Source organism: Anoxybacillus mongoliensis, from assembly GCF_014201515.1.
Classification (GTDB): Bacteria; Bacillota; Bacilli; order Bacillales; family Anoxybacillaceae; genus Anoxybacillus; species Anoxybacillus mongoliensis.
Genome location: NZ_JACHEQ010000001.1, coordinates 114,607 through 172,277 on the forward strand (window position 1 = coordinate 114,607; position 57,671 = coordinate 172,277).

At 42.7% G+C, this 57,671-nt stretch carries 58 protein-coding genes, 1 tRNA gene, 2 pseudogenes, 1 CRISPR repeat array and 1 riboswitch (1 of these 63 running past the window's edge); of the genes and pseudogenes, 20 read left to right on the plus strand and 41 right to left on the minus strand.

Annotation, left to right across the window (positions count from 1 at the left end):
* The 3 genes from pgmB to HNR43_RS00600 form a co-directional block, all read right to left on the minus strand.
* A protein-coding gene (gene pgmB / locus HNR43_RS00590) for a beta-phosphoglucomutase (protein ID WP_183240212.1) crosses the window boundary here: on the minus strand, nt 1-274 show its 5' end (the start). Its footprint begins 416 nt before the window's first position; only the first 274 of its 690 coding nucleotides appear in the window; the start codon lies at nt 272-274; its stop codon lies off the left edge, out of view.
* A complete protein-coding gene (locus HNR43_RS00595) occupies nt 271-2,613 on the minus strand; it encodes a glycoside hydrolase family 65 protein (protein WP_183240214.1) in 2,343 nt (780 codons plus the stop codon). The genes pgmB and HNR43_RS00595 overlap by 4 nt, the downstream gene beginning before the upstream one ends.
* Nucleotides 2,614-2,683: 70 nt before the next feature.
* Entirely contained in the window at nt 2,684-3,700 is a 1,017-nt protein-coding gene (locus HNR43_RS00600; protein WP_183240216.1) for a substrate-binding domain-containing protein, read from the minus strand.
* A gap of 173 nt (nt 3,701-3,873) precedes the next feature.
* On the opposite strand from HNR43_RS00600, the gene HNR43_RS00605 reads away from it, so the two are divergent.
* The 4 genes from HNR43_RS00605 (at nt 3,874) to HNR43_RS00620 (ending at nt 9,670) form a co-directional block, all read left to right on the plus strand.
* Nucleotides 3,874-5,640, plus strand: a complete 1,767-nt coding sequence (locus HNR43_RS00605; RefSeq protein ID WP_246346201.1) for a methyl-accepting chemotaxis protein — start codon at nt 3,874-3,876, stop codon at nt 5,638-5,640.
* Nucleotides 5,641-5,715: 75 nt separating this feature from the next.
* On the plus strand, nt 5,716-6,819 hold the full coding sequence (locus tag HNR43_RS00610) for a CdaR family transcriptional regulator (RefSeq protein ID WP_183240221.1): 1,104 nt from the start codon (nt 5,716-5,718) through the stop codon (nt 6,817-6,819).
* 95 nt (nt 6,820-6,914) lie between these two features.
* Complete coding sequence (gene glcD, locus HNR43_RS00615; RefSeq protein WP_183240770.1) at nt 6,915-8,327, plus strand: glycolate oxidase subunit GlcD; 1,413 nt, start codon at nt 6,915-6,917, stop codon at nt 8,325-8,327.
* Nucleotides 8,324-9,670, plus strand: a complete 1,347-nt coding sequence (locus HNR43_RS00620) for a (Fe-S)-binding protein (protein ID WP_183240224.1) — start codon at nt 8,324-8,326, stop codon at nt 9,668-9,670. The genes glcD and HNR43_RS00620 overlap by 4 nt, the downstream gene beginning before the upstream one ends.
* Nucleotides 9,671-9,681: 11 nt before the next feature.
* Here HNR43_RS00620 and HNR43_RS00625 read toward each other — a convergent pair whose 3' ends face one another.
* The 5 genes from HNR43_RS00625 to HNR43_RS00645 form a co-directional block, all read right to left on the minus strand.
* Entirely contained in the window at nt 9,682-10,542 is an 861-nt protein-coding gene (locus tag HNR43_RS00625) for a DnaD domain-containing protein (protein WP_246346202.1), read from the minus strand.
* A gap of 87 nt (nt 10,543-10,629) precedes the next feature.
* A complete protein-coding gene (locus HNR43_RS00630; protein ID WP_183240230.1) occupies nt 10,630-11,133 on the minus strand; it encodes a ferritin in 504 nt (167 codons plus the stop codon).
* A 57-nt stretch (nt 11,134-11,190) separates the two neighbouring features.
* Complete coding sequence (locus HNR43_RS00635) at nt 11,191-11,976, minus strand: TerC family protein (protein WP_183240233.1); 786 nt, start codon at nt 11,974-11,976, stop codon at nt 11,191-11,193.
* A 249-nt stretch (nt 11,977-12,225) separates the two neighbouring features.
* The gene (gene bcaP / locus HNR43_RS00640; protein ID WP_183240235.1) at nt 12,226-13,638 is read right to left on the minus strand and encodes a branched-chain amino acid transporter BcaP; all 1,413 of its coding nucleotides are present in this window, start codon (nt 13,636-13,638) and stop codon (nt 12,226-12,228) included.
* 92 nt (nt 13,639-13,730) lie between these two features.
* Nucleotides 13,731-14,987, minus strand: coding sequence for a sensor histidine kinase (locus tag HNR43_RS00645; RefSeq protein WP_183240237.1), 1,257 nt, complete (start codon nt 14,985-14,987; stop codon nt 13,731-13,733).
* Nucleotides 14,988-15,124: 137 nt separating this feature from the next.
* Here HNR43_RS00645 and HNR43_RS00650 point away from each other — a divergent pair, with 137 nt between their 5' ends.
* Nucleotides 15,125-16,291: an MFS transporter gene (locus tag HNR43_RS00650; RefSeq protein ID WP_183240240.1), complete on the plus strand. Its 1,167-nt coding sequence runs from the start codon at nt 15,125-15,127 to the stop codon at nt 16,289-16,291.
* An 8-nt stretch (nt 16,292-16,299) separates the two neighbouring features.
* On the opposite strand, the gene HNR43_RS00655 is transcribed toward HNR43_RS00650, so the two are convergent.
* From HNR43_RS00655 to HNR43_RS00675, 5 genes are all read right to left on the minus strand, one after another.
* The gene (locus HNR43_RS00655; protein WP_183240242.1) at nt 16,300-17,298 is read right to left on the minus strand and encodes a glycosyltransferase family 2 protein; all 999 of its coding nucleotides are present in this window, start codon (nt 17,296-17,298) and stop codon (nt 16,300-16,302) included.
* Nucleotides 17,295-18,950 (minus strand): DUF6044 family protein, encoded by a 1,656-nt coding sequence (locus HNR43_RS00660; RefSeq protein WP_246346203.1) that lies wholly within the window; start codon nt 18,948-18,950, stop codon nt 17,295-17,297. Before HNR43_RS00660 ends, HNR43_RS00655 begins: the two co-directional genes overlap by 4 nt.
* Before the next feature lie 64 nt (nt 18,951-19,014).
* On the minus strand, nt 19,015-19,755 hold the full coding sequence (locus HNR43_RS00665) for a HipA family kinase (RefSeq protein WP_183240246.1): 741 nt from the start codon (nt 19,753-19,755) through the stop codon (nt 19,015-19,017).
* Nucleotides 19,752-20,813 (minus strand): glycosyltransferase, encoded by a 1,062-nt coding sequence (locus HNR43_RS00670; RefSeq protein WP_183240248.1) that lies wholly within the window; start codon nt 20,811-20,813, stop codon nt 19,752-19,754. Before HNR43_RS00670 ends, HNR43_RS00665 begins: the two co-directional genes overlap by 4 nt.
* A gap of 344 nt (nt 20,814-21,157) precedes the next feature.
* Nucleotides 21,158-21,727, minus strand: coding sequence for a class I SAM-dependent methyltransferase (locus HNR43_RS00675; RefSeq protein ID WP_183240250.1), 570 nt, complete (start codon nt 21,725-21,727; stop codon nt 21,158-21,160).
* Between the two features lie 171 nt (nt 21,728-21,898).
* On the opposite strand from HNR43_RS00675, the gene HNR43_RS00680 reads away from it, so the two are divergent.
* Nucleotides 21,899-22,534, plus strand: coding sequence for an FMN-dependent NADH-azoreductase (locus HNR43_RS00680; RefSeq protein ID WP_183240252.1), 636 nt, complete (start codon nt 21,899-21,901; stop codon nt 22,532-22,534).
* Between the two features lie 308 nt (nt 22,535-22,842).
* On the opposite strand, the gene HNR43_RS00685 is transcribed toward HNR43_RS00680, so the two are convergent.
* The 7 genes from HNR43_RS00685 to HNR43_RS00715 form a co-directional block, all read right to left on the minus strand.
* The gene (locus HNR43_RS00685; protein WP_183240255.1) at nt 22,843-23,943 is read right to left on the minus strand and encodes an alanine/ornithine racemase family PLP-dependent enzyme; all 1,101 of its coding nucleotides are present in this window, start codon (nt 23,941-23,943) and stop codon (nt 22,843-22,845) included.
* Entirely contained in the window at nt 23,940-25,022 is a 1,083-nt protein-coding gene (locus HNR43_RS00690) for an N-acetyltransferase DgcN family protein (protein WP_183240257.1), read from the minus strand. The genes HNR43_RS00685 and HNR43_RS00690 overlap by 4 nt, the downstream gene beginning before the upstream one ends.
* 171 nt (nt 25,023-25,193) lie before the next feature.
* A CRISPR array of direct repeats spans nt 25,194-25,769; the repeat unit is 30 nt; unit sequence GTTTCAATTCCTCATAGGTACGATACAAAT.
* Nucleotides 25,770-25,961: 192 nt separating this feature from the next.
* Nucleotides 25,962-26,834, minus strand: a complete 873-nt coding sequence (locus HNR43_RS00695; protein WP_183240259.1) for an Rpn family recombination-promoting nuclease/putative transposase — start codon at nt 26,832-26,834, stop codon at nt 25,962-25,964.
* Between the two features lie 101 nt (nt 26,835-26,935).
* On the minus strand, nt 26,936-28,642 hold the full coding sequence (locus HNR43_RS00700) for a sensor histidine kinase (protein WP_183240262.1): 1,707 nt from the start codon (nt 28,640-28,642) through the stop codon (nt 26,936-26,938).
* Nucleotides 28,643-28,768: 126 nt separating this feature from the next.
* Nucleotides 28,769-30,184, minus strand: a complete 1,416-nt coding sequence (locus tag HNR43_RS00705; RefSeq protein WP_183240264.1) for an NAD-dependent malic enzyme — start codon at nt 30,182-30,184, stop codon at nt 28,769-28,771.
* Nucleotides 30,185-30,203: 19 nt separating this feature from the next.
* Nucleotides 30,204-31,616 carry an aspartate ammonia-lyase gene (gene aspA / locus HNR43_RS00710; protein WP_183240267.1) on the minus strand — a complete coding sequence of 471 codons (1,413 nt, stop codon included), beginning with the start codon at nt 31,614-31,616 and terminating at the stop codon, nt 30,204-30,206.
* The gene (locus HNR43_RS00715) at nt 31,617-32,627 is read right to left on the minus strand and encodes an asparaginase (RefSeq protein ID WP_183240772.1); all 1,011 of its coding nucleotides are present in this window, start codon (nt 32,625-32,627) and stop codon (nt 31,617-31,619) included.
* A gap of 191 nt (nt 32,628-32,818) precedes the next feature.
* Between HNR43_RS00715 and HNR43_RS00720 the strand changes: the two genes are divergently transcribed.
* A complete protein-coding gene (locus HNR43_RS00720) occupies nt 32,819-33,151 on the plus strand; it encodes a helix-turn-helix domain-containing protein (protein WP_183240269.1) in 333 nt (110 codons plus the stop codon).
* 14 nt (nt 33,152-33,165) lie between these two features.
* On the opposite strand, the gene HNR43_RS00725 is transcribed toward HNR43_RS00720, so the two are convergent.
* Both HNR43_RS00725 and HNR43_RS00730 read right to left on the minus strand, forming a co-directional pair.
* A complete protein-coding gene (locus HNR43_RS00725; protein ID WP_183240272.1) occupies nt 33,166-33,924 on the minus strand; it encodes a serine/threonine protein kinase in 759 nt (252 codons plus the stop codon).
* Nucleotides 33,924-34,097, minus strand: coding sequence for a hypothetical protein (locus tag HNR43_RS00730; RefSeq protein ID WP_183240274.1), 174 nt, complete (start codon nt 34,095-34,097; stop codon nt 33,924-33,926). Before HNR43_RS00730 ends, HNR43_RS00725 begins: the two co-directional genes overlap by 1 nt.
* A 119-nt stretch (nt 34,098-34,216) precedes the next feature.
* Between HNR43_RS00730 and HNR43_RS00735 the strand changes: the two genes are divergently transcribed.
* A complete protein-coding gene (locus HNR43_RS00735; protein ID WP_183240276.1) occupies nt 34,217-34,906 on the plus strand; it encodes an AzlC family ABC transporter permease in 690 nt (229 codons plus the stop codon).
* Nucleotides 34,896-35,198 (plus strand): AzlD domain-containing protein, encoded by a 303-nt coding sequence (locus tag HNR43_RS00740; protein WP_183240278.1) that lies wholly within the window; start codon nt 34,896-34,898, stop codon nt 35,196-35,198. The genes HNR43_RS00735 and HNR43_RS00740 overlap by 11 nt, the downstream gene beginning before the upstream one ends.
* A gap of 30 nt (nt 35,199-35,228) precedes the next feature.
* On the opposite strand, the gene HNR43_RS00745 is transcribed toward HNR43_RS00740, so the two are convergent.
* The 6 genes from HNR43_RS00745 to HNR43_RS00770 form a co-directional block, all read right to left on the minus strand.
* Nucleotides 35,229-36,113, minus strand: coding sequence for a DMT family transporter (locus tag HNR43_RS00745; protein WP_183240280.1), 885 nt, complete (start codon nt 36,111-36,113; stop codon nt 35,229-35,231).
* A 484-nt stretch (nt 36,114-36,597) separates the two neighbouring features.
* Nucleotides 36,598-36,984, minus strand: coding sequence for a type II toxin-antitoxin system PemK/MazF family toxin (locus tag HNR43_RS00750; protein WP_183240283.1), 387 nt, complete (start codon nt 36,982-36,984; stop codon nt 36,598-36,600).
* The gene (locus tag HNR43_RS00755; RefSeq protein WP_183240285.1) at nt 36,984-37,292 is read right to left on the minus strand and encodes an AbrB/MazE/SpoVT family DNA-binding domain-containing protein; all 309 of its coding nucleotides are present in this window, start codon (nt 37,290-37,292) and stop codon (nt 36,984-36,986) included. Before HNR43_RS00755 ends, HNR43_RS00750 begins: the two co-directional genes overlap by 1 nt.
* A 254-nt stretch (nt 37,293-37,546) precedes the next feature.
* Entirely contained in the window at nt 37,547-38,392 is an 846-nt protein-coding gene (locus HNR43_RS00760; RefSeq protein WP_183240288.1) for an Rpn family recombination-promoting nuclease/putative transposase, read from the minus strand.
* A gap of 147 nt (nt 38,393-38,539) precedes the next feature.
* A tRNA-Val gene (locus HNR43_RS00765) sits at nt 38,540-38,612 on the minus strand.
* 102 nt (nt 38,613-38,714) lie between these two features.
* A complete protein-coding gene (locus HNR43_RS00770; protein ID WP_183240290.1) occupies nt 38,715-39,347 on the minus strand; it encodes a hypothetical protein in 633 nt (210 codons plus the stop codon).
* 115 nt (nt 39,348-39,462) lie between these two features.
* On the opposite strand from HNR43_RS00770, the gene HNR43_RS00775 reads away from it, so the two are divergent.
* Nucleotides 39,463-39,999: an HD domain-containing protein gene (locus tag HNR43_RS00775; RefSeq protein WP_183240292.1), complete on the plus strand. Its 537-nt coding sequence runs from the start codon at nt 39,463-39,465 to the stop codon at nt 39,997-39,999.
* A gap of 20 nt (nt 40,000-40,019) precedes the next feature.
* Here the strand turns inward: HNR43_RS00775 and metC are convergent, their stop codons facing one another.
* Both metC and HNR43_RS00785 read right to left on the minus strand, forming a co-directional pair.
* Nucleotides 40,020-41,159 (minus strand): cystathionine beta-lyase, encoded by a 1,140-nt coding sequence (gene metC / locus HNR43_RS00780; protein WP_183240295.1) that lies wholly within the window; start codon nt 41,157-41,159, stop codon nt 40,020-40,022.
* 3 nt (nt 41,160-41,162) lie between these two features.
* Complete coding sequence (locus HNR43_RS00785; protein ID WP_183240297.1) at nt 41,163-42,266, minus strand: methionine biosynthesis PLP-dependent protein; 1,104 nt, start codon at nt 42,264-42,266, stop codon at nt 41,163-41,165.
* A gap of 72 nt (nt 42,267-42,338) precedes the next feature.
* Nucleotides 42,339-42,446, minus strand: a riboswitch (SAM riboswitch).
* Between the two features lie 384 nt (nt 42,447-42,830).
* Between HNR43_RS00785 and HNR43_RS00790 the strand changes: the two genes are divergently transcribed.
* Nucleotides 42,831-43,397, plus strand: coding sequence for a DUF5626 family protein (locus HNR43_RS00790; protein ID WP_183240300.1), 567 nt, complete (start codon nt 42,831-42,833; stop codon nt 43,395-43,397).
* A gap of 422 nt (nt 43,398-43,819) precedes the next feature.
* On the opposite strand, the gene HNR43_RS00795 is transcribed toward HNR43_RS00790, so the two are convergent.
* Nucleotides 43,820-44,275, minus strand: coding sequence for a cupin domain-containing protein (locus HNR43_RS00795; RefSeq protein WP_246346209.1), 456 nt, complete (start codon nt 44,273-44,275; stop codon nt 43,820-43,822).
* 151 nt (nt 44,276-44,426) lie between these two features.
* Here HNR43_RS00795 and mscL point away from each other — a divergent pair, with 151 nt between their 5' ends.
* From mscL to HNR43_RS14100, 3 genes are all read left to right on the plus strand, one after another.
* On the plus strand, nt 44,427-44,822 hold the full coding sequence (gene mscL / locus HNR43_RS00800) for a large conductance mechanosensitive channel protein MscL (RefSeq protein ID WP_183240304.1): 396 nt from the start codon (nt 44,427-44,429) through the stop codon (nt 44,820-44,822).
* A gap of 158 nt (nt 44,823-44,980) precedes the next feature.
* The gene (locus HNR43_RS00805) at nt 44,981-45,625 is read left to right on the plus strand and encodes a helix-turn-helix domain-containing protein (RefSeq protein ID WP_183240307.1); all 645 of its coding nucleotides are present in this window, start codon (nt 44,981-44,983) and stop codon (nt 45,623-45,625) included.
* Between the two features lie 136 nt (nt 45,626-45,761).
* Nucleotides 45,762-46,139 (plus strand): toxin-antitoxin system TumE family protein, encoded by a 378-nt coding sequence (locus HNR43_RS14100; RefSeq protein ID WP_484477013.1) that lies wholly within the window; start codon nt 45,762-45,764, stop codon nt 46,137-46,139.
* 25 nt (nt 46,140-46,164) lie between these two features.
* On the opposite strand, the gene HNR43_RS00815 is transcribed toward HNR43_RS14100, so the two are convergent.
* Nucleotides 46,165-46,680, minus strand: coding sequence for a phosphatidylglycerophosphatase A family protein (locus HNR43_RS00815; RefSeq protein WP_183240309.1), 516 nt, complete (start codon nt 46,678-46,680; stop codon nt 46,165-46,167).
* Nucleotides 46,681-46,830: 150 nt separating this feature from the next.
* Between HNR43_RS00815 and HNR43_RS00820 the strand changes: the two genes are divergently transcribed.
* The 4 genes from HNR43_RS00820 to HNR43_RS00835 all read left to right on the plus strand — a co-directional run bounded on the left by HNR43_RS00820 (nt 46,831) and on the right by HNR43_RS00835 (nt 49,276).
* On the plus strand, nt 46,831-47,523 hold the full coding sequence (locus HNR43_RS00820) for an alpha/beta hydrolase-fold protein (RefSeq protein ID WP_183240312.1): 693 nt from the start codon (nt 46,831-46,833) through the stop codon (nt 47,521-47,523).
* 61 nt (nt 47,524-47,584) lie between these two features.
* Nucleotides 47,585-48,097, plus strand: a complete 513-nt coding sequence (locus HNR43_RS00825) for a YjcG family protein (protein WP_183240314.1) — start codon at nt 47,585-47,587, stop codon at nt 48,095-48,097.
* A gap of 4 nt (nt 48,098-48,101) precedes the next feature.
* Complete coding sequence (locus HNR43_RS00830) at nt 48,102-48,533, plus strand: GNAT family N-acetyltransferase (protein WP_183240317.1); 432 nt, start codon at nt 48,102-48,104, stop codon at nt 48,531-48,533.
* Nucleotides 48,534-48,598: 65 nt separating this feature from the next.
* Entirely contained in the window at nt 48,599-49,276 is a 678-nt protein-coding gene (locus tag HNR43_RS00835) for a DUF421 domain-containing protein (RefSeq protein WP_183240319.1), read from the plus strand.
* On the opposite strand, the gene HNR43_RS14235 is transcribed toward HNR43_RS00835, so the two are convergent.
* Complete coding sequence (locus HNR43_RS14235; RefSeq protein WP_281380305.1) at nt 49,273-49,398, minus strand: hypothetical protein; 126 nt, start codon at nt 49,396-49,398, stop codon at nt 49,273-49,275. The genes HNR43_RS00835 and HNR43_RS14235 overlap by 4 nt on opposite strands.
* A 108-nt stretch (nt 49,399-49,506) precedes the next feature.
* Here HNR43_RS14235 and HNR43_RS00840 point away from each other — a divergent pair, with 108 nt between their 5' ends.
* Entirely contained in the window at nt 49,507-51,630 is a 2,124-nt protein-coding gene (locus HNR43_RS00840; protein WP_183240321.1) for an ATP-dependent helicase, read from the plus strand.
* A 17-nt stretch (nt 51,631-51,647) separates the two neighbouring features.
* Here HNR43_RS00840 and spoVIF read toward each other — a convergent pair whose 3' ends face one another.
* From spoVIF to HNR43_RS00855, 3 genes are all read right to left on the minus strand, one after another.
* The gene (gene spoVIF, locus HNR43_RS00845; RefSeq protein ID WP_003395322.1) at nt 51,648-51,902 is read right to left on the minus strand and encodes a sporulation-specific transcription regulator SpoVIF; all 255 of its coding nucleotides are present in this window, start codon (nt 51,900-51,902) and stop codon (nt 51,648-51,650) included.
* Nucleotides 51,903-51,989: 87 nt separating this feature from the next.
* On the minus strand, nt 51,990-52,118 hold the full coding sequence (locus HNR43_RS00850) for a YjcZ family sporulation protein (protein WP_009362140.1): 129 nt from the start codon (nt 52,116-52,118) through the stop codon (nt 51,990-51,992).
* Between the two features lie 68 nt (nt 52,119-52,186).
* Nucleotides 52,187-52,429, minus strand: a complete 243-nt coding sequence (locus HNR43_RS00855) for a hypothetical protein (RefSeq protein ID WP_003395323.1) — start codon at nt 52,427-52,429, stop codon at nt 52,187-52,189.
* Nucleotides 52,430-52,515: 86 nt separating this feature from the next.
* On the opposite strand from HNR43_RS00855, the gene HNR43_RS00860 reads away from it, so the two are divergent.
* Nucleotides 52,516-52,836, plus strand: coding sequence for a thioredoxin family protein (locus HNR43_RS00860; protein WP_183240323.1), 321 nt, complete (start codon nt 52,516-52,518; stop codon nt 52,834-52,836).
* A 20-nt stretch (nt 52,837-52,856) separates the two neighbouring features.
* Here HNR43_RS00860 and HNR43_RS00865 read toward each other — a convergent pair whose 3' ends face one another.
* The 5 genes and pseudogenes from HNR43_RS00865 to HNR43_RS00885 form a co-directional block, all read right to left on the minus strand.
* Nucleotides 52,857-53,375, minus strand: a complete 519-nt coding sequence (locus HNR43_RS00865) for a hypothetical protein (RefSeq protein ID WP_183240325.1) — start codon at nt 53,373-53,375, stop codon at nt 52,857-52,859.
* 106 nt (nt 53,376-53,481) lie between these two features.
* A pseudogene (locus HNR43_RS00870) lies at nt 53,482-53,787 on the minus strand (transposase); the annotation flags it as partial.
* A gap of 36 nt (nt 53,788-53,823) precedes the next feature.
* A complete protein-coding gene (locus HNR43_RS00875) occupies nt 53,824-54,270 on the minus strand; it encodes a hypothetical protein (RefSeq protein WP_183240327.1) in 447 nt (148 codons plus the stop codon).
* Nucleotides 54,271-54,406: 136 nt separating this feature from the next.
* Nucleotides 54,407-56,122, minus strand: a complete 1,716-nt coding sequence (locus HNR43_RS00880; protein ID WP_183240330.1) for a DUF6345 domain-containing protein — start codon at nt 56,120-56,122, stop codon at nt 54,407-54,409.
* A gap of 126 nt (nt 56,123-56,248) precedes the next feature.
* A pseudogene (locus HNR43_RS00885) lies at nt 56,249-57,376 on the minus strand (ISL3 family transposase).
* Nucleotides 57,377-57,671: the final 295 nt, after the last annotated feature.

Sequence of the window (57,671 nt, forward strand, 5' to 3'; positions counted from 1 at the left end):
GTTTATAATGCTCATTTTTTTGATGCGCCAGCGCCTCTTTTTCCGCCATCGTATAGCGGTCTGTTTGGCCGCCGAGCGCTAAAATGCGCTCAAGCGACTCCATGCGACTGACTCCTTTTAACTGCTCGTTGAATGCGCGATCGAACGTGATGCCTAATTGTTCTGCAAGTTGTTTCCATGCGATAAAATGATACTCTGCCGTATCGGTAATGACACCGTCTAAATCGAAAATGACTGCATTCAATTGCTTGTTCATGATGTCAAATCCTTTCATGTAAGTGGAATCGTGATTTCATCTTTTACTTCATACACGGTGCCGAACACGTCAAACGTCACGGCATCGTGGACGTTCGTCACTTTTTTCACAACAAGTTGTTCGTGCGTCACCGTCACTTCTAACCGATCGCCCCGCCAATACATTGGAAATGATAGTTTTTTCCATTGTTTTGGAAGCTTCGGATGGATGCGCAATTTTCCATCAAGCATGCGCACGCCGCCAAATCCGCACACAACCGACTGCCAGACACCACCGATCGATGCGGTGTGCATGCCGTGGTCAGATGATTTCATATTCGGTCCTAAGTCGATACGTGCTGCTTGTTCAAACAATTCGTACGCCAACTCGCGATCGTCCATATCGCTCGCTAAAATGCAATGCGTCGATAAGCTGAGTGAAGAATCGTGCAACGTTTTTGGCTCATAGTAGTTCCAGTTCGCTCGTTTCACTTCTTGTGAAAACTTATTTTCTAATAAGTAAAACAACACCATAATGTCCGCTTGTTTCGATACTTGTATGTTGTTTACTTGTTCGAGGTTGTAGTCTTCAAAAATCGTGCCGACGCGCGTTTGCTTTTTATATTTCGTTAAGTCGATGATTTGTTTTGTTAAATATGTGTCATCTTGCGGAATGACAAGATCTTCTTCGCGCGGCTGTGGCAAGTAAATGAGATCGACTTTTTCTTTCCATTTTTTATACGCTTCATGTACGCCAATTTTTTCGTGTAATGCGTCAAGAAGTGCCGCGTTCGTTTCTTTTAATCTTTCATAATAGCGAATCGCCGTTTCGATATTCCAATGCGCCATATAGTTTGTGAAAGCGTTATTGTTGACGTGCTCTTTGTATTCGTCTGGACCGATGACGTCGTTAATGTGATATTGTTGTTTTTCTTCGTTCCACTCTAGGCGGCTCGCCCAAAACGTTGCCGTATCAAACAACATTTCATAACCGTAACGCTCCATAAAGTCGTCATCGCCTGTAATTTTGTAATATTGCCATACCGCAAACGCGATGTCGCTCGTAATATGTTGCTCAATAAATCCCGACCAAATTTTCGTCGCTTTTCCGGTCACAATATCGACTGCGCCCCATACCGGCGTCACTTCATCGCCTGTAAACGCCGACTCCCACGGATACATCGCTCCTTCGTAGCCGTTCGCTCTCGCTTTTCGGCGCGCCCCTTCAATTGTGTTGTAGCGATATTCAAGCAAGCTGCGGGCAATATGTGGGAACGTGTATGTGAAAAACGGCAAAATGAAAATTTCCGTATCCCAAAACGAATGACCTTTATATCCTTCGCCAGTTAATCCTTTCGCCGCCACACCAAATCGCGCGTCGTGCGCTGGCGTCATAATGATTAAATGATAGTGAGCAAAACGAATGGCAAGCTGGTCAAATTCGTTTTCACTTTCGATCGTAATGTTCATTTGCTCCCAACGCTTTTTCCATTCCGAAACGTTTTCGGAAAAGAGCGCATCGTACCCTTTTTTCGCTTCTTCTTTTAAGTCGTTTAACGCCTCTTGTCGCATGACATCAAGGCTGTATGCGTCATGGTCGTACTGTTTATCGCGGCTTGTGTACACGTTCGCAAGCTTTTCAAATGTGAGCGTCTCTCCTCGTTTGACATCAAATGATACTTGAATAAACACTTTGCGACGGTCGATCGCCATGCGTGGCTCAGTTTCGATTTCTTTTCCGTCAATCATATAACGATGCACAGCATTCACAACAAAATCAATTTTCGATTCCGTCGTCGTTTGAATCAACTGTAAATATTTTTTATCGAAAATGCGCTTTTCGCCTTCGTGGAAATGTTGCGCACCGCTATTTGTCATTTGTCCGTTAATGCCTGAAGTAATGTGAATGCTCGCCTCACAATTGAGCGGTTTAATCTCGACTTTCATGCCGATAAGGTGCAAGTTTTTTAGCGATACAAATCGGCGAAACGTCAATTCAAATTGTTCACCGCGCGCATTTTCCCAAATGACGTGGCGCACTAATTCCGCATCTTTTATGTTTAAATCGCGGCGATAATGAATGATTGTTCCTTTTTCTAACGAAAACTTTTCCCCATTTAACCAAATGTCTAACTCCACGACATCGGGCGCATTCGGCAATTCTGTCACTTCATATTCATCAAACTGGTTAAACGTCCCTGCAACAAACAAATTGCGCACTTGTCCGACGTACGACTCTTCCGTCGCGGAGCGAAGCCCCATATATCCATTTCCTAGCGCCATAATCGCTTCGCATTTTCCGAGTGCATCCGGGTTAAATGCGACTTCCGACACGATCCAGTTTTTATACTCGCCTGTTCCTAAGTTGTATTGCAGCATCGTAAACTCCCTTTCCTCGTGTGAATGTAGTTTTTCCAAAACGTTTCGGATTTTGTGTATGAAAAAAGGGCTACCCCTTTTTCACTTCTGCCGTTGACTCGCGCACGACAAGTTGCGTCCGCAACGTCACGACTTTCGCTTCATTTCCTTCGAGCATATCAATGAGCATGCTTGCTGCTTCATAGCCCATTTGAAACTTATTTTGCGCCACTGTCGTAAGCGCTGGTGAAACGTATGACGCAAGCAAAATATCGTCATATCCAACGACAGATACATCTTCAGGCACGCGCAAACCGAGCTGTTTGAGCGCTTTCATCACGCCAAGCGCCATTAAATCGCTCGCGCAAAAGATGGCTGTAATGTTTTCATGTTTCGTAAACAACTCATACGCTCGCGCTTCCGCCACTTCTTCGGAAAAATCACCGTTGACAATCCATTCTTTTTGAATGGGCACGTTGGCTTCTTCCATCGCCTCACAAAACCCTTGCAGGCGCTGTTTGCTCACAAACGCGTAATCGTGCCCGTTCATCATCGCGATGTTGCGATGACCAAGTCCAAGCAAGTGTTGCGCCGCTTTTTTCGCCCCGTACACGTTATCGGTCGTTACATAGCCGACGCGATCCGACTGAATCGGAATGTCGATTAACACGCACGGAATGTCACTTTCAACGACTTCCGTTAAATACGGATCGTCCGTTTTAATCCCTTGCAAAATGACGCCGTCGACGCGCCGTTCGCGACATAGTTGCGAATACGTTTTTTCCCGCTGTTTCGTCGAATTTGTATTAAACAAAATGACGTCATAGTCTGTTTTGGCGATATAATCGTTGACGCCTGTCATCACTTCAAACGTAAAATTATCTTTCACCGCTGAACGCGTCATCCCTGAAACGAGTAACCCAATCGTTTTCGATTTATTCATAACAAGGCTCCGCGCCAGCGTATTCGGACTGTAATTTAATTGCTTTGCGATATCCATAATTTTTTTGCGCGTCTTTTCACTGACGTCGGAATAACCGTTTAACGCGCGCGAAACAGTCGTTACCGACACGCCAGCTGCTTTCGCAATATCTTTAATCGTTGTCACTTTCATTTCCTCCAAAACGTTTCGGATTCCTTGTTGATTTGAATTGTAAACGAACTTGAAACCGATTGCAACAAAAAATTTGTGACAAAATTCGTGGCATTTTGTCCAAAAATACTCTCCCTCCTCCGCGATGGGTCGTGCTATAATGAGAAAAAAGCAAAGGAGGCCTCATGATGAGCGGACGATGGAAAAACCGTTTTCAGAAAAAACCGAAAACGAAGCAGGCGAAACAAACGATGACGATCGGGAAAAAATATGGGATCGTTTTCAGCTTTGCTACGCTTTTGTTTGTCAGCGTTTTCATTTTTGTCTTTTTACTCGTCAATAACTTAACAAACGTCGTCAAACAAGTCGAACAGAAAAGCGACCATGCCATTTTAATTACCGACGTTAGCGCACTATTTAAGCAAAAATATATCGTCATTACTGACTATATGACAAATCCGCGTCCAGAGACGCTTTGGCAATACAACGACTTAACCGATCAATTCAACAAGAAAATGAAACAACTAAAACCGTATATGAAAACAGAAGAAGCAAAAGTGATTTACAATTCAACCATTTCGATTGAAAATCAACTGAACGAACTGCTCTACAAAACCATTCAACCGATCGTCCTCATGTATCGCGATCGAGGCGAACAAATTGATATTTTCCAAGTCATCAGCTTTCAAAATAAAGCGGCAACGATTCGCGATATGAGCATTGAAAAGCTTGATCTATTAAGAAAAATCGTCGTAGACGATCGAACGGCATTAACGACGAAAATGAACGACACCATTGCGAAAAATATTTTCATGATGATTATCACCGTCATCGTTGCGATCGTTTTATCGGTCATCTCTTTAATCGTCGTGAGCCGGAAAATAAGCGGACGATTAAAACAAGTAGTTCACGTTTGTCATGAGCTTGCGCGCGGCAATTTACGCGTCCAACGGTTGACGGATACAGACAATGATGAAATCGGACAAATTGCGAAAGCGATGAATGAGTTAGCGGACGGATTGGAACAATCGATCGCCCAAATTCAAGCAGCTGCAACACACGTCAACGACATGTCGCACACGTTGCGACTAAACGCCGAAGCAACGACGGAGGCGAACGAACAAATTACGCAAGCTATTCTCGAAGTCGCATCAGGGGCAGATGAGCAAGTAAACGTATCGAAACAAACGAACGAAGCGGTGCATGACGTATCTGATGCGTTAACGACCGTCATGGCGAAAGTATCTGAAACAACGAAACGAACAAACGAAGCAACAAAACGCGTCAGCGAAGGTTCGTTCTTAGTAGAGCAAACGGTTGCGCAAATGAAGCTCATTCGTGAACAAATCGAGCGGCTTGCGACCGTCATTGAATCACTAAACGATAAATCAAAAGAAATTCATCAAATCGTCGGCTTTATTACGAATATTTCCGATCAAACGAACTTGCTTGCGTTAAATGCCGCCATTGAAGCCGCACGAGCAGGCGAACACGGAAAAGGGTTTGGCGTCGTTGCCGAAGAAGTGCGAAAACTAGCTGAACAAACGGCGCATGCGGCAGGCAACATTCGCAAACTAGCTGAGCAGTCGCAAACACAAACCGCACATGCCGTACATGTGATGAACGAAAGTAGCGAATCGTTCCAATTTGGTCATTCGCTCGTCGAACAAGTCGGAAACATTTTCCGCTCGATTTCTACCGATATGGCGCGCGTCCAAGCAGAAAGCAATACGGTACACGATACGATTCGTGCTGTAGATGAAAAAGTGAAAACGATGACCGCATTTGCTGATCAAATTATTGACATCTCATCACAATCGGCAAGAAACATTGAACAAGTGGCCGCAACGACGGAAGAACAAAACGCAACGATGCAAGAGTTGCTTGCCTCTTCCCAAGAACTTGCAAGCACCGCTGAACAACTTCGCCAATCGGTCGCACGTTTTCATATGTAACTCGGACAACCGTCCTTCCTAGCAAGTGAAAAGGACGGTTGCTTTTTTAGTTTAGTTGCGAAAGGGAGTGAATACATGCTTTCCCCTCACCTTGCGAAAAAAATTGTGTCTGACGTCCGTCGCCTCATTGATGAAGACATTATTATCGTCGCGACAAACGGCATCATTATGGCAAGTACTGATACGACGCGCCTCGGGCAATTTCATGAAGGGGCGTTTCTCGTCTGCCAAGAAAAGAAAAAACGAATTATTACAAAGCAAGATGAAAACATATTGCGAGGCGTGAAAGCTGGCGTCAACTTGCCGATCTTTTTTCACGGCGATGTCATCGGCGTCATCGGCATTACAGGCGACCCGAAAAAAGTGTCTCCATACGGAGAATTATTAAAAAAAATGACTGAACTTCTCATTCAAGAAAACTATTATACAGAACAGCTTCAACTCGAAGCACGAGCGCTTGAAACGTTCGTTTTTGAATGGCTACAAGCTCACGAATGGTCGCCATCATTTTACGAACGGGCGCAACTGTTTCATGTCGATTTGACGGCGAAACGCCGTGTGATTATCGCTTCATTCCATGAAAACGAACCATCGCCTTCTGTTGATATGTGGAAATATGTACAAAACATTTGGAACGAACAACGTGACATCATCGTCCGTTGGGGAAACGATCGCTTACTGATTTTACAAACAGACGACGACAAAGAACGAACGATCACTAAAATAAAAACGATGCAACGAGCACTATTAGAAAAATACGATGTCGCACTTCATATCGGATGCGGAAAAATGGTAGATAGTAAACACGTGCACCATTCGTATAAACAAGCAGAACGCGCGCTTCATATTGCGAAACAAACCGGGGAGATCGTCTTTGATGAAGATTTAAGATTAGAGATGTGTTTAGAAGACATTTCACTCACAACAAAACAAGAGCTCGTGAAACGAACGATCGACCCGCTCATGCATGAACAAGAACTCCTTCATACGTTGCGCACATTTTTCGCCAACAACTTATCGCTCAAACAAACAGCTGAAGCGCTACACATTCATATTAATACGCTCCATTATCGCCTGAAAAAAATAGAGCAATATACAAATTTACACGTGCGCAATATCGAACATGTCGTCACTTTATATTTAGCTATTCGTTTTTTAGATGAAACAACAAAAAAATAATTTGTAAGCGTTTTATTTTTATATATTCATCCATAGCGGGTTTTCCCGCTTTTTTTTATGCTTATAGTAAAAATGGGAGAAAGAAGGTGGATGATATGATCACCGAACAAGTAAAACAACAACTCATTGACATTGTCGGTGCAAAAAACTACGACGATTCGAAAGCCGGACGGCTCGTTTATTCATATGACGCTACCCCAAACTTTCAATCGCTTCCTGATGCCGTCATCGCCCCGCGCAACACGAAAGAAGTGAGTGAAATCGTAAAAATTTGTAATAAAGAACGCATTCCGATCGTTCCGCGCGGTTCAGGGACGAACCTTTGTGCAGGCACATGCCCAACGGAAGGCGGCATCGTGATGTTGTTTAAACATATGAATCGCATAATAGAAATTGATGAAGAAAACTTAACGGTGACCGTTCAGCCGGGTGTCATTACGCTTGACCTTATTCACGCTGTTGAAGCAAAAGGGCTGTTTTACCCGCCTGATCCAAGCTCGATGAAAATTTCAACGATCGGTGGCAACATTAATGAAAACTCCGGCGGTTTGCGCGGCTTAAAATACGGGGTGACACGCGATTACGTCATGGGGCTTGAAGTCGTGCTCGCCAATGGTGACGTCATTCGCACGGGCGGAAAGCTCGCAAAAGACGTCGCCGGTTACGACTTAACGCGCCTTTTTGTCGGTTCGGAAGGCACGCTCGGCATTATTACAGAAGCGACGTTAAAGCTCATTCCGATGCCTGAGACGAAACAAACGATGCTTGCGCTATATGAAGATTTAGAGGCAGCGGCGCGTTCCGTTTCGGCGATCATCGCCAATAAAATCATCCCGACGACGCTTGAATTTTTAGATCAGCCGACGTTACAAGTCGTCGAATCGTTCGTCAACATCGGCTTACCGACAGACGTCAAAGCAGTCCTGCTTATTGAACAAGACGGGCCAAAAGAAGTCGTTGAACGCGATATGAAAGCGATGGCGCGCATTTGCCGAGAACAACACGCCATTTCTGTTCAAGTGGCGCAAACAGAAGAAGAAGCAAATAACTTGCGCACCGCAAGACGTTCGGCGTTATCGGCGCTCGCCCGTTTAAAGCCGACGACGATTTTAGAAGATGCGACCGTTCCGCGTTCGCAAATTGCGAATATGGTGAAAGCGATTAACGACATCGCGAAAACGTATAACGTCAACATTTGTACGTTCGGTCATGCAGGAGACGGCAATCTTCATCCGACATGCCCGACGGATGTGCGCGACAAAGACGAACTGCATCGCGTCGAGCAAGCGTTTGAAGACATATTTGCGAAAGCGATTGAACTTGGCGGCACGATTACAGGAGAACATGGCGTCGGCGTCATGAAAGCGCCGTATTTAGAGTGGAAACTCGGCAAAGAAGGAATCGCTGCGATGAAGGCGATTAAACAAGCGCTTGATCCGAACAACATTATGAATCCGGGAAAAGTGTTCGCGAAAAGCACGCGCAAACGGGTGGTGATTACACGATGACAAACAAACAGCATATCCAACAACAGTTTCAAGCGCGCATGAATGAAGACGAGCTATTAAACTGTATGCGCTGCGGCTTTTGTTTGCCGACATGTCCGACGTACATCGAATCTGGCTTTCAAGAGTCGCATTCACCACGCGGGCGCATTGCGTTAATGAAAGCGGTCGTTGACGGGCTCATCGAACCGGATGAAGATGTCGAACGTTCCCTTCAACTATGTCTTGGCTGTCGCGCCTGTGAACCGGTTTGCCCTTCTGGTGTACGCTACGGTCATTTGCTTGAAGAAGCGCGCGATATTATCGCACAACATAAAACGTACTCACCGATCGTCCGTTTCATTCGCCATATTGTATTTAAACAGCTTTTTCCGCATCCAAAGCGCATGCGCATCGTGACGGCGCTGATCGGCTTTTATCAACGTTCAGGCTTGCAGACGCTCGTTCGTAAACTCGGCTTGTTGCGCGTATTGCCGAACCATTTAGCGACGATGGAAAACGTATTGCCGAACGTGCCGACGTGGAAACAAATGAACGAACGTCCAACGCATGTGGAAGCGCTCGCTCCACGAAAGCGCCGCGTTGCCTTTTTTCGCGGTTGTTTAATGGATACGATGTTTATGGACATAAACGATGCGACGATGAAACTATTACAGCTTGTTGGTTGCGACATCGTCATTCCTGAGGCGCAAACGTGTTGCGGGGCGCTTCATGAACATAGCGGTGAAAAAGCGGACGCAAAAACGTTAGCGAAACGAAACATTGAAACGTTTGAAACACTTGATGTCGACTACATCGTCACAAACGCTGGCGGGTGCGGCGCCTTTTTAATCGAATACGACCATTTGTTAAAAGACGATCCCGTTTGGGCGGAGCGCGCAAAAGCATTCGTTGCCAAAATCAAAGACATATCCGCCATTTTAGTTGAACTCGGCTTTCACGAGCAAAGATGGCGCCTGCCAAACCAAATGGTGACGTATCAAGACTCGTGCCATTTGCGAAACGTCATGAAAACAGCGAGTGAGCCACGCCTTCTTCTTCAATCGATTGCCGGCGTCGAGTTTCGTGAAATGAAAGATGCCGACCGGTGTTGTGGGTCTGCAGGCATTTATAACATCATCGAGCCGGACATGTCGATGCAAGTGCTCGATTACAAAATGAAACAAGCAAAACAAACGAACGCAACGACGATCGTGACCGCCAATCCGGGTTGCTTACTGCAAATGAAACTCGGCATTGAACGAGAAGGACTCACAAACGTGCGTGCCGTTCATCTCGTTGAGTTGCTTTTAGAAGCTGTGGAAGCGACAAAACAAATGGACAAACCGCTTAAACAAATCGGATAGGGTATGACCATTCATGCCCTTTTCTTTTTTAATCGTTCTTCTAACTCGCGCCGCTTTTGTTCGAGCTCTGCTTCGCTATACGTTTTTCGCTCATATTGTGTATAGTCGATATGTAGCCATTCTGGAACCATCTCCGTTCGCACTGCTCGTTTTCTTTTTTCGTGTGAACGTCTATATCCGTTTTTCTTCCAATTACGTAAAATACCTTCCGCATACGTCCACGTTTTCACCCCGTTTTTTAACGCGATCGCTAGCGCTTCTAGCACCCATTCTTCTGACGTTTCATTCACCCATAACGCCATATTTTCCCCGACATAACTACTGATCGTCCCAAAACCGTTTTGTTCATAAAATTGTATTATGTTTTGTAATGTATCATCTGTTGTTATATTTGTTTGTCTGTTCATATTGCGATGTGCGTCTTGGCAAGTTGACGTATGCGACACGTCATGTTGCATCGTCTGTTCGTCATATTGACCGTTCGTTTTTTGTTCCATACACATCATCACTTGTTCGTCATGTTGCTTACTCGACTCGTTGCACCCGACGCTTTCTCCAAGCACTTCGGCAAGCACGTCGTAGTCAATGCGATACCATTTTGTTTTATCAAGCTTTGAGCGATAGCGCGAAACGACAATTCGTGTTTTCTCCAATCGGACGATCGTGCGCCGAATCGTGCTTTCTGACCAAAAAGGAAACTGTTTTTTCCATCCTTCGTACGTATTGTATACCCACGTATAGCCATCATACGTATGCGTACTTTTCCCGAGCCAGTAATGAAGCTGTTGTAAAAAAATACTTTCATTCAACCCAAGCTTTACCGCCACCGTCGGCAATACGAACAACGGATCATCATCGACTAGCCATTTCATCTCCATCCCTCCTACATTCATCTATCGCTTCATGCGCGGCATTTGGTTAGATGAGAAAAGAAAAAAGAGAATGCCGATGCATTCCCTTTAAGCTTCTGGTGTAAATGTGCGTTGTGCGAGTTCATTGTCAAGCATAAATAGCGAGTTGCTGTCGCCTTCGATGCGTTTTAGTTTTTGAATGAGCGTATCGAACAACGACTCTTCTTCGACTTGTTCGTCAATAAACCATTTTAAAAAGTTCATCGTCGCATGCTCGCGCTCGTCTAACGCTAAGTCAGATAGTTTATAAATGCGGCGCGTCACCTCTTTTTCATGGGCGAGCGCTTTTTCAAAGCAATCGCGAACGGACGTAAATTCGTTATTTGGCGATGGGAAACCGGCCATCACCGCCCGTTCGCCAAGCGCATTAATGAAGTTGTAAAACTTCATCGCATGGAAACGTTCTTCTTCCGCTTGCACTAAAAAGAAATTCGCAAAGCCATCCAATCCTTCCGCCGAGCAATACGCCGCCATCGCCATATACGCATGCGCAGAATAAAATTCAAAATTCATTTGATCGTTCAATCCGTTTAACAATTTTTCACTTAACATACATCAACACTCCTCTCTTTCTTTATTATAACAAAAAGAGGAGGAACGTGCCTCCCCTTATTCGTTTTGCGCTTTTTTCAACGTTTGAATCGCATCTTCTTGTTGTTTCGTTTCTTTTCCGGAGAAAAACCAACCGCCTGCGGCAATCGCTAAAAGCACGATCCAGAAAATCGCCTTCCATAACGCCGAATGTGCAAAATGTTCAGAAACGATCGCTAAACTTGGATGTGCTAACGTATATACGGCCAATTTCACACCGACCCAACCGACGATTAAAAACGCGGCCGATTCAAGACTTGGACGTTTTTGTAATATTTTAACGAACGCATTTGCCGCAAAACGCATAATGATAACCCCGATCAAACCACCAGCGAAAATGACTAAAAACTTCCCGCCGTCCATGCCACCGATCGCTGGCAAGTTCGTATTTGGCAACGTCATGGCTAAAGCAACAGCCGCTAAAATCGAGTCAATCGCAAACGCTAAGTCAGCAAGCTCGACTTTCAATACCGTCATCCAAAAACCAGATTGTTTTTTCCCTTCTTTATGCGAACCGTCTCGATTTTTCGTCATAAAATGATGCACAGCAATAAACATTAAATACAATGCACCGAGCGCTTGAATTTGCCAAATGCTCACTAAATACGAAATGACGAATAACGCAGCAAAGCGAAGAATAAACGCCCCAGCAAGCCCGTAAAAGAGCGCCCGCTTTTGTTGCTTTTCTGGTAAATGCTTCACCATGACCGCCATGACAACGGCGTTATCGGCAGCTAAAATACCCTCTAAACCGATTAAAACGAGAAGCACCCAACCATATTCTAATAACATAGATACATCCATCAATGATCCCTCCTGTAATATGTAGTTTTCCCTCGCCCGTCGGCAAAAATCATGAAAACGCAAAAAAGACCTTTGCCGAACGGCAAAGGTCTCGCTAGACACAATGTTGTGCCAACAAAGCCGATGGACGAGATCCATGAATTGACGACTTTGTTTTCAGGCAACGCCTGAACGCTACTCCCCTTTGTGAAGGAAAACTATGTTATTTGTAGTTTCATTATAAGCATACGAACTTATTTTGTCAATCCTCTAGCTCACTTGTTTTTGCACAACATTTGCCCCATTTAATTTGCTATGTTTGCGACCGTACAAGAAATAAATAACGAGACCGACCGCAAGCCAGCCGCCAAAGCTTAACCATGTTGTCGCTGGAAGTTGTAGCGCTAAATACAGACAAAACGCCACAGCCAGCAAAGGAATGACTGGTACAAACGGCACCATAAAGCTCCGTTTTAAATTCGGTTCTGTTTTACGTAAAATTAAAATACCGATCGCAACAGTCGTAAACGCAAACAACGTACCGATATTTGTTAAGTGAGCTAATTTATTTAACGGAATAACCCCGGCAAAAATAGAAACCGCAATCCCTGTCACCCATGAGTTAACAAGCGGTACTTGTTTTCTCTCGCTCACTTTCGCAAAAAGGGAAGGAAGCAAGCCGTCGCGGCTAATTGCGTAAAAGAGGCGCGTTTGCGCATAAAGCATAACGAGAAGCACGGTCGTAATTCCTGTAATCGCACCGAGCGAAATAAATCCTGCCACCCAATCTTGCTGAATATAATTTAACGCAAAAGCAACTGGATTTTTCACACCTAATTGGTCATACGGCACAATACCTGTTAAAATAAGCGATACCGCAATGTATAACAACGTACAAATCGCAAGCGATGCGATAATCCCGATCGGCATATTCCGTTGCGGATTGCGCACTTCTTCTGCCGCTGTCGATACCGCATCAAACCCTAAATATGCAAAAAATACTGTCGCAGCTCCTGCGGCAACACCAGAAAAACCAAACGGCATAAACGGCGTCCAGTTTTCTGGCTTCACATACCATACGCCAACCGCAATAAACAATAAAATAACAGCCACTTTAATGACGACCATGATTGCATTAAAACGGGCAGATTTTCTCACCCCTTGCGTCAATAAAAACGTAATAAGCAACACAATAACGATTGCAGGTACGTCAATAAACGTGCCATTCGCTGGATCGTATGCGCTTGTTAATGCCTTTGGTAACTCAATGCCAAACCCTGCAAGCAATCCTTGGAAATAACCAGACCATCCAGCCGCAACTGCCGAAGCTGCCACCCCATACTCTAAAATTAAATCCCAGCCGAGCATCCAAGCAATTAATTCACCAAATGTCGCATAGCTATACGTATACGCGCTTCCTGATACAGGCACGCTTGAAGCAAATTCTGCATAACAAAGCGCCGCAAACACGCACGCCAATCCTGATAAAATAAACGAAAGGACAAGTGCTGGCCCCGCATGTTCGGCAGCCGCTACGCCTGTTAAGACGAAAATGCCTGTCCCGATAATCGCTCCGATGCCAAGCATCGTTAAATCAAATGCGCCTAATTCTTTTTTGAGCGCTGCCCCTTTTCCTGATTCGCTCATCAGCGCTTCAATCGACTTTCTCCTGAACAAACTCATCGTTGTAAACTCCCCTTACTTATGATGTTTATTTTATACTTTAACGCCCAAAATCGTTAAAGACAATAGTTTTTCACTATTTCGCAATATTTTTATTTTTCTAATAAAAACGGAAGACTTACCGTTATTGTCGTTCCGCGCCCTTTTTCGCTTTTTATATTCCACGTGCCGTTCATCATTTCAATGATACGAATGGACACCATCGCACCAAGACCTGTCCCTTTTTCTTTTGTGCTGAAATACGGTTCTCCGAAACGAGCAAGTTGCTCTTTCGTCATTCCTTCCCCTTCATCGCACACAACGATCGTTACAGCTTTTTCATCGACATGTACATCAACATACAATGCTCCACCGTTTTCCATCGCTTCAATTCCATTTTTTATTATATTTAAAAAACATTGGCGAAAATATTGAGCGTTACCAACTACGGTCGCTGGTGTAAGGGTTGCGACAATTTGTACTCCATGCATGTTCGCTAACGGACGCAACATGTCGATCACTTTTTTTAATTCATGATGCACGGGAAATGGCTCGGATTTTTCTGGAAACGGCTTGGCGAACGTTAAATAATCGTCAATAATGGCGCAGGCGCGGTTTAATTCTTCAAGGGCGATATTCATATATTGCTCTTTTGCTTCTTCCGATATGTCTTTCGCTTTCATGAGCTGCATAAAACCTTTCACAACAGTAAGGGGATTGCGAATTTCATGGGAAATGCTTGCGGCAAGTTGGCTGACGACTTCCATTTTCTCCAGCTTGATCGCTTCCGAACGAATGAGCAACGCTTCCCGTAACGTTTCTATAATAAACACAACGAACAACACCGCAACAGGAGGAACGAGAATAAAATCGACAACATATGATTGCGTCACTTGAAAATCGGAAATCGCAATTGCCAATATCGTTGCGGCAATCGCAAGAATAAACGTCATTACCGCCGAAGCAACAAGCCGCTGTTTCCTTGTGAGCCGTTGAAACAATACTGAAAACAAACTACCGCATATACACATCATCACATACACGGCAACAGTAATAACCTGATACCCATACATCATAAAGCGAGCGATCAGTAAAACAAACAAAAGAGGGACACTAACCGTCCATCCGCCATAAAACGTGCCAATGAGAAATGGAACTTGCCGCAAGTCGTGTACGCAATCAGGAGCGATGTAAATCGGGTATTTCATACATAAAATAAGAGGGACGCTTAAACAGACGACAAGCAATAGACGTCGATACACCTTTTTTTGTTGAAAAAAACGAACGTGATCGTACAAAAAATAAAAGAAAAAAATGCTCACTAAAATGTAGAATAGGTTATTTAATACGTTTTGATTTATATATGTCATTTCTTCACTCTCCCATACCGATCGTCCACTTTTCAGTTTCGCCAAAACTTTTTCTGTTGTCAATGGTACGGTATCTTTGAAAAATGATCACATTTCCATTATGATAAAAATGCAAACTACTTAGTGGAGATGGTCATATGAACGATCGGCGTTATTTGCCGCTTTTATTTGTTGTGATGTTTTTAGTCATGATGGGGTTTGGGATTATTATTCCTGTCCTTCCTTTTTACGCAGAAAAAATTGGCGCCACCCCAACGCAACTCGGCTGGTTAATGGCGGTATATTCGTTTATGCAATTTTTATTTGCACCGATGTGGGGCAAACTTTCTGATCGATACGGACGAAAACCGATGTTACTGATCGGTATTTTCGGTTTAGCGCTTTCGTTTTTCTTATTCGCCTTAGCGACAAAACTTTGGATGTTGTTTGCCGCTCGCATCATCGGTGGCTTTTTATCTGCCGCCACGATGCCAACAGCGATGGCATACGTTGCGGATGTGACGACAGAAGAAAATCGCGGCAAAGGCATGGGCATCATCGGGGCAGCCGTTGGACTTGGCTTTATTTTCGGTCCAGCGATTGGCGGTGTGTTTTCGAAACATAGCTTAACCGTTCCGTTTTGGATCGCAGGCAGTTTAGCGCTCGTGACTACTATGTTCGTTTTCTTTTTCTTACATGAATCGCTACCGAAAGAAAAGCGAGCGCATACGCAAACGACACGTCCATCGCTTATGTCTGCCTTGCAAAGCCCACTCGCACGCCTATACGTATTACAATTGATCGTCACGTTTTCACTTGCCGGGCTTGAAGCGACGTTTGCTTATTTTGCGGCAAAACGTGCTGGACTTGCTTCGACCGAACTCGGCTACATTTTTATGATCATGGGACTTGCTGGGGCGATCGTTCAAGGAGGACTGCTTGGAAAGCTCATTCAATCGTTCGGGGAAGGCACGGTCATTCGCGCTGGACTATTTGTTTCAGCACTCGGTTTTGCGCTCATTTTATTCATCCATAACTTTTGGACAGCAGCGCTTTATTTAACGATTTTCGGCATCGGTAACGGCGTCATTCGCCCGTGTGTATCCGCCTTATTAACGAAACATACGACCGACGGACAGGGAAGCGCTACAGGACTGTTATCTTCGTTCGATTCGCTCGGACGCATCGGTGGACCGGCGATTGCAGGCTGGCTGTTTACATTCAAGCCGAGCTTGCCGTATATGACAGGCATTGTACTCACATTCGTTTCATTCGCTCTCTTTCAATCGTTTCAACGAACAACGATGCAAAAAGGCTCCGCTTAATCGGAGCCTTAACTTATGCCTTCTTCAGTCAGTTTCTCCCGCTCGTGCCTTGCGATGATCGGACCGTTTAATAAATCTACATCGACAATATAGCGCGGTCGCTGTTTCGTTTCTTTATACACTTTCCCGACATACTCCCCGACTAGCCCGATCGCAATAAGCTGCAATCCTCCGACAAGCCAAATCGACATGATGAGCGACGTCCAGCCTGTTTGTGTATGACCGGTCATTTTTAAAAACAATACATATAACGCAAACAATACGCTCACAAAAAACGAACAAAAGCCAAGGAGTGAAACGAAACGAATCGGCACCATGCTAAACGATGTTAACCCGTCAAACGCAAAACGAATCATTTTCATGAACGGATATTTCGTCACGCCCGCTTTTCGCTCTTTTCGGTCATAATATACCGTCGTCGACGGAAAACCGAGAAGTGGAACAACGCCGCGCAAAAACATATTCACTTCACGAAACTGCGCTAACGCTTCAACTGCCCGTCGGCTCATGAGACGATAATCGGCATGATTATAAATCAGCTGCACGCCGATACGATTCATCATACGATAAAACATTTCCGCCGTCCGCCGTTTCACATACGAATCGACATCACGCTTTCTCCTTACGCCATAGACGATGTCGTATCCTTCTTGAAATTTACGCACAAACTCGCGAACGACATATATATCATCTTGCAAATCGGCATCCATCGTCACAATACAATCTGCCATTTGTTTGGCGGCAAACATGCCCGCTAACAGTGCATGTTGATGTCCCGCGTTTCCTGCTAGTTTAATGCCTTTCATTTCTTCATAACGTAAACATGCTTTATAAATGATCGACCACGTCCGATCGCGGCTTCCATCATCGACAAATACAATTTTACTTTCCGAAGAAATGAGCTGTTCATCGATAAGTTGCTGCCGCAACGCCCGCAACTGTTCGATCGTCTCTGGCAACATGTCTTCCTCGTTATAACAAGGGACAACGATCGCTAAAATTGTCATGTCGTTCCACTCCTTTCTATTTCGTATAAATAAATCGTCCATGCGGACTCCTCGTGTTCAAACGTGCGCAATAGCTTTAATTGATTTTGTTTCGCATTGTCAATGGGCAAGGCAGAAAATATATACCGCCCCCCCATGTCGTACAATACGTCTGTATGAAGCTGTAAATGGCGAATGCGTTTGTTCGATTGTTTCGTAAACATATACTTTTTCCCAAGCTCAGCGACAAAAATGTAACAACGTCCACCCCATTCATCGAAATATTCCTTTAACTTTTTATTTTTGTTTAGCTCGCTCGCAATAATTTGACGAAATTGATGCTTGTACGAAAGCGGATAAAAATTGTTGTACGTATCTAACGTGTAAAAGCCGTTATATTGCGCAATCGCCGGATGCATGCCAATGCTGACGACGCGATACGTATGTACAGGCTTTCCGATATATTGTTTCATATCGTCAAATTGCTTTTCCGCATAAAACGCCCGAAACGTCGGCTGATTGCGATATGCGACTTGCTCATGAAATAACATCGCCACAACGAGTTGAGCGGCGAGCGCAAAGGAAACGATGCGCCGATCCCATGCGCGCCAAATGATACGAAGCGACAAAGCAAACAAGACGTAAATGATCATCGGGCGTAAAAAGTGATAGCGCGCAAAATTAAACCGGTCTAAAAACGGAAACGCCTCGGTCGCAGGAAGCCATCCTTTATAAAACCAAAACGCATACCAAAGCGATAGCACAACATTCAAGACATGAAGTTGCCAAAATAACGTTTCACGCTGCCACCATTTTCGTTTCCATACGATATATAGCGCGATAAACGTCACAGGTAAAATAATGAGCGTATGAATCGTCATCACATGCGTATGACCGAAGATGTAGTTTTTAAATGTTAAACGAAGCGACCGCCAGAACGACAAACGTGCATGGAAATATTCGTCGCGACTCGTTGGTTCTGTCGAAAATAAAAACGAATGAACGAGCCGATATTCCACCGCCAAATAAAGTGCAGTCATATACACAAGTGCCAACAATAGTGGCACGTTCGGACGGCGTCGCCATGCATCCATGAGCCAAAAGAAAAACATGGCGCTTAAAAAAAAGAAAAAGCCGAGCACGAAGCTAGAATAGAGAGGAAGAAGCGTCAGCACGATATAATTTTTCCACGAACGATCGCCCGCACGAATATTCAGGAGCGCCCATAACGCAAGGGGCATGCCGAGCGTGCTAAGCATTCCTGACGGCCAAAACGGCGTCAAGGCAAACGTAAGCGCTACACCGACGCGAATCCACTCCGCCTCTTTTTCTTTGAGTACGTGCGTTTTCAACAACAAATACATGCCGATAAACGCAAAGATGCGCGTCAATAATTGACTAAGCCCGTATGCATAAACAGATGGAAAAAGCGCATGAAGCCACACAATACCACTAAACTCTGTTCCGTATGCATTGCGTGGCAGTCCATTAATCACTTGTGGAACGGTCGCATCAATCGCCCCGAACAGCTCGCCGCTTTGTGTGAGCACACGATACCAAGCAATATTCGAATCTAAATTATCGTGCACGCGCATATGCGCATCCTCGCCAAGAAGAAAATACGGCAATGCGTGCAAACAAACGATCATCATGCCAAATGCGAACAGTTTCATAACGCCCCTCCATTCGCCATTATTTTTTAACAATTGATGAAAAATATGCATAAAAAAACCTAAGCTATACAAGCTCAGGCCAAAGTTGCTTACAAAATTTACGTATGAGACGCGGAACGAGATGATCGCGCCGATAGACGAGCGTATGAACGAGCTGTTTTCTTTCTTCTTCTGTTATCGACCAATCTTCTGGCATATGTTTCATCATTTCTTCAATTAAAAGTGTCGGCATCGTTTGAATGACCGCAATCGCCTGTTCAAATTGTTGTATAGTTGTAAACGATGCCATCATGCGATGCATTTTGCTGTCTATGAGCGTTTGCGGCAATTGTTTTAGTTGTTCAACAGTCCACGCAAATGACCCACATATATCCGCATGGTCGATGATCCATAACGTTTGATCCGCTCCGTTTTGTTCAATAATGACGTTTTTTCGCGTCCGATCGCGATTGTACAACCAATAATCAAAAACGATAACACTTGCCAATTGCGAAGTATTTTTCATGTTTTGTATCGCTATGTCATGAGCGTTTTTCCCTTCAATATACGCGCTCGCAAATTGCGTTTTCGTTTTAATCACTGTCGTTTTGTCTGGAATAGGTAAAAGTGTAGGTGGTAAAGAAACGAGACGAGCATGTGGAACAGGAAGGTGCATATATTTTGCGATTTGGTAAGCGAGCCATTCGTTAATGAGCGCTTTCGGTTTTGTTGTATCGTAACATTTGACGACATATCGTTTTCCATCATCAAACGTTACAAGATGAGAATTATGTTTATGAGCCACAAACGTTCGTTCATACTTCATATTTCATCCCTCACGATATGATGTAATAAATCGACATACGTTTCAGCGCAACGTTCAATTGTAAATCGATTCAGTACATGCGCCCGTCCTGCCTCACTCATATACGTATATTGTTGTTTGTCGTCAATGATTTCAGCAATCGCGCGAACCGCCCCGCGCGTATGATGCTCGCGAAATAAATATCCTGTTTTTCCGTGTACGATAATTTCTGGCATCGCCGACACACGTGGCGCAACGACAGGCACACCGCACGCCATCGCCTCAATAAATGTATTGCCGAACGACTCGACTTTCGTCGTCGCTAATAAACAGCCACCCGATTGACGAATTTTCGCATACATCTCAGGCATATGTTGATACGGAACAACTGGAAACCATTTTACAAATGACGTCAGTTGCTTTTCCTTCCATTCTGCTTCAAACGTTTCTTTATCTACACTATGTTGTCCGCCAATGACCCAACATTCGATATCATCGCGCTCTTTTTTCAATAGCGAAGCGATACGTAAAAATGCGCGCCAATTTTTCCGCCCATCTAACCGCCCGACATATGCAATAATTTTTTTGTTCGGTACATCATCGCATGGAAACGGGCGAAAAAAAGATGCATCTAAACCGTTATAAATGACCGTAATCGGTGCACGTTCATCGCTTAATAGAGAGAGAAGACGTTTTTGATAAACAGACGGAACGATAAATTGCCGCGGAGTAATCTTTTCCACTCCTTGCAAGTTTCGTTTCAACTTTAACAATTCCGGCGTACGCGCCTCAACAATAATCGGTCCATTATACCCGACATCACTTAACCAATCGTACGCTTGGCTCGTATCGACGACGATGATCGCATCATATGATTTTCGTAATATGTCGTATATGTCTTTTTTCTTTTTCGCGATATAAACATTTGCAACATCTTCCATCATATGCATGCCACCGAGATCTTTCGTATATAAAAAGTCTGTCTGAATGCCATGTCGTTTAAAATATATCGCTCGATTACGCCATCCAGCATTCACGCCACCTACAGTCAACAAGCGCCAAATGACTAAAATGTTCACCGCTCCTCCCCCTTCCGCGCATGCTCTTTTATTACTTTATGTGAAGTATGGAGAAAAGTTGATGACCGTTTCATCGGTATCTTATTGTTCATATAGGGAAGAGGATGGGTATTTCTGAAAAAAAGCTTATAAGAATGTGACTGACGATGTTGCGTAACCGATAATCAAACAGTAACAGCGACTATGCAAGCCATTTTACAAGCACTCGATGCCCCTCAATTAGCTGAAAAAACAGCGTAAGTACGCAGCACATTGCGCGAACAAATGGTGAAACAAAACGAGGATATGTATGAGAAAAACTAGGGATGCGTTCCCTAGTTTTTCAACAGTCTGAAACATGGTCATTATTGACCATGTTTCACGACAATTCCATATACGCTCGGATGGAAATGAACGAGCTCGACATGCGCAAACGTTGCTTTCATTTCATTGAACAGTTGATGAGATGGAATACGTTCATGAATCGGTGGACCCATTTCACTTTCGACCGCTTCCCATTCGATCAATATAAACGTACCGCTTGGCTTTATGATGCGAGCGATTTCTGCAAATGCCGCCTCACGATCATCAATTTCGTGAAGAACAAACGCCATCAATCCTTTATCAACAGATTGATTAGGAATCGTTGTTGCGGTGACATCGCTTAGGATGTATGTAATATGTTCTACTCCTTCTTGTTTTGCATGTTGCTTCAGTAAATCGAGCATTTCTTGTTGCACATCAACCGCATATACCGTTTTTGCCGTTTTAGCGATCGGCACAGTAAAATAGCCATTTCCTGCCCCTAAATCCGCCACGACATCATGTTCATTTATATGCAATATAGAGACAACTTTTTCTGGCGCAATCAACTCCCGTCTTTTTGGATTCAACAACTTTTCCGCTTTCGAATGATGAAACCGATGTCCTGTCATTTCTCATCCATCCTTTTCTTTTTTATACCTATATGCGTATTTTACTCTTTTTTTCATTGCCTGTCATCTGTTTAAAAAAGTTTTTTACTTTACAAAAGTAAGTAATATACTTTAATATAGTTATAGTTGTTTCGTAATTTTTTTGAACTAGCTATGCGAGGAGGAAAAACAATGGCAAAAGTGCTTTATATTACTGCAAATCCAAAACAAGAACAACAATCATTTAGCTTATCGGTCGGTCGTGCATTTTTGGAAACTTACAAACAACATCATCCAGAAGATGAAATCGTTGAACTACACGTATATGATACGGACATTCCGTACATTGATGCCGATGTATTTAGCGGTTGGGGCAAACTGCAACAAGGACAAGCGTTCGAGCAATTAAGCAAAGATGAACAACAAAAAGTGGCGCGCATCAACGAATTATGCGAACAATTTATGGAAGCTGACAAATATGTATTCGTCACACCGATGTGGAACTTTAGCTTCCCGCCAAAACTGAAAGCATATATTGATACGCTTTGTCTTGCAGGAAAAACGTTCAAATATACGGAAGAAGGTCCTGTTGGGTTATTGAAAGGGAAAAAAGCGATTCACATTCAAGCGCGCGGCGGCATTTACTCCGAAGGCCCAGCAAAAGAAATGGAATTTGGCGACCGTTATTTACGCGCTGTCCTCTCTTTCATCGGCATCACAGACGTCGAAACGATTGCTGTGGAAGGCATGAACGCTTTCCCAAACGAAGCAGAAGCTATTAAACAACAAGCGATCGAACGCGCGAAAGAAGCGGCAAAACGGTTTTAGTTGAAGAGAGGCTACCTTACAGCGCTCATGCGTTTTAAGGTAGCCTCCCTTTTTGTTTTCTTTCACCTAGGTTGCGACAGACGCTTTCTTCTTACGCCACGGGCGTATAAACGAAATGATAAAAACAAACATCGTCACAGCCACTTGAAAATAATTATTTTTTACATCAGTTTGCCCCTTTTACATTTCTCGAGTGTAATGATGTGAATCATCAATCGAGTGAATGGGGTCACAAAGATGGAAAAACACATACGAAAGCATTTAAAAGCTTGAAAACATAAAAAGCTAGCATGTGATGCGCTAGCTTTTTACGCCGATGTTTTTGTCGGGAAACGGCCGTTTTTTTCATCTGTTTGTACATACGTTTTTTGAACATATGGGGATGTCATGAGCGAAATCATTGCACCGTAGTCCACCGCAAAGCGAATGTGATCACCGATTTGAATGTCGGTGCGTGTCGCATCAACAATAATATGGTCGCTGCTTGATCCGATGATGTCAACGGGCGCAAGGGGCGTTAGTCCGTTGACGTGTACATCTTGGCGACCGATGCCGACAATCGCGCGTTTCATCATGCCGCGTTCTTGAAACGTCGGTGTTTCGCCAAATGCGTTGCGGCTTTGTACACCGTATGGAACAGATGGCTTCGTCTTCACTTCAATGACTTCGGTCACTAAACAAAATGCATCTTGATACAAGCCAGGGATCGCAGCGCCACGAATCGTCTCGCGTCCTAAAAAAATGGCTTCGCCTAATCGTAAATGGTTAATGCAACCGACGTCTTTCGTTTGTTTTAGCCAGTAATAGTTCGCGGAGTTGCCACCGGATACGTATCGTAACAATAATGAATATTCTTTTTGAATGTATTTGGCAAGCGATGAAAGTTCGCGCATTTTTTGATCGGTCGGAATAATGCCACCGAAGCAGGCAAAATTCGCTCCGATGCCGATGACTTGAATGTTTGGCAACTGCAAAATTTGTTCAATAAATGCCGGCACATCTGTCGGCATGACGCCTTCGCGCAAGTCGCCCATTTCAACCATGACGATGATCGCATGCGTCTTGTTTTGCTTCACCGCTTCTGCAGAGATGGCACGCACGACGTCGATTTCTGATTGAACGCTGACATCGACATGTTGAACGACTTCGCTTACTTCACTTAGCGCAGGGGTGCGAATAAGCATATATGTCGCTGGAATATGCGCTGATTTTAATTTTGCGATTCTCTCCACTTTCGTATCTGCTAAACTTGTAATGCCGCTATCGACAAGGGTGCGGGCAATTTCCGCATCTCCGTTCACCCCTTTGACGACAGCTGTCATTTGAATGCCTTTTTCTTCGCACCATTTTTTCAACGTCACAGCATTATGACGAATTTTCCGCAAGTCAATTTCGACTCTCGGCGTCATGATACGGCCACCTCATGTTTTTGTAAAGATGGGAAATAATCGATGAGACGATTAACGACTTTATCGGCTCCATATTTTAATACATCGGTCACAGGCATACGGAATTTTCGTTCGTATTCGTCAATTGTTTGTTTTAGTTCTTCATCTGTCATCCCTTCATGATTTAACGTAATCGCAACAACGTTTGTTTTTCCGAAATGCTCAATTAACGCAATTTCACTTTCCACTGTCGGCATCTCAACAAACGGGAAGTCACCAAGTACTTTTCGCTTCGGTGGGTGTTGTAAAATAACGGCTTGCGGTCGCGCCCCTTTTAAAATGCCAGCCGAGCTCACGTAAGCTGGGTGGCTTAACGCCCCTTGTCCTTCTACGATAATCATATCTGGTCGCTCTGTTTCATATGCGCGCACGACTTCACGCTCAAGTTCACCGATCATATATTGAAGCGGAAATGCGTCCATCGCAAAGCCGTACGACGCACCTTGAATTAACCCTGTTTGTCCTGTCGCAACGAATGCCGTTTTATAACCGCGCTTTTGCATTTCTTTTGCGACGATCATCGCCGTCGTTCGTTTCCCGCATGCGCCATCTGTCCCAAGCACCGCCACAATTGGCGCTTTCACTTGCAAAATGCGTCCCGTAAACAACGTCCATTCTTTTTTCGGACGCGGTTTGCGAACGTCGCGAATCGTTACCCCGTAGCGTTTCGCCATCGTCATCATTTCTTCATCTTCTGTTAAAAACTCTTGAAGTGGATTAATGATGTGCATGCCTGCTTCCATCGCTTTGATAATCACTTGGCGTTCTTCTTTTTTGAGAAAAGCGTTCGCTGGAGCAATTCCTAAGATGAAGTAGTTTGGTTTTTCTTTTGCGGAGGCGATTGCATCTTGAAGATTTTTACAAATCGGAATGCCGTTTTTCTTTTGATCAAGCACCTCGCCGGCATCTTGACCAGCTTTTGTCGAATCAATGACTGCCACGATCTCATACAACCCCGAATCGCGCACAAGTCCATTCGCTGTTTTTCCATCCATGGAACCAAATTGATGTTCACAATACACAATGGCGTATTTCTTCATCAGAAATCCCTCCATTTCTTTGTGAAATCAATGTCTCCATGAAAAAACATCTCGCTTTACCGCCATCGGAAAGAAAGATGTCCTCTACTTTTTATTATAACGAATTTTGAAGAAAAAGTAAAATAGTACCTGTCAAACCTATACGAAAAAAGCCAGCACATAAAAGCTGGCGTTTCAATTCCTCATAGGTACGATACAAATAAGCAAAGCGCTGGCGAAATATCTACACACAGACAGAGCGGTTTCAATTCCTCATAGGTACGATACAAATTACAACTTTTAAAAATTGCTCCCTTTCCATTGGAGAGTTTCAATTCCTCATAGGTACGATACAAATAAATGCTTGCAGGTGAAGAGCAACAACAAACGGAAACAGGTTTCAATTCCTCATAGGTACGATACAAATCTGAACACATAGAAAACTTTGCTATGTGTATGGCAGGAATGTTTCAATTCCTCATAGGTACGATACAAATGCAAGACGGCCAGTACAAAATCGCGCTCGCCAACGACCGGTTTCAATTCCTCATAGGTACGATACAAATATGGACGCAGAACCTCAAGTCAAAGAGAATGGAACGGGTTTCAATTCCTCATAGGTACGATACAAATATGAACGGCATCGAGCTCGTGTTCGACGTCGCAACAGTTTCAATTCCTCATAGGTACGATACAAATCGTCTACAATTTGCGAAAATGCTTGCAGGTGAAACAGAAGTTTCAATTCCTCATAGGTACGATACAAATCCCAAAAAGTGTTGATAAATCAACACATGGAAAAGCCATACAATGTCATTATACATACATCCGAAAATTCAGTCAATAGTCTCCGTGCGTTGATACGTCTGAAAAAGTTGCAAAAAACAAATTGTCGTCGATCCCCCGGGGTTTTGGCAAGATTGGAGGTCGACGACGGTTGTGAAGTTATACACAATACAATTATTCCTTTTCTAACAACTCACGCACTTCTTCTTCCGCAAGGTCTGTGACGTTCGCAATATCTTGGACGGTCATTCCTTTTCGCGCCATCGTTTGTATAAGATGCGTCATACCTTGTTTTATTCCTTGCTTGATTCCTTGTTTCATCCCTTCTTCTCTTCCCTTTTCCAACGCCTTTTGTTCGTACGAAATCATGAGTTCCAACACTTTCTCCATTTCATTCACCTCGCTTCGCAGTCTTCGTTCTTCTTCATCTGATAGTTTCACATATGTTTCAAAAAAGCCAAACAATAACCGTTGTTTCGCTTCGTCTAATTCCATTCGCACAAGCATGCGTAAAAATTGTTTTTTCAATTCTACCCGTTCACTTTCAGTATAACCCATTTTACTGAGCAGTGCAGCGGCGATCGGGTTGTCTTGGCGAATGTAGTTGCGCCAGTTTTGTTTACGAAGTTCCACAGTGAAAAAGTGAAAATTAAGCACATGACCAAACGGAAATTGGAGGGTAAATGTCGATGGTTCGTCGCGGATCGTATCGTAGCTAAAGACGGCAATCGGTACGATGTGTTTACGGTATTTTTCAAACAAGCGGCTAAAATAAATAAACATCCGTTCGGGAAACGATGGTTGGACGTAGCTTTGGTTTTCGATATGGACAATAATTAAGCTATCCTCCCCTTTCAATTTCGTTTCGACCAACAAATCAACGCGATATTTCTCCCCTGCCGTTACATCGGTAAACAGCTCCTCCGACAAAAACGATACGTGTTGAAAGTCGATATGCTCATGCATCGTTGGGAAAAAGAGAATGATAAACTCCTCAAAAAACGTTTGAATTAACTCTTTAAACAGACGATCGTGGTCAATGGACATACATTCACCTCGCATACTTTTTTTGACGTTTTTATTCGACAACATCAGCCATTTCCCTGCATAGCTATATAAAAAAGCCAACGTCTAGCACGCTGGCTTTTTTATCGCCCAATCGGCAAGCTGATGACAAACGTCGTTCCTTTCTCTGAACTGTCATGAAGCGCAATCGTTCCGCCATGGTTTTCGATAATTCGTTTCACAATCGTTAACCCTAAGCCTGTGCCCGATGATTTCGTCGTCATAAACGGTTCAAAAAGCGCCTTTTCCATCTCTTTTGAAATTCCGCGACCGGAGTCGTAAATATACATATTGTACGTCCCCTCATTGACATCAGAATATATGCAAATCGTGCCGTTTTCTTCGATAGCTTCGATGCTGTTATGAAGCAAATTGTATAACACTTGCATCATTTGTTTCGGATCGATCCATAACGGAACCCGATCCAGACGAACGTGAACAGCGATTTTTTTTGTTTCAAATGTGTGCTGCAGCAAAGAAAGAAGATCTTGAACAATCGTTTCCATATGCGTCTCTTTTAACATCGGAGCGCTCGGTTTTGCGATAAGAAGCATATCTTCGACAATCGCATTAATGCGGTCAATTTCTTTTAATAAAAGCGGAATGTGGTATTGTTCACGCGCGTTTTCCGCTAAATTTTCGTTCATAAACGCTAAAAATCCATGAATGACCGTAAGCGGATTGCGAATTTCATGCGCTGCTTTCGTTGCCATCTCCCCCATTAACGCCAACTTTTCCGATTGATGTATTCGCTTCGTTAGCTCTTCCATTTCGGTGATGTCTAAAAAGAAAATAGTACGCCCCACCTTCTCACCATATAAATTAAGCAAATTCGATTGAGACGCTAAAAATATTTTTTTCTTCTCATCTTTTTCATACGGTACCTTTACTTGCTGAAATGGATCACGGTGAATGAAAAGATTCCAAAATAGAGCGTTTTTTTCACTTTCTCTTTCCTGCTCGATCATTTGTTTCATTTCTTTTTTATCTAAATCGAGCAACATCGCAGCGGAATCGTTAATAAAATTATTCGATGTCGATTCATCAATTGTCACAATTCCGATTGGCAACGAATTCAGCAACTGTTCAATATACGTTTTGTCATTCGCCACTTTTTCATATAAACGTCCATATTGTCTAAAAGCTAAAGATAATAACAAACCAATAGCTGTAAACAGCAAAATCCCAAAATATTCATTTAATAAAAGAAGACTGACTAACACTAAGGACGTTAGTAGTGTAACACCGTAAGTAAAAAGCCACTCATTTAACATCTCCATCAAAATATGTCTAACGCCAGAAGAAGAGGAAAGTGAAAAAAATCCTATGATTAATAACATGTTTATGGTGGAATAAACAATTAAAGAAAATAAGTACGCATCAAGAAAGGAAATCGAAAAAGAACCACTTTCTCCTCCAAGCATGACAAAAGAATAATAAGCCCCAACAATCATGCATGTATACATCGCAAAATTACATACATGTTTCCACCAAGCCATCTTCTTTTCGTGAAAAAGATATGTTGGAATCATACTTAATAACAACACCATTAATGATGTTTCTAATCCATATACGAAGATGGTAGCTAAATAAATTGTTGAGTCTAATGAAAAGGCATTTCCTTTTGGGGGGAGATGGACAATGTAAATACTTAACAAAGCCGTCGAGAAAGAAAGTAAAAGCAACAACAGCCATTGTTGTTCTACATGCTCAAACGGACGTATATACAAAAATAAGGCACACCCCATAATTGAGATGAGCGCTACATACCATGTGTATAATCGCTTCATAAAATATATTCACCTATCATGTCGGTTTCTTTCACTCTCTCATTCTATTCTAAACATCACGAAGAAGCAACGGAAGCTTATGCCTGAAACTTGAAACAAAAAACATGGCGCAATCACGCCATGTTTTTATCGAAACATCATATCGTCTTTACGGGCGACGCCTGTTTTGTATGCTGCTTTCATGACGGCTTCACGCACACGTTCTGCGACTTTGTTGTTAAAGACGCTCGGGATAATGTACGTTTCGCTTAATTCTTCGTCGGTGACGACAGAGGCGATCGCTTGGGCGGCAGCGAGTTTCATTTCTTCGTTAATTTCGATGGCACGGCAGTCCAACGCTCCGCGGAAAATGCCTGGGAAACAAAGAACGTTATTAATTTGGTTCGGATAGTCGGAACGTCCTGTCGCCATGACACGAACGTACGGTTCGGCAAGCTCTGGATCAATCTCTGGAACAGGGTTTGCCATCGCAAATACGATTGGGTCTTTCGCCATCTTTTTCACATCTTCTACCGTTAAAATGCCTGGAGCAGATACGCCGATAAATACGTCCGCGCCGACGATGACATCCGAAAGTGAACCGCTTATATTTTCTGGGTTTGTCAGTTGCGCATATTCATTCCAATACGGATTGTCGTATTGCACCCCGCGATGAATCGCCCCTTGGCGATCGACGCCGATAATGTTTTTCACGCCGGCGGCAAGCAACATTTTTGTGCAGGCAATGCCTGCTGCACCAATGCCTGTTAATACAACTTTAATCTCTTCAATCTTTTTATCTACAATTTTTAATGCATTTAATAGCCCTGCGAGTAAAACGACAGCTGTGCCGTGTTGGTCGTCGTGGAAAACAGGAATGTCGAGCTCTTGTTTCAATCGCTCTTCAATTTCAAAACAACGCGGCGCAGCAATGTCTTCTAAATTAATGCCACCAAACGCAGGGGCGATCGCTTTGACGATTTGCACAATTTCATCCGTATCTTTCGTATCTAAACAAATCGGAAACGCATCGACGCCAGCGAGCTGTTTGAATAACATCGCCTTTCCTTCCATAACAGGCATCGCCGCATACGGTCCAATATCGCCAAGTCCTAATACAGCTGTTCCGTCTGAAATAACCGCGACTGTATTTCGTTTAATCGTTAACGAATACGCCTTTGTCGGATCTTCGGCAATCGCCGTACATACGCGCGCCACTCCCGGCGTGTACACGCGGGCTAAATCGTCACGCGTTTTAATCGGAATTTTTGATTTGACTTCAATTTTTCCACCGATATGCATTAAAAACGTGCGGTCAGAAACGTGAATCACTTTCACACCCGCTGTTTTTCGCAACGTATCGACGACAACGTCCGCATGTTTCGAGTCAAGGACGCTCACCGTAATGTCGCGCACCGTATGTGTTTTGCTTGAAGAAATGACGTCGATGCCGACAATATCTCCGCCTGCTTGTCCAATCGCTGTGGCAATATCGCTAAAAGAGACGACATTTTTCGCAAATTGTAGTCGAATCGTAATGTGCATGTTTGCTCCGCTTGACATGTTGTAACCTTCCTTTTCATCAATGTTTACCAGCAATGCCCGGACTTGTCATGGCATACGGGTCTAAAATATCATGTAATTGCTTTTCATTCAACAAATCGTACTCGATGCATAATTCACGCACCGATTTTCCCGTACGAAGCGCTTCTTTTGCGATGCGCGATGCCGCTTCATAGCCGATGTACGGATTGACGGCTGTGATGACGCCGATGCTGTTTTCGACATGTTGTTTCATTCGTTCTTCATTCGCCTCAATGCCAGCTAAACAATAATCTGTAAACACACGAAACACGTTGTCCATCATATGAAGCGACTGAAGCAAATTAAACACAAGTACGGGTTCCATTACATTTAACTCCAACTGTCCTGCTTCTGACGCTAAACAAATCGTTTGGTCGTTGCCAATCACTTGAAACGCCACTTGATTGACGACTTCCGCCATGACCGGATTTACTTTTCCAGGCATAATAGACGAGCCGGGTTGACGGGCAGGCAGCTTAATTTCTCCGAGCCCCGCACGCGGGCCTGACGCCATGAGACGAAGGTCGTTTGCGATTTTTGACATATTGATCATGCATATTTTTAAAGCGGCCGACACTTCCGTATAGGCATCCGTATTTTGCGTTGCATCAACGAGATGTTCGGCACGCACAAGCGGCAAGTTCGTCAACTGAACGAGATGAAAAATGACGCGCTCAATATATGCCGGATCGGCATTTAATCCCGTGCCTACCGCCGTTGCACCAATGTTCACTTCATATAAATGTTGACGCGACTGCGCGATGCGCTCTATATCGCGTTTCACAACGCGGCGGTATGCTTCAAATTCTTGCCCGAGACGAATCGGAACCGCATCTTGTAAATGCGTCCGCCCCATTTTAATGACATGATCAAACTGTTTCGCTTTTTCGGCGAACACATCGTGCATATGTTCCATCGTCTGAAGCAATTGGTTCACCATCTTTAACACCGCAATATGAATCGCTGTCGGAAAGACATCGTTTGTCGATTGTGACATGTTTACATGCGTATTTGGGCTAATGATGTGATAATTTCCTTTCCGTTCCCCTAGCCATTCAAGTGCGCGATTCGCGATCACTTCGTTCGTATTCATATTAATCGACGTGCCTGCGCCACCTTGAATCGGATCGACGATAAATTGATCATGCCATTGTCCTGCGATGATTTCTTCCGCTGCTTTTACAATCGCTTCACCGATGCGCAGATCGAGCTGTCCTGTTTCCATATTCGCAAGCGCTGCGGCTTTTTTTACGATCGCCATCGCTTGAATAAGCTCCCGATGCAAACGGTAACCGGTAATCGGAAAATTTTCCGCAGCACGCATCGTTTGAATGCCGTAATACGCATCGTATGGAATTTCTTTTTCGCCAAGCAAATCTCGTTCAAGTCGTACGGCTTTTGTTTGCATCATTTACGCATCCCAACCTTCTTCATGTTTTTTTGTCATATCATTTGCGATTGGCGTCTCCATCATTTTTTTCACTTCAAGTACATTCGTCGTTTTTCCTAACGCCCACATGAGCTTCGGTACGATCGCTTCCGTATTCATATCTCCTGATAAAATGACCGTATTTTGCGCCACTTTTCGCCCGACTTCATATAATGTTAAATCTTCTCCTTCTTCTAAACATTGCGTTGTAATGACGACCGCCATACCATCGTCGATCAGTTCCTTTATTTTTGGTAACAAATTTCGTCCTTGAAACGGCACGCCGCCGCTACCGAAACTTTCAATAATGACGCCGCGATATAAATGGCGAATGTAATCGAATATTTCTGGTTTTGTCCCTGGATGAAGCTTCAATAAAAACACATCCGGGCAAAGTGATGAATCAAATTGCACATGCCCATTTGGTTGTTGGAGTTCATATTGGTAATCAATCGTTTCACCGTGAATGTAAGCAACATACGGGTGGTTAATGCTTTCAAACGCGTCGTAACTTTTCGTCCGCATTTTGACTGCTCTTGTGCCTAAAATGACGCGCCCATCGAAGACGACGAACACGCCGCCGACGTCTTCACACGCAAAACGAAGCGCATCGCGTATATTTTTTTTCGCATCCGTTTTCGGAAAACCGATCGGCACTTGTGAGCCAGTTAACACAATCGGTTTTTGGCTGTTTTGAAGCATATATGACAACGCAGCCGCCGTATAAGCCATCGTATCTGTCCCGTGTGTGACGACGAAACCGTCATAATTGTCATAATGTGTATAAATCGCCTTCGCAATATCGCGCCAATGTTCCGGTTGCATATTTGTGCTATCGATGTTCATTAAAATTTGACTATGTAACCGATACGGCTGATTTTCAATCGTAATATAGCTCGTCAATTCTTCCGCCGTCAGCTTCGGTGTCAGCCCTTCTTCACTCGGCACCGAAGCGATCGTGCCACCTGTCGCAAGCAACAAAATATTTTTCATCATCGTCACCTCAAATATGGCGATTTTAAGTCATCTATTGTATTCTTTGTGTCATGTAGTGTAAACTATAAATAAAATTGTTCGCGATTCGCGTACCTGTATTTCAATTATATGCAGAAAAAAAGAAAATAACAAGCACTTTTATTCGTTTCGCGAACGGAGCGAGAAGAACGATAAAGGAGAGAAACACGATGATTTCCAAACGATTGTCGGAGTTGAGAAAAAAGAAGCAATGGTCGTTACAATATATTGCGGATCAACTCAATATTGCGAAAAGCACGTACGCTGGCTATGAATCGGGATACCGACAGCCGTCACTCGAAGCAGTGAAAGAACTCGCCGTCTTGTTTGGCACAACAGCCGATTATTTGCTTGGGGTAACAGATAAAGAACATCCAACCATCGAGCTAACTCATCTCACATTTCATATGACCATAGACGGCGAACAGTTAACGGAAGACGAAATCATTCAACTGATTGCGTTCATTCGCGCCAAACGTGAGCTTGAGAAACATAAAAAATAGGCGTCACAAAACGCCTACTGAATCATCGCGACATCGCGCGCTAGCTGTTCAACGGATGCATACGGCACATCAAGTTGCAACATACGTCGCAACACGCCACGCGCTTCCTCCGATAGCGCCAATTCGTCTTCCCAGCTTTTTTCTTCTTCCTCTATCGGTTCATAAGCAGAATACAATACAAACAATAAAAAATGTCCGAGGGCGTATATGTCGCTTTTCACATCAATCGCTCGTCTAAGTCGTTGTTCAACCGTCAAAAACGGTTCATCTTGTTCATGTAAAAAACGCGCAAGCCCAAAATCAAGCACATATACAATCCCATCGCGAAAGACAATATTCGGAATGCGCAAATCGCGATGAACGATTTGTTTTGCGTGAATGTATCGAATGACAGGCAACACATCCGAAAGCAACGAAAATGCTTCTTTTTCCCCGTACGTTTGTTTTTTATCAAAAATGAGCGTCTCGATCGTATCCCCTTCTATATATTCCATAACAAGATGTGGAACGTTGTTTGTTTCAAACGAATCGTACAGTTTCGGAATTTGCGGATGATCGAGTTGCTTTAAAATGAGCGCTTCTCGTTCAAACGATGCACGCCGCTTTTTTTGTTTCGTGCGTTTCATTTGTTTTAACACGACACGCTCGCTCGTCTGTTCATCGCGCGCTACATACGTAACACCGTAACTTCCTTCTCCAAGCTTCGTTTCAATCACATACCGTCCATTCACGACTGTGCCTTCTTGATACGGCTTTTGAAACAAATGAATCATTAGCTGCTAAAAAAGCTTGAGAATAAGCTATGGCTATGATGTTTTTTCTTATAATGCTTATAGCCGTACTGTGATGGATGGCGATGCGGACGGTACGTATAACGATCGCTGCTACTGTAACGGGGCTTATGCATGTTTTTATTCAAAAGAAGGTCTAGTAACTTTTTAAGCATGAGAATCATTCCTTTCATGACAATTGACTTACTATACGATAGAGAATAAAAGAAGTTTCATCTTTTCACTTGCAAAATAGAAAAAATTTTATGAAAATACAAAAGAAGGGGGAATACATATGTTTCGTCACGGTGTTAAAGCAGGAATCGCGATTGCGATTGGATACGCACCTGTTGCGCTTACGTTCGGTTTGTTAGCAAAATCCACAGGGCTTTCCATCATCGAAACAACGCTCATGAGCATCATCGTATTTGCGGGGGCGGCACAATATATTTCGCTCAATTTGATTTCGCTTGGTACCGGGGCGTTTGAAATCATTTTCACGACATTTATTTTAAACATTCGTCATTTTTTAATGTCTGCTTCCCTGAACGAAAAGGTGGAACACGATGCACTTTGGAAAAAAGCGCTATACGCGTTCGGCATAACAGACGAAACGTTTTCTGTCGCTGCGATGAAAGAAGGAACGGTCTCTGCTTCGTATATGTTCGGACTCATTTTCATTTCCTACAGCAGTTGGGTCGTCAACTCCGCCATCGGCCATGTCGTTGGCGCTTATTTGCCAGAAAACGTACAATTAAGCTTATCTGTTGCCCTTTATGCGATGTTTGTCGGGCTGTTAGTTCCTGCCATCAAAACAGAACAAAAAGCGCTTTGGCTCGCAATCAGTTCTGGTCTCATCAACTGTATACTTTTATTATGGCTCCACGTTCCAAAAGGATGGGCGATCGTTATTTCGACGATTTTGTCGGCGATATTCGTTCAATGGGCGATGGAAAGAAGAAAGGAGACAACGTATGCGCAGTAACATTTTTTTCATCATTCTCGGCATGGGCATCGTCACATACATTCCGCGCATGCTACCGTTGACTGTTTTTCACCGTATCGACTTACCGCCTTTTTGGCGCGGTGTATTGCGAAATGTTCCATACGCCACACTCGGCGCTTTAATTATTCCGGGTATGTTTCTCATTCAAGACGATCTTTGGTTTGGCATGCTTGGCTTTTTTAGCGCTGTCGTTGTCTCTTGGCTCGGCGCTAACGTCATGATCGTCGTTTTCGTATGTGTGCTTGTTTTAACGGTGTATACAATGTTGTAAAAGCCCTTGCGCATGCACAAGGGCTCATTGTTATACATCCGATGGCTTCCTCTCAAACACCGCAACAATAACTCCAACGATAATGAATGCTCCACCAATCCAAAACGAAACATGTAATTGTTCATGTAAAAACAGCCAGCCGAACAGCGAGCCAACAAGTGGCTGAAAAAAGAAAAAGAGCGATCCGACACTAGCATCCATCATTTCCATCCCTTTATTCCAAAGAAAAAACGCCCCTGCGGTTGACACAACACCGAGATAAATGACCCCAAGCACAACGGGAAACGAAAAAGTTACAGACGCCACTTGCCACCATTCCCATACCATCAATGGCGTTGTGCCGATGAAAGCAACGAAAATCGCGTATGTCGTGATCACTAATACAGAAAGGCGCGCAGATGCAATTTTAACAAGCACCGATAAAAGCGCCCACGTCACCGCTGCTCCAACGAGTAACACGTTCCCGAAAAATGACGTCGTCTCTTCCCCACCAAATCCAACGACGACAACAACCCCTGCCGTCGCAAGCAAAAGCGCACTTAGTTTTCGTAACGTCATTGCTTCATTTAACATCCAACGAGCAAAAATGACGATGAAAGCAGGCGTTGCCGAAGTAATAAGTGAAGCGGTATGCGCATCAGACCATTTCGTGCCGACAAACTGCAACGAAATAGAAACGACATACCCAACGATTCCAATGGATATGATATGCTTCCAATTTTCTTTTTCTTTTGGCGTCGGAATGCGCTTTAGTCGTAAAATTGCCCATAACACAAAAAAAGCAATCGCATAACGAAGCCATACAAGCGTAAATGGCGGAACATAATCGAGCACATATTTACTCACGACATACATGCCACCCCAAATGCTCGCCGCAAGCGACAAATACAACGAACCGAAAAATGTTTGTTTCATCTTCTTTCCCCCGTCTTTTTTTCTTTTTTCTACAAGACGGAACGTGCGCTTGCCCCGTCTTAGAAGCAAGCTGCTGGTTGATCGTTTTCAAACAACATCGTTCTCCCCTCCTGTTCATTTGTTATTTCTTCATTGTATCAAATGTTTCGCCCGCTTTTACATATCACTTGGTTGTTTAAATCATATTTTTACTAGTTCATCATCAAAAGATGTACTTGCGCCAGCCATTAAAGAATCAACTCTTTGATAGGACTAGTTTTTTGCTATGTTGAACCGTTTACTGGACTCATTTTTCTTGTGGATTTAATGACAAAAGTAAGCAAACAAAATGCCAATTTGACTCACAACTTCCGCAATTAAAATAAAAACGACCAACTTACTAATTTCGTTTTTTCGACACCTGATCAACTAAAATTAGCTTTTCAACAATTATCAAGAAACTTTAAAGTAAAAAATAACCCTTTCTGAAAGAGAAAGGATTATGTCAAGTCAGATATGTTTCTATTTTCGCTAGGCATTCATCAATTATTTTATCTATTTCTTCAATTTGTGCATCTTCTGGATTATACTTCTTTAAAATTTTTAGATTACGAGCTTTCCAATCCAATGATTTAATTTGATCAGTTAAAACTACCCCTGTTATTGAATAGCCATCGCCACCAAGAGATATTCCTTCTTTTGGTAAATCCACTTCGAAAGGGTAACCCTTCTTTTGAGTGGTAATCGGACAAACAGCTATAAATCCTGTTGCTTGATTGAATTCTTTAGGCGATAAAACAATCGCATTCCTTCTCCCAGCCTGCTCATGCCCAGCTTGTGGATTGAAGTTTAAAACAACGAAATCGCCTCTCTCTGGTACGTCTGCTGACATTAAATCAATTCACGCCCTTCTATACCGAAATCAATTTCTTCGTGTCGATTTTCAGGTGTAATCTGTGATATTAGTTCTTCCAGTGTGTATTTCTTCCGTGTTCTTTTTGGTTTTAATGTGATGATACCTTCATTTCCAATCACATTTAATTCTATTTCGGAACCTTGTTTAATCCCTATTTGATCAGCAACATCTTTTGGGATACGAATGCCCAAACTGTTTCCCCATTTTTGAGCAACAACTGTAGACATGTAGCCTCCTCCTTTACTTTGGTTTATTTTGCTTTCTAAATGTTCCTTTGAGTTCATTATATCACCCCCAACCAAAATGTATATACATAGTATATACGATCTTCCAAAAAATGATACACCTTATTTTTCTACAAAAAACAAAATAATCCCATTTGAGAGGGTTATTTGCAAGGTGTTGAAAAAGTATGTTATCAAGAAAAGATTTTTTAATCGTCTCTATAGCACGTCAAATAAAGAACATTGTAATGTAATCTTGTGTGTAAAAACAATTTTTACAAAAACAAAAGAAGGTGGAGCGCTGTGGGGTCCCCTTACTCCAACAACCGCTCCACTTCTTCTTCCGAAAGATCCGTAACGTTTGCAATATCTTTTACGCTCATCCCTTTTCTCGCCATCGTTTGTACAAGGCGCTTCATTCCTTCTTCTCTTCCCTTTTCCAACGCCTTTTGTTCGTACGAAATAATGAGTTCCAACACTCGTTCTTTTTCCTTCGTTTCCATTTCATTCACCTCGCTTCGTAGTCTTCGTTCTTCTTCGTCTGATAGTTTTACATATGTTTCAAAAAAGCCAAACAATAACCGTTGTTTCGCTTCGTCTAATTCCATTCGCACAAGCATGCGTAAAAATTGTTTTTTCAATTCTACCCGTTCACTTTCAGTATACCCCATTTTACTGATCAGTGCAGCGGCGATCGGGTTGTCTTGGCGAATGTAGTTGCGCCAGTTTTGTTTCCGAAGTTCCACAGTAAAAAAATGAAAGTCGAGGACGTTACCAAAAGGAAATTGGATGGTAAATGTAGATCGTTCGTCGCGGATCGTATCGTAGCTAAAGACGGCAATCGGTACAATATGTTTGCGGTATTTCTCAAACAAACGGCTAAAGTAAATAAACATGCGTTCGGGGAACGACGGTTGGACGTAGCTTTGATTTTCGATATGAACGATAATTAGGCTATCCTCCCCTTTCAATTTCGTTTCGACCAACAAATCAACGCGATATTTCTCCCCTGCCACTACATCGGTAAATAGCTCCTCCGACAAAAACGAGACGTGGCGAAAGTCAATATGCTCGTGCATCGTTGGAAAAAAGAGAACGATAAATTCCTCAAAAAACGTTTGGATCAACTCTTTAAACAAACGGTCGTGGTCAATGGACATACATTCACCTCACATACAGTTATTTCGATGTTTTTATTCGACAACATCGACCATTTTCCTGCATACGAAAACATTTGCGCCAGTCGGGAGAAGATGCTGAAGACAACGAAAAACCCCGAGCTCTCTAAAAGAACCCGGGGTTTGCGATGATTCCGACTGGGCTCGAACCAGCGACCTCCACCCTGTCAAGGTGGCGCTCTCCCAGCTGAGCTACGGAATCGTATGTTGTTGTCCTATCGAACACATTTTTCATTATACTTACCTTCTCCCACATTGTCAAATACTTTTTTAAAAAATTTTTTAGCCATCGCATATGCAATGGCTAATGGCGGATAAAGTCGATGTGAGTGCCTTGGAAAAAGCCATCTTTATATTCGTATGTGACGATTAAACTGCCGATATATTCGCCTTTTTTTCGTTCGAGAAGTAAAACAGCCTTCAGTTTTTGTTTGTCGAGCGCGTATTTTACAAAGCGATCGAACGTCACTTTCATCCCTTTTTCGCCTTGGCGATTGTACGGAATGAGTGCATGGACATGGTCGATAATCAGCTCTGTTCCTTCGTTCGTCTCTTTCATTTTCATGCTTTTTAAAACGACAATGCGCGGATCTTCGACGATCATTTCTTCTATGCCGTTTTCGCGATGGGCAAATACGTGCACTTCGTTTTTATACGTGCCGTTCCCGCGTGCTTTCACGAGAAAAACGACGACATCTTCTTTTCCATCGTCCGTCACGTCAACAGAATACAATTGCGGAATGGCTTTCGGATCGTTCACGTGTTCCCATTCCGGAAACGCATACGTCTGTTGACCGACGTGAAGCGTAAAATGGCGCACCCAATCTCCATCTTCTTTTCCACACAATTGCACGTTTGCTTCCTCTAATTTTTTCGTGCAAGCATGTCCATTGAACGAAAGCGCTGTCATAACCGATAATAATAATGATAAAAACATACGCGTCCTCCATACTTTTTCACTTAGTATGGAAGAAAAACAGAAAAATATGTATTGCCTTTATTAAATAAGACATGGTATGATAATTAGAAAAACAAAAAAGGGGGAATGCACGATGAGACGTGTCACATTAACTGACATCTTCCTTCACCCCATCACCCAAAAATATTTAAAACGTTCAGGCGTCGCGCACGCCATTGCGACCGCATATCATGCGTATCGCCTTGCCTTACAGTACGGTGTCAACGTCGACTTGGCAACAAAAGCGGCGTTGCTTCATGATATCGGTCACTATGAATGGTATTCTAATGGAACGTGGGACTATGAAACATATAAACAAAACGACATTCATGCGATTAAAGGGGCGGAGCGAGCGCATAAACTGCTTATTCGACTCGGTGAACATCCTCAGCAAGCGAAAGAAATTGCCCTCGCCATTTTGCTTCATACCGACTCGTATCTTCCAGAAGGAGAATTAAAACGAAAGCCGCTCCAGACGATCGTCAAACTTGCTGATGAGGCAGATGAAGAACCGGGTGGCAAACATCATTATCGCCAAATCGATGATGAACTTGCTTTGAAAAAAATCCAACAACTCGATCGCATGGTCGAGCAACAACTACAACGTGATGCCCTCGATCAAATTAGCTAAGGCTAGGTGGTGTGCCTAGCCTATACATATGATAACGCCTGTTCAAAGTCGGCAATCAAATCATCAATGGCTTCAAGTCCAACACTCATGCGCAACAAGCCGTCTGTAATGCCGCGACGGTGACGCTCTGCTTTCGGCATCGCCGCATGCGACATTTTTGCCGGGTACGATAAAATCGACTCAACTGCACCTAAACTGACCGCAAATACCGGAACGTGCGCATGTTTGACAAACGTCCGCACCGCTTGTTCATCTTCCAACTCAAACGACAACACCGCACCAAACCCTCGCGCTTGCTCACGATGAATGACGTGCCCGTCATGATGCGAAAGCCCCGGATAATACACGTGTGCCACTTTCGGATGACGATGTAAAAATTGCGCAAGCTGTATGGCTGAACGAGACGAATGTTCTAACCGAACGTGAAGCGTTTTTAACCCGCGCAACACGAGCCACGCATCTTGCACACCAAGCACCGCACCAAACGAATACTGCAGTTTCCGAAGCTCTTTTGCGAGACGCTCGTCTTTGACAACGGCTAGCCCCGCTACAACATCGCTATGCCCCGCTAAAAATTTCGTTGCGCTATGCAAAACGACATCGACACCGAGATCAAGCGGTCGCTGCAAAATAGGCGTCGCAAACGTATTATCTAAAAACGTCAAACAGCCATGTGCTTTCGCAAGCTTCACAACCCCGCGAATGTCCGTAATTTTCAAGAGCGGATTTGACGGCGTTTCCATATAAATGACTTTCGTATTCGGACGAATGTGACGTGCGACCGCATCTAAATCGGTCATATCAACAAACGTATGTTCAATGCCAAATCGGCTTAATACATCCGTGATGATGCGATATGTTCCGCCATATACGTCATCTGTAATTAACACATGATCTCCTTTTGACAACAACAAAAACGCCGTTGAAATCGCCGCCATGCCCGATGCGAACGCAAAACCGCTCACGCCTCCTTCTAGCTCCGCGATCGTTTCTTCAAGTGCCTCACGCGTCGGATTGCCCGAACGGCTGTAATCGTACTTTCCGAACGTATCAAAATCAAACTGATGAAACGTCGATGCATGATGAATCGGGACGCTCACCGCGCCCGTTTGCGCATCGATCTGCCATTTATTATGAACGAGTTGCGTTTGCACATCCATCCTCTACACCTCTTTCATGCGTTGAAACGCTTGTGTTAAATCGGCAATTAAATCATCCTCGTGTTCAATGCCGACAGAAAAACGTAACAGTCGATTACATACCCCATTGGCGATGCGAACATCCTCTGGAATATCCATATGCGTTTGCGTCGCTGGATACGTAATAAAACTTTCGACACCACCTAAACTTTCCGCAAACGTAATCAGTTTTAAGCTTCGTAAAAAGGCATTCACCCACCGTTCATCGCGCACGCGAAACGACAACATGCCTCCTCTCCCTGGATATAGCACATCTGTGACGTCTTCGTGTTTTGTTAAAAATTCGTAAATCGCTTTGGCGTTTTGTTCGTGCTGGCGCATGCGAAGCGCAAGCGTCTTCATGCCGCGAATTAACAGCCATGAATCAAATGGCGATAACACCGCACCGATCGCGTTATGATACATCGCCAATTGCTCACACAACGCTTTTCCTTTTGCGACAATGAGACCGGCAAGCACATCGTTATGCCCGCCTAAATATTTCGTCGCGCTATGAATGACGATGTCCGCCCCTTTTGTTAATGGCTTTTGTAACACAGGTGTGTAAAATGTATTATCGACAATGAGAAGGAGATGATGTTGTTTCGCAAACGCTGCCACCGCTTCAATGTCCGCTTCTTGCATGAGCGGATTTGTCGGCGTTTCTAAAAAAATCGCTTTCGTTTTGTCCGTCACATGTGCCTTCACCGCATCGAGATCGCGAAAATCGACGTATGTAAACGACAGCCCGTATTTCTTCCACCCTTTTTCAAATAGTCGATACGTTCCACCATATAAATCGGCCGAAACGAGAAAATGATCACCGCTTTCAAACAACGCAAATATCGTTTGAATTGCCGCCATCCCCGAGCTACATGCGAAGCCTTGATCCCCTTCCTCTAACTGCGCAATCGCCTCCTCGACAATATGTCTCGTCGGATTTCCTGTCCGAATGTAATCGTACCCTGTCGACTGTCCGATCCCTTCGTGCCGATACGCTGTTGAAAAATAGACAGGCGGGTTGACCGTTCCTGTCGTCGTTTCGCTTCGATTGCCAATTTGCGCTAATACTGTTTCCACATGACTCATTCGCCCTCTCCCTTTCTCAAAAAAATAAAAGCCTTCTAAGAAGAAGGCTTTCTGTCCATAGACAAACGCTTCTTCTTATCTTCCGAATTGAACACCAATCCGCTGGATTTAGCACCTGACCGCTTTCGGCTGGTTGCTGAAGGTTCATCGGGCCAGTCCCTCCCCTTCTCTTGATAAGAATGCACATGCATATTGAATTTTCTGATTTTTAACTAATGTACATGATTTTCAAAAAAAATGCAACTTTTTTCTTCACTAAAAGTTGCGCTTGATTTTTTCGCAACATGTCTCCCTCCCGCTTGTAAGGAAAAATCAGTGAATCAATGATTTTTGCAAATCCTTGTCTAGGAGAGCATATCGCTTGTCAAGCACATGTTGTGATGATGCACCCCTTTTTTATATAAAAAATAACAGATAAGTCTTATCTGATATAACGGAACGCATACCTCCTTATATAGGAATATGGCAAACCTTATTTTTTACAATAATGTGAATTATATAGAATTTCGGACTATAAATCATGTAAAATATATCTCAAATTATAATTACTAGGAGGTATTCCAATTGAAAAAAATTCTTACTCTTACAATATTTCTGACTAATATTTTTGTATTCGGGTTTTACGAGTCTTTTTCATATGCATCAGAACTATCTGTTACAGAAGAAACAGAAAACGAAAAAGAGATTGCCGTTCAGTTCGATTTGTCTAATCAAGAAAAACATGAGATAAGTATCGTCGATGAATTAGGGAAAGAAATAACCTTTATCGTTGAGCCCTTTATTTTATCGGAAAGGATGAATTATGACAAAGTAAGTGTATTTTCGTATCAACATCTTTTTCCATATGGGAAGTCTACTTACCAAGTAAAAGCAACAACCCCTTATATGGGAATTAGTTATTTTATTGATGTTAACATTCCTAACAATATCGAACAATCTCAAATTATTAAAACTTATTCCTATGATTATTGGATTATCGGCGGAACTCTGAATAACATTACTTTGAATCATACGGATAAAACAGCTAAGTTTTCTGCTGATGTATCATGGTTGGGAGGACTTGGTGGAGCAAATGTTTATGTTAAGGCAATTTTATCTGGGAATCTGCTTACTATAAGTACAAGAATGTAGGACGATTAATAAATGTTCACTAGCTCTAAGAATGATTTTTATTATTTAATTGAAAACTAATTACTAAGGACGGAGAGCAATGGGATACTTTTCACTTGTAACTATTATTATTTTTGCATTTTCACTATTTTTTCTTTTGAAATGTGCTTATCAGCTAAAAAAAAATAGCGATATACAAATTAAACAAAACGAACACATTATCCAATTACTAATAGAACAAAATCATAAAAAGAGATAATATCAATACTTCAAATTCTGCATTCAAATCATTACAGTTTCCTATGAACAAAATACACAGATCCAATAGAACCGACAACACTGTGTCAATAGCTTTTCGGTTTTGAAGTTGAGTACTCAAGACAATTTGATGCACTTCACATTTTTTGTAGTTTGGCAGTGAAAAAGGGGACAAAAATTGTCCCCTATTTTCTTGCTGCAAGAGCATCGGCTTTTGTCGGATGGACGGTGCCGGCTGGATGTTGTGGCGGCGCATAAATGGAGTACAGCTTAAGCGGAACGTTCCCTATGTTGATCACATTATGCCACGTTCCTGCAGGCACAAAAATGGCAGAGCCATCCGTCACGCGTCTTTCAAACGTCAATTCGTTTTTCTTTTTGCCCATCCGCACAATCCCTTCGCCTTGTTCAATACGTAAAAATTGATCGACACCGCGATGAATTTCTACACCAATATCTTCCCCGACACGAAGGCTCATCAATGTCACTTGCAAATGAGGTCCGGTCCATAACGTCGTACGGAACATGTTGTTTCGTTTCGTCGCTTCTTCTATTTGTACGACAAACGGGTTCGGTCCGTAATCTTTCGTATGTTCTCGCGGAAACGGATAAGGCATGATCGGATATGGATACACAGGCATATACACAACATTCGGATAGTAATACATGATCTCACCTCTTTTTTCATATTCATCGCCATGTTATGCACAACTGCCCGACTATGCGCCTCACATGCAAAAATCGACAAATAGAATGGGGATATGGTAAAGTATGGAAAAAGGAGGCATGCCGATGTGGAACGAATTTAAGAAATTTGCTGTGCGGGGCAACGTCATCGACTTAGCTGTTGGGGTCATCATCGGTGGAGCATTTGGAAAAATCGTTTCTTCCCTCGTGAATGACATCATTATGCCACTTGTTGGTCTCATTTTAGGTGGCGTCGATTTTAGCGGATTATCTTGGAAAGTCGGTGAAGCAGAAGTCAAATACGGAGCTTTTATTCAAACCGTCGTTGACTTTTTCCTGATCGCTTTTTCGATTTTTCTATTTATTAAGCTGTTAAACAACGTGCACGAACGAATCAAAAAACAAGAAGAAACGAAACAAACCGCACCCACAATCACAAAAGAACAACAACTACTCACAGAAATTCGCGATTTATTAAAACAACAAAAAGACATGTTGTAACCCTTCACTCCTTGAAACAGTGGAGGGTTTTTTATGTTCAAAAACCATTTATCAGGATATAATATATATCATCATTTTCATTTTATTTTAACTTTATTTTCATTTCATTTGAACTTTTTATCCCATCCTTATACAATAAAGACAAGGAGGTGGGTCATGTGACAACCGTTATGGACCGCGAAAAAGCAAAATGTTGGGTAGAACGAATGAAAGCACAACTACATGGCGAAAAAGTAGAGGAACTTGCTTCTTTTTTAAAGTATTTAACAAACGTCTTACAACGAGTTGAACCTCACAAAACGGAACAGCTTATGTCACGCCTTCATCAACCGCAAAACGTAGACGAACTTGCTTCTTGTTTTGAACATCTTTGTGAATTAGTCATTGATGTAGGAGAAAATCATCATTTAACAAAAATGTATAAAACGAGCGAAGTAGCAAAATTTATGGGCGTCACCGTCGCTACTGTAAACAATTGGATTAAAGAAGGAAAAATTAAAGGGACGCATAAGGCGGGGAAAAACGCGCATGCCAAAATACCTGAAACAGCACTCTATATTACCTCATCGAACGAAGTGATGACGATTAAAGAAATTGCCTCCCTTTATGAAAAAGAACAAAAACAACATCTTGCACAAGCAGAAGAAAATGAGCTGCTGGAAACCATTCAATTTTTCAATAAAAAATATAACGGAACTTACTTTAAAACGTTGGCTAAAAAAGATGTTTTCACACCTGAAGAACAACGAGATGCTTCAGAGTGGACATATGCCTTAAAAAAGGTCGGTTTGTTTAATAAGTAAAGAACGAAAAAGAACCTCTGTTGCGAACAAACAAAGGCGAGGGAAAGGGAAAACAAAGCGATCATTCCCTAATCCACGCCAACCAGCCAACGTTTTTTCTTTTCTCGAGCGAGACTTTGCCGACGTTATTTTAGAAATTCGAGAAGGTGGCGCTGACGGGCGCCCTTCCACTAAAAATTGTGCCCGAAAAACGATCATCTTTCGCAATGACACGAAATTATACGTGATCGAATACAAAACTTCTGACGGTTGGATCGACTACTATTACTACGACTGGGTCACTTCAGATGGGAAAACGATTCTAAAATGGCATTCAGAGCCTCACAATGAAGATGAGCGGTATCAAACGACGACTGAGCCATACCATATTCATCTCCCTGCATCCGAGACATTACATAACATGTACCGACTAGCAAACTTTGAGCACCAAACATTACGAAGTATCATTGAATTTATTTTGTTATTCGACAAAGCTCTTCCTTCTTTTCAAAACTATACAGCAAAAAAGCCGTAAACCCATACGGATTTACGGCCTCCTTTTACGCATTCAACGCAGCTTCTTCCTCGTCGCGCAAGTTGTGGGCAAGGCGACCGGAGGCGCTTGCGGCAACGCTTGCGACTAAGTCGTCTAAAAACGTATGCACACCTTTGCCCCGTTTTGTATCAAGCTGTTTAATGATCCCTACTTTATTTTTATCCAAATGTCCAAACGTTGTCACGGCAATGCTTCCGTATCCGAGCACTGCCCCTAACGCTAACGTTTCATCGACGCCAAACAGCCCTTCGTCTGTTTCAACAATCATTTGAAGCGGTTCGGACAACATGCCGTTTTCTGCAAGTTTATCAAGCTCAATGCCAACTAAAATCGCATGTTGTACTTCGCGCTTTTGAAGCACTTTTTCGACACTTTCAATACATTCTGCCATCGTTAAATTTTTATTGTACGGGCTTTGCATTTCATATACAATCTCAGCAATCGCTGGAATCGTCACACCACGCTCCGTTAATAGCTGCAACGTTCTTTCATACACTTCTTTGCTTGATATACGCTTCATGTGTTATTCCCCCTCTCGTTCTCTCATTATATCACGCAACGACAAAAAATGCAGAAATGTGGTACGATAAGAAAGAACAACGTTGAAAGCGGAGGGCATCACATCGATAGCCCTTCGCCTCGAAAAAGACATATATAAGGATGGGAGAACATGCAAGAGTTAAAACTTCACAGCCAACATTTAGACGAGGAACTATCGTTGCGTGTGTATTGTTCAAAACCTGTCACACCGCTTTATAAACATCTCGTCATTATCGCGCAAGATGGGCAAGATTACTTTATGTTTGGCAAAATCGGACGCGTCATCGATGAGCTTCGTGTGCGTGCTGTCGTGATCGGCGTGCCGTATCGCGATGTATTCGATCGCTATGAAAAATATCATCCGAACGGAAAAAAACGAGAAGCGTACATGCGCTTTCTTGCGAACGAACTTGCGCCGCTCGTTGATGAACATTTTTCGACATATCAAATGGGGACAACGCGCATTCTCGTCGGCGATTCGCTCGCCGGAACGGTTTCGCTACTTACCGCAATGACATATCCGCATACGTTCGGAAAAGTCGTCATGCAGTCACCATACGTCAACGATGATGTCATAGCACATGTCCAATCATTTACCGATTGGCATTTGCTTGCGCTTTATCATTCGATCGGCGTACATGAGACAGAAGTGAAAACGACAGACGGAGCTGTCCGTAACTTTATTGAACCAAATCGTGCGCTGTCTCACGTCCTTCAAGCAAAACAAGTTCGCTATCATTATCACGAGTTTGACGGCGATCATTCATGGACATACTGGCAGCCAGATTTACCTATCGGATTAAAAAAAGTTATTGAAATGTAACAGTATTTTCCGAAAATTTGTTATAATATATAGATATAATGATGAAAGGAGGAAACGTCGCATGAAATGTGGTATCGCGATTTTTCCATCGAAAAAAATTCAAGATTTTGCAAATTCGTATCGCAAACGGTATGACTCTCATTACGCTTTAATCCCACCGCACATCACGTTAAAATATGCGTTTGATGTTGAAGAAGACAAACTTGAGGAACTCGTGCAACAACTTCGCAACGTCGCGCTTGAAACGGAACCGTTTTTGTTGCGCGTCACGAAATTTAGCTCGTTTTATCCTGTCAACAACGTTATTTATTTAAAAGTAGAAAAGACAGAACCACTCGTGACACTACATGAAAAATTACATCGTCCACCGTTCGTCGAACAAACAGACTATGCGTTCGTACCGCACATTACGATCGCACGTGATTTATCAAACGACGAGTATTCAGACGTATTCGGACGCTTCAACATGCAGTCTGTTCATTTTGAAGAACAAGTCGATCGCTTCCATCTGTTATATCAGCTTGAAAACGGATCATGGTCCGCATATGAAACATTTCATCTCGGAAAGGAATAATCATATGGACGTAAAATTCGGACAAGATGAAGCGCTTTGGCACGATGCCCTTTTCGTTCGCCGCGCTGTCTTTATTGACGAACAAGGCGTATCAGAAGAAGAAGAAATTGACGCATTCGAACAACAGTCCGTTCATTTCGTCATATACGATAACGACAAACCGATTGCCGCAGGTCGCTTCCGAACGATTGACGGCATTGGTAAAGTCGAACGCATTTGCGTCCTTCCAGCTTATCGCGGACGCGGCATCGGCAAGCACATCATGGAAGCGATCGAACAATACGCCAAACAGCACGTCTCAAAAGTAAAACTAAACGCCCAAACACATGCTGAACCGTTTTACAAACAGCTCGGCTATGAAACGGTATCCGACGTCTTTCTTGATGCAGGCATTCCACATGTGACGATGATCAAAACGATCGACATGCGATCATAACGGTCGCATGTTTTCTTTTTCGCTTCACATACTAACAAAAGAAGCGACAAAGAAAGGATATCGTTATGAACGAATTCGGACAAATTGCAGTCGAATTAATTGTCGGTTATATTGCCCTGTTTATTATGGCGAAAATACTCGGACGAACACAAATTACGCAAATTACACCGTTTGACTTTATTTCCGCCCTCGTTCTCGGAGAGCTTGTCGGCAATGGGCTATACGATGCCGAAGTTGGGCTTTCTAAAGTGCTATTTGCAATCGCACTTTGGGGACTGTTAATTTACGCAACAGAAATGATTACGCAAAAGAAAAAGGAGCTTCGCGAATTATTAGAAGGAAAACCGGTCATCGTCATTTCGAGAGGGAAAATTTTATATGAAGCGTTAAAACAAACGAAGCTCGATTTAAACCAACTACAACATTTACTCCGCGCTCGCAACGTCTTTTCCGTTCGTGAAGTGGAATACGCCATTTTAGAAACGGACGGAACGGTGAGCGTCATGAAAAAAGCCCCGTTCGAACAGCCAACGCGGCAAGACCAAAACATTTCTGCATCTGAAGCGACATTGCCTGTGACGGTCATTATCGACGGGGAAGTCGTTTGGGACAATTTACGCGAAAACGGTTGGGACGAACAATGGTTAAAAAAACATATTCGCCACGCTGGCTTTGAAAACTATACAGACATTTTATACGCCGAATGGCAAGACGGAAAAGGAATGCATGTGCAGGCATATTAACGTTTTTTCAACGAACGATCTTGAGGTCGTTTTTTCTTTTCGGGCGTTTGTTGTTTTTTCTCGTTTGTTGCTCGTTGTATGCTCGTTATACGCGGAACGGTGAGTGAAGTTGGACGAATCATAACAACACCTCCTTTGTTTATATATTCGCTCGCCAATGAAAAACTCCTTTTCTCTTACTGTATGATTTGTTAACATAGACGTTGACGTTAGACGAAGGAGTTTGACCGATGAACAAAGCGCGATATAACGGCAAGTTATTTGACATTCATACGTTACCACGAGAAAAATATGAGCTCGTTTACGAACAAAGTTTACGCAATAAATGGACGTGCCCGATGTGCGGTGGAATCGTTCGCTTTCATTTAGCGATTGAACATGCCCCGCACTTTTATCATGTTGCTCACCCTTGCATAAAAGAAGAACGAAAACGAGCGAATATCATCGCCATTCAGCCAAAACAACCGTTTCAAACGAAAGAAAAAAAACAAATGACCGTATGCGGCGTGTCGCTCGATGCCGACCAATACGAAGCGGTGCGCCACGTCGATGGACCGCTTCTCGTTCTAGCAGGTGCTGGAAGCGGGAAAACGCGCACGTTAACGGCGCGCGCCGCAGCCATGATCACCACGCATCACATCAAAGCAGCAAACATCATGATCGTCACTTTTACAACAAAAGCGGCGAAAGAGTTAGCGGAAAGACTTCAGTCGTACAATCTTGCTGGGATACCGACAATCGGAACGTTTCATAGTTTATTTTATCGTATGTTACAACATGCCGATCCGTTTCGTTGGCGTCATGAGCGGCTCATTCGCGACTGGCAAAAAGAAAAGATGATGAAAGAAATCGGGCGCGACATCGGCATTGATGAACGCGATTTTCCGTATGATGAAGCGATGCAACGCATTTCATATTGGAAAAATACGCTCACCCCCCTTCATGACATCGCGATCGAAAACGAATGGGACGAACGCGTCGTGCAATTGTATGTGCAATATGAAGAACGAAAACGGCAACTCGATGTATTTGATTTTGATGATATGTTATATGCGTGCTATGACATGTTGCGGACGGGTGAAAAACGATTACGACAATATCACGAACGGTTTCATTATTTTCTTATCGATGAATTTCAAGACATTAACAACGTGCAATATGAAACGATGAAACTGCTTGCATCCCATACGCATCACATTTGCGCCGTCGGCGATGACGATCAAGCGATTTATGCGTTTCGCGGCTCTGATTCATCGTTTATTCATCAATTTCAACAAGATTTTCCACATACAAAAATCGTAAAGTTAACGGAAAATTATCGTTCGCCACATCCGATCGTATCGCTTGCCAACAGCATTATTTCTAAAAGTCGCACGCGCATTCCGAAACAAATGAACGCCCAAACGGATAGCGCACATATGCCGATATGTTTCTTTCCGTACGATGAGGAAGAAGAAGCAACGATGATCGTATGCGACATACAAGAGCGAATGAAACAAGGTGCGAAACCGAGCGATATCGCCATTTTATGCCGAACGAACGCCGCGTCGCGCGCCGTCTTTGAACGGCTCGCTCAACTTTGCCTCCCGGTGACGACGGACGGAGAATCATTTTACAACCGTCGCATCGTGCGCTATTTGTTAAGCTTTCTTCAATTAAGCATCGATCCGAACAACGAACAAGCGCTTGCCGATGTGGCGACGGTGTTGTTTTTAAAACAAACGGTCATGAACGACTTAAAGGCGATCTCGATTTTACAAGACTGTTCGCTCGTGGAGGCGCTCGCTAAACTCGATCGTATCGCACCGTTTCAACAACAAAAATTGCGCACGATCGTTCCGCTATTTGCGAAAGTGAAAGAAATGAAGCCGCTTGAGGCGATCGATTTCATTGAAAAAGAAATGGGGTTTGGCGACTTTTTAAAAAAGCGCGGCAACGAAGGGAATGCGATAGAAAAAGGATCCGATGACGTACGCGATGTAAAAGTTGTCGCGCGCAAATTTAAAACGATCCAAGCGTTTCTTTCCCACGTTGAGCGCGCCAAAGCATACGCCAACACGACATGCGATGACGGCATTCAACTCATGACGATTCACCGTTCAAAGGGGTTAGAGTTTCCGATCGTCTATATTATCGGGGCCGTCGACGGACTATTGCCGCACGACTATGCGCTTGAGGCGTACCGAAACGGCGATGTCGCCCCGCTTGAAGAAGAGCGACGCCTTCTTTACGTCGCGATCACCCGCGCAAAAGAACGTCTTTTTATTTCCGTTCCGTCGATGCGCCGATTAAAAAAAGCAAACGCCTCGCGCTTGCTCCCTCTCCTTGAAACAAAAGCGAAAAGCCTCGTCTAAGACTTTTCGCTTTTTCATTATTTTTTATTCAACATATTCGCAATCGTATTGAAATCCATTTGTTTTCCGTTGTTAATGATCGACTGCACGATTTTATCTTCTAACTCTTTCGGCACGTTGCGATTCGCAATTTGCGCCACGCGTTTAACGATGCCACGCACCGTTTTTTCGTCTTTAAAGTTCGCATGTTGCAACGAGTTCGCAAGCGCAAAAATGTCTTGCATATTGACGCCCGTTTTCTTTTCGATGTTTTTAAAAAAATGTTGATCCATCTTTCTCCGCCTCCTTCACTTTTATTTTTCAGCATATGAAAAAACAAAAAAAACGTTCCAAAGGTATGCCCTTTGGAACGCCTCTTCTTAGTGAACGAACGCTGCACCAACGATAATTAACAAAATGAACAATACGACGATCAACACGAACGTTGAACCGTATCCGCCGCCGTAGCCGTAGCCACCGTAACCATATCCGCAATATCCGAAGCCCATGAGACTCCACCTCCTTGAACGTTGTCGCTTACATCATATGCATACAAATGAATTTGGTATGGGCGCTCCTATAAAAATTCTCCTCCTTGCCGAAACATGCGGGCGAACTGTTTTTCTTTTTTCGCAAAAAACGCTTCCGCATCGCTCATGTTTGCTTGAAACTGTTGAAATAGCGCCCCATTTATTTTTTCAAGTTTGTTTAGCGTCATCTCCATCTCTTTTCCCCATGCGTCAAACGCCTTCATGAACGCATCGTGTTTTTGATGTTTTGCGCGCGCATACGATTGCAGTTCTTTTTCCAATCGATCCATCGTTTTTCCCCCCTTGCTTTTTCATACGTAAAAAACGAAAACATGTGCTAAAATAAAAGACGAAATCAAAAGAAAGGACGTGTCATATGGAACGACTACAAGACGCACAACAATTTAAACAAGCGATCGCCTCAAGCACACCCGTTGTCGTTAAATTTTTTACAACATGGTGTCCCGATTGCGTACGAATGGATCAATTTATGGGTGAAGTCATTGCCGCTTACCCGCAATTCACATGGTATGACATCAATCGCGACGATGTGCCAGACATCGCCGAAACGTACAACGTTATGGGCATTCCGAGTTTGCTTGTATTCCAAAACGGCGAAAAAATCGCCCACTTACATAGCGCCAATGCAAAAACACGCGAACAAGTCGAGGAGTTTCTTCAAACGATTAAAGGCTGACAAATGATGTCAGCCCCTCTTTATCGAATCTCCACTTTTCCTGTATATTTTATTCTTTCTAATACAGTAAACAACCGTGAATAACAGTCTTGAATCGTTTTTTCATTTTTGATGTTGTTGTATAGCCCAAAACCAACATACGTATCTTTGTAAAATCCAACAAGATAATCGCCCGATTTCATATCATGCGCATGCTCATAGCTGAGGTCGCCATCCACAAACGCTAAATATACTTTTTGGGAATCAACAAAAACAAACGGAACAGAAGATTGTAAATAAATATCGGCATACGGTTTTTCAGCTGCCTCTTTCAAATGTTCCTTCATAATAAGCACGCCATCAAATTGTCCAAATTTTTTTTGTAAAATATCTTCCAAAGATAACGGTATAAATGACACATTCGTCTCTCGAACATCTGGTGCTTTTCCAACAACACCGATCTTTAATTCACTCCCTGTATACAAAGGAGAATGAAAGTTCATTTCTTGACGACAACCGAACAAAATGAGTACAACGATAAAAAAAATACATTTTTTCATAGTTTCCACTTGAAAATATTATTCCCCTTGTCTAAACGTTTAACTACAATTCTTTACTTTTTGATAAAATTTTTTGGTTCATCACCAAAAGATGTACTTGCACCTGTCATGAAAGTATGTTAGCTGTTTCTAGCCGAACCCGCAGTGCAAAACGCTGGATATTTCGGTATCCGTATCCCCGACGTTTCATCAGCTTGATCTTGTTATTCGTTCCCTCCATCTTCCCATTCGAATAATGGGATAAAATGCACGATATCATTTCGTCTGTTCGTTTGACGAGTGATTTTGCGATGGCACGAACAACGGAACAAGGACAAAACAAATACCGATGAATCCAAGCCTTCAAGCGTCGTTTCGCCTGTTGCTCATCTTTGCTTTTGAACACATAGCGAACATGTTGGAGCGATTGGTAAAATTAAAGCCAAACATAAACGTTTTAGCATTTATATTATTTTGAATCGTTGTTTATCGGGTTAAATATCTCGAAATATACTTCTTCTTTTCCGTTTACAACAGCTATTAAAATAGGACGTTCTTGCTTTTCGGCAGGAAGATAAACTTCAGTTCCAACAGGTAGCTTTGTTGCCATTCCTTGTTCAAAAGGTTCTCCTTTTTTATAAGTTAAGTGAATATCAAAAAGCTTCTCCCCAGTTTTTATATTGGAGTTATCCATTTGTTCTATGTGCTTTGCATTCATATAAATAGAGTCGCCATGTGCAAGTATATCAGCATTTTTGTTTTCCTTTAAAATTTCTGTAGCCTTTTCCTGCATTTCTTTATAAAACTGATTCATTTGATTTGCTCCCTGTTCCTTTGGGTTTGTTTGTTGTCCTGAGCAACCTACTAGAGATAAAAGTAAAAATGATAAACAAATAACGACTTTTAACGTTTTCATGTAATCCATCCCCCTTTGACCTATCTTAATATTATACAATTTACAATTTAATTGGTGTAAATTGCGAAAATTATATACAATTATAAACTTGTTATAACAAAAGACAATGGAGAATTTCCCTTGTCTTTTGGACCTATTATTCCTCATTAATTGACTCTTGGATTCGGTTTTCTAGCTCCTTTTCATATTTTTCTTTATATTCAGGAGAAAATGCTTCTTCTGGAACAATATATGTTTCATTTTCTGTTAGCATTTTTGCGCCATTTAAGTGTTCACCTGTGAGTGCATCAATATAAATTGCATTCGTTTCATTAACACTTAACTTATATGCAGGTCTTAATTCATCTTTTTCTAATCCTAAACCAATTGGAGATGAAAAATAAACAATTTCTGCCTTTGTAAAATCAATATTTCCATCAAATTTAAAGTGACTATTCGCTTTTTCCTTTGCTGTTTCCATAGCTTTTTCAAGTTTTTTCACTGAAAGGTTCTTTACTTTTATTTTTTGTGTAACTTCTTTAACGTTCCGTTTATAGAAGTTAACTCCATTTTTATCATAACCAACAACGATTGCCTCTGCTGCTTCTCCATCTAAATATGTTCCATTGAGACTTTGAACAAATACAACAGTATAACCTACAATTACATCATTTTCTAAATCATCTTGTTCAACCATTGGTAGGAAATGCTTTAATTTGAGATCTGAACGCAAACCGCCGTTTTTCTCGATAAAAGCATTTATATCTTTTAATACTTCATCACTTGATTTAGTAATTGGATCGAATTCGATTTGTCGACTATACACAAATGAGTTGTCATTATATACTTCAAGTGTGCCACTTTGACTACTATAAACTTTTGATTTATTTTCTTTATAATTAAATTCCGTATAATTTTCACCTAATAGATTTGATTGAATCATTTTTAAGTTAATTTTTTCAGGTTTCACTTTAAATTTTACTCTGTACTCATTATTTAGTTCATCTAATTCCTCTTGTGTGGTAGGTGTTGTTAATTCATCGCCCGTTTTTAAATAACTACTAATATTTTCTGTTGTGTAATAACCAATAATAGAGTTAGGACCAGTTCCTTTCCAACGGTAAACGTCGCTTGTACCTGTTACATCTGCCGTAGCTCCGCTTCCAACATTATGCAAGTAATCATATATGTTATTGTTGTGGCCAATAATTGCCCAATCGTATTCAGAATATGTGCGATTTGCATGCATCCAAGCAGAAAATAAAGTATATGCACTATATCCATTTACCCCAAGCGCTCTATTAAAAAAGTTGTCAATGATTTTGGTATCTGTATAATCGTTTGAAACACCATGATAACCAAAAATATGATGAAGACCATTTGCAAGTTGTTTACCCCAGTATACTTGATCCAAAGCTTCGCAAGCAGCAAAAATCATCCATTCTGCATCTTCATTTGAAGCGCGGTCAGTACCTTTGATATCGCCACCAACTTGATACCAATTAGCAAAGTCCCTTAGTCCAGTCTCTACATATCTGTATGATAGCGCTAAATTTCCACTAGAACCTCCATGACCTGTAAAATACAGAATATCGGATTCATTTCCATACTTTGTGAAATCAGTATAATAAACAGCTGAATCGTACCATTGAGCTGTCCTTGTCCAATTTTTTTCACTTAAGCGATCACGAAATTTATAAGCATCACCATTATCTAAGTCGCTTAAAGAACTTGAGACATAGGATCCAACACCTAACACTGTATATTCTAGTGCTGCTTCAGCTGAAAGTGGGACAAGATTTAACCCTAAAGCACCTGCCATTGCAACTAACAACGACTTTTTACCCAAGTTTTTCTTCATTTTTTTTAACATTTCGGAGCTACCCCCCCAATTTTTTTATTCCGAATTTATTATATTATGTTATTTTTTGGTTAATCACCATAACTTGGGGTTGTTAATATAAAAATGGTTCATCACCAAAAGATGTACTTGCACCTGTCATGAAAGTATGTTAGCTGTTTCTAGCCGAACCCGCAGTGCAAAACGCTGGATATTTCGGTATCCGTATCCCCGACGTTTCATCAGCTTGATCTTGTTATTCGTTCCCTCCATCTTCCCATTCGAATAATGGGATAAAATGCACGATATCATTTCGTCTGTTCGTTTGACGAGTGATTTTGCGATGGCACGAACAACGGAACAAGGACAAAACAAATACCGATGAATCCAAGCCTTCAAGCGTCGTTTCGCCTGTTGCTCATCTTTGCTTTTGAACACATAGCGAACATGTTGGAGCGATTGGTAAAAAGACTTTAAGTCACCACTTTCATTACACCATTCTCGTATGATTTGACGTTCTTCCTCTGTTAATTTCTCTGGGCATTGGCTCAATAAACGACAAACGTAGCGAACATTTCCGTGTTTCTTGCCCCCTTTGCCCAAATATTTGTGACATCGTTCTAACGCATCGGTAAACAGCTGAATGACATGGAAATAGTCGACCACATGTGTCGCCTCTAGGCAAACCCGTTGAATCGCTTTTTTCATCGCTGGAGCCAAATCACCCACGACATACTGAACGGAACGAGACACATGAGCCAATGCACGCCCAATGGCTTCCTCGTTCTTTCCTGCTTCCATGGCATACACTTCTCCCGTTTCGGCATCCATGATCGCCACTCCATAGTCATGCCCTTTTCGAAACGCAAACTCATCGACACAAACCGCCTTTGGTTGGATATCATTCGATAGGAAGGAGCATGGGTATAAAACCAGCGTTCAACGGTCGTGTAAGGCAGCTTGAGCATACAAGCCACGTCCTGAATGGATGTTCCGATGCAAGATTGCGCGACCCATCGCTGAAACGCATCCGTCGCCACACTTCGCGGAGAGATGGCTGGATACGACGTGCTGAACGTCACGCCGCACGTACGACAACGTCTGCGCTCGATAGAAAGTTCGATCCAAAAAATCTCGATTCGCTGTGCATAGCCATGCATCCATTGCTTCTTTTTTGACTGTCATTTTCATCGTGCGCTTCAAGCAGACAGGACATAACGGGCATTGTTCGGGTAGAGAAAGTTCGAAAATCCAACGTTCCCCTTCTTTTCGCACCTTTTGAATCAAAACATCTGGTCAATCGATGAGTTCTTTGATAAACTGAGAGTACATGCGAATTTTCCTCCATGGTTTGGTTTGGTCACCTTTACCATACAGGAAAATTCGCATTTTTTGTACCCTCTATTTTCTCTATGCACACCTATCTTAAATGATCAAGTACAACTTGTGGTGAAGAACCAATTTTTTCTTTGTTCCTTTGTCTAACATTGTATATTTTAGAAATATTTTTTACAATATTTGAGTATGCAAAAAATCCAGATGGAGAGGGGATCATGTATTTACCTAAAAAACAAAAATACCG

Coding starts and splice junctions, on each gene's coding strand:
- HNR43_RS00855 (WP_003395323.1), bottom strand. CDS start 52,429: ATGGATCGATTGGAAAAAGAACTGCAATCGTATGCGCGCGCAAAACAT.
- HNR43_RS00760 (WP_183240288.1), bottom strand. CDS start 38,392: ATGTCCATTGACCACGACCGTTTGTTTAAAGAGTTGATCCAAACGTTT.
- HNR43_RS00875 (WP_183240327.1), bottom strand. CDS start 54,270: ATGAAAACGTTAAAAGTCGTTATTTGTTTATCATTTTTACTTTTATCT.
- HNR43_RS00685 (WP_183240255.1), bottom strand. CDS start 23,943: ATGACGCCGAGAGTCGAAATTGACTTGCGGAAAATTCGTCATAATGCT.
- HNR43_RS00705 (WP_183240264.1), bottom strand. CDS start 30,184: ATGTCAAGCGGAGCAAACATGCACATTACGATTCGACTACAATTTGCG.
- HNR43_RS00695 (WP_183240259.1), bottom strand. CDS start 26,834: ATGTCCATTGACCACGATCGTCTGTTTAAAGAGTTAATTCAAACGTTT.
- HNR43_RS00725 (WP_183240272.1), bottom strand. CDS start 33,924: ATGATTCATTTGTTTCAAAAGCCGTATCAAGAAGGCACAGTCGTGAAT.
- HNR43_RS00635 (WP_183240233.1), bottom strand. CDS start 11,976: ATGGATGTATCTATGTTATTAGAATATGGTTGGGTGCTTCTCGTTTTA.
- HNR43_RS00605 (WP_246346201.1), top strand. CDS start 3,874: ATGAGCGGACGATGGAAAAACCGTTTTCAGAAAAAACCGAAAACGAAG.
- HNR43_RS00665 (WP_183240246.1), bottom strand. CDS start 19,755: ATGAAGTATGAACGAACGTTTGTGGCTCATAAACATAATTCTCATCTT.
- HNR43_RS00690 (WP_183240257.1), bottom strand. CDS start 25,022: ATGAAGAAATACGCCATTGTGTATTGTGAACATCAATTTGGTTCCATG.
- HNR43_RS00750 (WP_183240283.1), bottom strand. CDS start 36,984: ATGTCAGCAGACGTACCAGAGAGAGGCGATTTCGTTGTTTTAAACTTC.
- HNR43_RS00680 (WP_183240252.1), top strand. CDS start 21,899: ATGGCAAAAGTGCTTTATATTACTGCAAATCCAAAACAAGAACAACAA.
- HNR43_RS14235 (WP_281380305.1), bottom strand. CDS start 49,398: ATGATTCGTCCAACTTCACTCACCGTTCCGCGTATAACGAGCATACAA.
- HNR43_RS00815 (WP_183240309.1), bottom strand. CDS start 46,680: ATGAAGCGTATATCAAGCAAAGAAGTGTATGAAAGAACGTTGCAGCTA.
- HNR43_RS00840 (WP_183240321.1), top strand. CDS start 49,507: ATGAACAAAGCGCGATATAACGGCAAGTTATTTGACATTCATACGTTA.
- HNR43_RS00675 (WP_183240250.1), bottom strand. CDS start 21,727: ATGACAGGACATCGGTTTCATCATTCGAAAGCGGAAAAGTTGTTGAAT.
- HNR43_RS00700 (WP_183240262.1), bottom strand. CDS start 28,642: ATGAAGCGATTATACACATGGTATGTAGCGCTCATCTCAATTATGGGG.
- HNR43_RS00730 (WP_183240274.1), bottom strand. CDS start 34,097: ATGCTTAAAAAGTTACTAGACCTTCTTTTGAATAAAAACATGCATAAG.
- HNR43_RS00850 (WP_009362140.1), bottom strand. CDS start 52,118: ATGGGCTTCGGATATTGCGGATATGGTTACGGTGGCTACGGCTACGGC.
- HNR43_RS00820 (WP_183240312.1), top strand. CDS start 46,831: ATGCAAGAGTTAAAACTTCACAGCCAACATTTAGACGAGGAACTATCG.
- HNR43_RS00630 (WP_183240230.1), bottom strand. CDS start 11,133: ATGTTAAGTGAAAAATTGTTAAACGGATTGAACGATCAAATGAATTTT.
- HNR43_RS00770 (WP_183240290.1), bottom strand. CDS start 39,347: ATGTTTTTATCATTATTATTATCGGTTATGACAGCGCTTTCGTTCAAT.
- bcaP (WP_183240235.1), bottom strand. CDS start 13,638: ATGAGTTTGTTCAGGAGAAAGTCGATTGAAGCGCTGATGAGCGAATCA.
- HNR43_RS00880 (WP_183240330.1), bottom strand. CDS start 56,122: ATGTTAAAAAAAATGAAGAAAAACTTGGGTAAAAAGTCGTTGTTAGTT.
- metC (WP_183240295.1), bottom strand. CDS start 41,159: ATGGATGTGCAAACGCAACTCGTTCATAATAAATGGCAGATCGATGCG.
- spoVIF (WP_003395322.1), bottom strand. CDS start 51,902: ATGGATCAACATTTTTTTAAAAACATCGAAAAGAAAACGGGCGTCAAT.
- HNR43_RS00795 (WP_246346209.1), bottom strand. CDS start 44,275: ATGCCTGTGTATCCATATCCGATCATGCCTTATCCGTTTCCGCGAGAA.
- HNR43_RS00650 (WP_183240240.1), top strand. CDS start 15,125: ATGAACGATCGGCGTTATTTGCCGCTTTTATTTGTTGTGATGTTTTTA.
- HNR43_RS00645 (WP_183240237.1), bottom strand. CDS start 14,987: ATGACATATATAAATCAAAACGTATTAAATAACCTATTCTACATTTTA.
- HNR43_RS00785 (WP_183240297.1), bottom strand. CDS start 42,266: ATGAGTCATGTGGAAACAGTATTAGCGCAAATTGGCAATCGAAGCGAA.
- HNR43_RS00830 (WP_183240317.1), top strand. CDS start 48,102: ATGGACGTAAAATTCGGACAAGATGAAGCGCTTTGGCACGATGCCCTT.
- HNR43_RS00655 (WP_183240242.1), bottom strand. CDS start 17,298: ATGACAATTTTAGCGATCGTTGTCCCTTGTTATAACGAGGAAGACATG.
- HNR43_RS00835 (WP_183240319.1), top strand. CDS start 48,599: ATGAACGAATTCGGACAAATTGCAGTCGAATTAATTGTCGGTTATATT.
- HNR43_RS00865 (WP_183240325.1), bottom strand. CDS start 53,375: ATGAAAAAATGTATTTTTTTTATCGTTGTACTCATTTTGTTCGGTTGT.
- HNR43_RS00735 (WP_183240276.1), top strand. CDS start 34,217: ATGTTTCGTCACGGTGTTAAAGCAGGAATCGCGATTGCGATTGGATAC.
- HNR43_RS00825 (WP_183240314.1), top strand. CDS start 47,585: ATGAAATGTGGTATCGCGATTTTTCCATCGAAAAAAATTCAAGATTTT.
- HNR43_RS00610 (WP_183240221.1), top strand. CDS start 5,716: ATGCTTTCCCCTCACCTTGCGAAAAAAATTGTGTCTGACGTCCGTCGC.
- HNR43_RS00625 (WP_246346202.1), bottom strand. CDS start 10,542: ATGAAATGGCTAGTCGATGATGATCCGTTGTTCGTATTGCCGACGGTG.
- HNR43_RS00620 (WP_183240224.1), top strand. CDS start 8,324: ATGACAAACAAACAGCATATCCAACAACAGTTTCAAGCGCGCATGAAT.
- HNR43_RS00715 (WP_183240772.1), bottom strand. CDS start 32,627: ATGAAAAATATTTTGTTGCTTGCGACAGGTGGCACGATCGCTTCGGTG.
- aspA (WP_183240267.1), bottom strand. CDS start 31,616: ATGATGCAAACAAAAGCCGTACGACTTGAACGAGATTTGCTTGGCGAA.
- HNR43_RS00755 (WP_183240285.1), bottom strand. CDS start 37,292: ATGAACTCAAAGGAACATTTAGAAAGCAAAATAAACCAAAGTAAAGGA.
- HNR43_RS00740 (WP_183240278.1), top strand. CDS start 34,896: ATGCGCAGTAACATTTTTTTCATCATTCTCGGCATGGGCATCGTCACA.
- glcD (WP_183240770.1), top strand. CDS start 6,915: ATGATCACCGAACAAGTAAAACAACAACTCATTGACATTGTCGGTGCA.
- HNR43_RS00775 (WP_183240292.1), top strand. CDS start 39,463: ATGAGACGTGTCACATTAACTGACATCTTCCTTCACCCCATCACCCAA.
- HNR43_RS00860 (WP_183240323.1), top strand. CDS start 52,516: ATGGAACGACTACAAGACGCACAACAATTTAAACAAGCGATCGCCTCA.
- HNR43_RS00745 (WP_183240280.1), bottom strand. CDS start 36,113: ATGAAACAAACATTTTTCGGTTCGTTGTATTTGTCGCTTGCGGCGAGC.
- HNR43_RS00660 (WP_246346203.1), bottom strand. CDS start 18,950: ATGAAACTGTTCGCATTTGGCATGATGATCGTTTGTTTGCACGCATTG.
- mscL (WP_183240304.1), top strand. CDS start 44,427: ATGTGGAACGAATTTAAGAAATTTGCTGTGCGGGGCAACGTCATCGAC.
- HNR43_RS00595 (WP_183240214.1), bottom strand. CDS start 2,613: ATGCTGCAATACAACTTAGGAACAGGCGAGTATAAAAACTGGATCGTG.
- HNR43_RS00720 (WP_183240269.1), top strand. CDS start 32,819: ATGATTTCCAAACGATTGTCGGAGTTGAGAAAAAAGAAGCAATGGTCG.